This window comes from Succiniclasticum sp. (assembly GCF_056977735.1).
In genome coordinates, this window is record NZ_DBMCWA010000009.1 from 57,672 (window position 1) to 106,459 (window position 48,788).

Genomic DNA, 48,788 nt, shown 5'->3' on the forward strand with positions numbered 1-48,788 from the left:
CCGGAACAGAAGAGGAAGATCATCGGGGCGGAATTCATCCACGTATTTGATGAAGAATCAAAGAAATTAGGTAAGGTCGATTTTCTGGTACAGGGTACCATTTATCCTGACGTGGTGGAAAGCGGTGGTACCGGTACCAGCGCTACCATCAAGAGTCACCACAACGTGGGAGGACTGCCGGAAGACATGGACCTGCAGCTCATCGAGCCTCTCCGGGAATTGTTTAAAGATGAAGTCCGTGCCGTAGGAGCCGAGCTTGGTATTCCCGAAGCGCTGGTATGGCGGCAGCCTTTCCCCGGACCGGGTCTTGCTATCCGCGTGTTAGGTGAAGTGACGGAAGAAAAGCTGAAGATTACCAGAGAGGCGGACGCGATTTTCCGCGAGGAAATTGCCAATGCCAGGCTGGACCGTACCATCTGGCAGTACTTTGCATGTTTGCCCAACATTCACAGTGTAGGTGTCATGGGTGACGGGCGTACCTACAGTTACACCGTGGCCTTGCGGGCGGTGCTGTCTACTGACGGCATGACCAGCGACTGGGCCCACATTCCCTACAGCGTACTGGATACCGTTTCCCGCCGCATCGTCAACGAAGTGCAGGGCGTCAACCGTATCGTATACGACATTACCAGCAAGCCGCCCGCGACCATAGAGTGGGAATAAATGAAAGAATCCCCGGAGTACGCATGATACATGCAACTCCGGGGATTACTTTTTAATCGTACTGTTGTTGCCAGGATGGTTTGTCAGTTTAACAAAAAAACTGTATTGTAATCAGACAAACCGGCACACATGATCTACAGCGATATCGGAGAAACCGAACGTTTCGGCTTTTGTCATTTTGCCGTTGCAAATGTCGCGGACGGCATTTACCATTTCACGGCCCATTTCCTGATAGGTCTTTTCTCCCCGTACGATGGGACTTAAATCAATGTCCATATTATCTTCCATCTTTTGGTAGGTACGACCATTGGCTGTAACCTTTAATACGGGAACGATAGCGTTGCCGGTGGGGGTGCCCCGGCCCGTGGTGAAAATGATAGCCTGGCAACCGGCGGCGGCCATACTGGTTACAGAAGAAATGTCATATCCGGCAGTGTCCATGACGATAGCGCCGTGTTTGGAAGGATGTACGCCCTGTTCCAGTACTTCTACTACAGGACGGGTGCCACCCTTGCGGATGCAGCCCAGACTTTTTTCGTCCAATGTAGACAGACCGCCTGCCTTGTTGCCCGGGGTGGGCTGGCCTGCCCGGCAATCCTGACCTGCTGCAGCGAGGTGATTTTCGTACGCCCGGCAGACCTCGATAATCCGGTTATGAATTTCTTTTGTGGCTCCCCGTTTGGCCAATACATGTTCGCCGCCAATCCATTCAATGGATTCGCTCATCATGGTGGTGGCCCCCATGTCCACCAGAATATCGCTGAGCTCGCCTACGGCGGGGTTGCTGGCGATGCCGGAAGTGGCGTCGGAGCCGCCACATTCAATACCCATTAATAATTCTGAAATGTCGAACAGTTCTTTCTGCTGCATGGCGGCTTCCGCTGCCATGTCCCGGGCAGCGCGCACGGCTTTCTCAATCGTTTTCAGAGTACCGCCTTCGTCCTGGATACCGAAGGAAACCACCGGTTTGGAGGTCATAGCCTGAATTTTTTCCCGCAGCTTGTTGTGGGGAACCGTTTCGCAGCCCAGACCGATAATTACCACACCATATACATTGGGGTTGCAGGCGAAGCCCGTTAAAATTTTCTGGCTCATCCCGGTGTTGGCGGCCACATCGGAACACCCTGTGTTGAATACAATGTTGACCGCCCCGCGTACCTGGGATGCTACAATGCGACTGCTTTCACTGCCGCAGGCACAACCTGGAAGAATCAGCACATGGTTGCGGATGCCGGGACGTCCTTCTGCGCGGCGGTAACCCCAGAATTTGATACCTTTCAGATCAGGTGCGCCTTCAGATTGTTTAGCACACATCTGGAAGTCATCGGCAGCCAGTTCACTGTCGTAATCCCGGGGAACGCTGAACAGATTGCGGTCCGAAACCCAGCCGCCTTCAGGGATATCTTCCGATACCGTGCCCAGGCTTTCTCCGTATTTGATGACATGACCGCCTTTCGGGATGTCTGTCAAGGCAATCTTATGACAGTAGGGAACATTTTCTTTTGCTACAATCGAGCAGATTTCGTTCCCGTTCCGGTAAACGGCCATGCTGCCTGCCGGGATTTCGGTCATACAGGTAACTACGTTGTCAGTAGAATCCATCATCAGAGCATTAATGTCCATACTGTTTCCCTCCTGATTCTTAAATATTTGCTGATTTTTTTCGTTATTCGTTATAAAAACAATATCATAGTTTTATTGTGAAATCAAATTTGAAATGTTATAATTTGTTATAAATGTATATTAACGAATGTTACAGAGTCATTGATTTTTAAATGACCGTGCATATAAGCATGAAAGCAACCGCCGGTTTCACTGTCAGGACATGCTTCCGGAGCTTTCATAGCAGAAAAATGTGGAGGTTTGCATGGAAACACTGAAAAGCATAGTGCTTATGATTGACGCAGACAATACGCAGCTTTCAAAAATTGAAAATGTGATCCAGGAAGTGTCCACATATGGGCGCATTGTGGTAAAGAGAGCTTACGGAAACTGGAAGAAGGAAGCTTTAAAGAATTGGGAAAACGAACTAAAACGGCTGGCCATCAAAGCGGAGCAGCAGTTTGATTATGTGTCCGGAAAAAATGCTACGGACATTGCGCTGGTCATCGACGCCATCAATCTGCTCCACAAAGGGATCTACGATGCCTTTGTAATCGTGGCCAGTGACAGTGACTACACCCCGCTGGCTATCAACCTGCATGAATCAGGTGTCTATGTTATCGGCATAGGCGAAAATAAGACACCGAAGTCATTTCGTAACAGCTGTGATGAATTTATTTTTCTGGAAAACATTGGCGTGGAAAAGGAAACCGCCGTTGTGGAAGAAACTTCTGTTTCCGAGAACGAAACGCAAAACGGAAAAGCGAAAGTGAAAAAACATGAGAACATCAATGAAGTTCACAATCTGCTTCGAATTGCTTTTGATAAATTCCAGATCAATGATGACGATACGGATAACTATGTGAACATCGCTTCGGCCGGACAGTTTATCCGACGGGCGAAGCCGGACTTTGATGTGCGTAACTTTGGCTTTGAAAAATTATCAAAACTGATAGAAGCATTCCCGGAAAAATATGAGCTGAAGAATTACGAGTTCAACGGAAAAAAACAGATTGGTTATAAATGCAAGAAAGGAAAGGGCAGGGGGAAAAAGAAGTAAAATTGTATTTATCAGGTAAATTCACATGAAAAAAATTCGAATTATTGTAATGAAGAAGATTTGCCACAAGGATTTAATGGCAAAGTATGAAAACCCGATGGAACATCCCTGCGACATGGAAGAAGGACAGGTTTTCATTGCCAATGGCTGGCAACGTCCGGAAGGATTGTGCGAGAGCGCCTGGGAAACCATGTCTCCCTTTGTGATGGCATTAGCCCATGGGGCAGAGAATTTCTATGACGGCTGGATGAAGAATCCGAAGTCTGCCATGATTTCCTGCAATGACGGCTTCCGTCCGGTTAGTTTTCTGATTGAAGCATTGGAGGAAGAAGCGGAATAAGGCGGTCAGTCTAAGCAGAAGAAAAGGAAGGACACCCGTGTCTTACTACACTTACATTTTGGAATGTGCGGACGGCACATTATATGTGTAAAGGAAACTGCATAAACCGGGATAACTTATTATGGAAGAAGAGTATCAAGTGCATTTACAGTATGAAATGATAGTTTCGTGTATAATAACTCTTAGAAAGGTAAATAAACCATTTACAGGTTGGGGGAGTATATGAAAAAAATTGCAATAGAAATAGATACAGAATTTATTCCGGCCGCAGCGTTGTTAAAACTGGCCGGTGTAGTGGAAAGCGGCGGTCAGGCTTCTTATGAGATAGAACAGGGCCATGTGGCCATGGACGGGATCGTATTAAAAGAAAAACGTAAAAAGGTAAGACCGGGGAGCACTGTGGTCTTGAATCATGAATATGCAATTTATGTAACATCTTGCAGATAATGGATCAGACAGAACAGATTCCTGATTGTGCCTGTGGGATAGAGACGTTGTCTGTCGGATTGTTGATATAATGGCAGGAGGAACTGCAAATGATCTCATATATTTGGCCTGTTGCGCTGGTGGTGTTTTCCAACACGCTTTATCAGATCTGCGCAAAGGAAGTGCCCGGCGGAGTTAATGCTTTTGCCACGCTGACCGTTACGTATCTGGTAGGGGCATTGGCTTCCGGCGTACTGTTTTTGGTGACCGGGAACGGCGCGAATCTTTTACAGGAGTATGGCAGGCTGAATTGGGCGGTGTTCGTTCTGGGCCTTGTCATCGTGGGACTGGAGGCTGGCTGGATCTATGCCTACAAGGCAGGCTGGCCGGTGAGCACGGCTTTCATCGTACAGAGCGCGATCCTGGCAGGCTTTCTGTTGCTGGTGGGGTATCTGCTGTATCATGAACCCCTGGCCTGGAATAAGATTGCGGGGGTAGTAATTTGCCTGATTGGGCTGTATGTGATGAATTTCAAATAAAAAATTACGCAAACTTTTGTCTCCCTCTTGCTTTTTTGACGTTCTCTTGCGATAATTTATAATATAGGAAAGAGTAAACGTGGACCGTATTGTTCGAAGACGTCATTGCATTCAGGTAAAAATTCAAATGGTTGGAAGGGATTAAGGAAACGCTGATTCGTTCATTGCGCAAACTCTGTTAATCAGCGTATCTTTACGCAGTTCTCAAAAGCATGACAATGAAGTCGGAGAGATTTTCTTTGTCGTGCTTATTTTTATTTGAGGTAGGGGTTGTTTATGAAAACGTTGTTGGCGCACACAAAAGAGATCAATGAACAACTGGCCCGGTACGGAGTGAAATTCGGAATCTACAAAGACGGGACGTTCAATGAGCGGCTGTTCCCCTTTGACCCGGTTCCCCGGCAGATTCCGGAAAAGGATTACGAAGTATTGGAGAAAGGCCTGGTCCAGCGCGTGACGGCGCTGAACAAATTCATCTATGACATCTATCACGACAAAAAGATCGTGCGTGACGGTGTCGTGCCGGAAGAATTTGTGTACCGTTCCCCCGGTTACCTGGCCCAGTGTGAGGGCATCACACCTTCCAAAGAGGTGTACAGCCACATTTCCGGTATCGATCTGGTGGAAGGAAAGGACAACGAGTGGTACATACTGGAAGACAATCTCCGGATTCCTTCCGGTGCATCGTATCCGCTGATTGCCCGGACCATTTGCCGACGCTGCAGTCCGGAGACGTTTCAACGCTATCATGTGCGGGACAACCGGAATTATGGCGCCCTGCTGAAACGGACCATGGATTATGTGAATACCGGTGGCATCAATGTAATTTTTACGCCGGGCCGTTATAATGCGGCATACTTTGAACATTCGTATCTGGCGGAACAGGCCGGAGCGGTGCTTGCGGAAAGCAATGACCTGTTTGTGGAAAACCAGACGCTGTATTACCGTACCAGCCGGGATCCGGTGCGGGTGGGAGCCGTGTACCGCCGGGTCAGTGATGAGTACATGGATCCTCTCTGCTTTGAGCCTTCGTCCCTGATCGGCATCCCCAATATCATGGACGCCTACCGGGCCGGCAATGTGGCGATGATGAACGCCCCCGGCAACGGTGTGGCGGATGACAAAGGCATCTACTATTTCGTGCCGAAGATGATTAAGTATTATCTGGGTGAGGACGCGATCCTGAAGAATGCGCCTACCTATCTGCCTTATTATGAGGAAGACCGCAAATACACCCTGGACAACATCCATCGCCTGGTCATCAAAGACGTGGCAGAAGCGGGCGGTTACGGTGTGGTATTTGGCGAAAACCTGACAGAGGCGCAGCGGGAAGAACTGAAGAACACTATCATCAACGCGCCGCGCCGTTTCATTGCCCAGGAAGTGATCGACTTTAAGGATCTGCCCATTCTGGAAAACGGGGAGACGGTGGAGCGCAAGGCGGACCTGCGTGCTTTCGTCCTCAGCGGCGAGGATGTACAGGTATGGCCCAGCGGGCTGACCCGTTTCTCCCGGAACCCGGACAGCTTTGTGGTGAATTCTTCGCAGGGAGGAGGTTTCAAGGACACATGGATAGTTTGTCAGTAAGCAAGTTGAACCGGCTTTATTGGCTGGGGCGTTATTATGAACGGCTGGCTACCACCCTGGGTTACCTGTGGGACTGGTACGATGTGATGATCGACGGGGAAATTGATTATCCGGTTTTTTGCCGGAAGCTGAGCATCGATTGCTGTTATAAAGATGATAAAGATTTTATGCACAACTATGTATTTGATAAAAACAACCCCGATTCCCTGCGCACGGTGGCGGATGCCATGCTGGGCAACGGCATGGTGCTGCGCGATGTGATTGGAAGCCGCACCCTTGCCTATCTGGAACTGGCGGTGCTGGGGATGAAGAGCGCGGAAACCAGCGACAGCCCTACGCTGCCCCTGCAGCGGGTCATCGATTTCATCATGGCCTTCCGTGGCAGTTACGACGACATGATCGACGATGAAAATGTGCGTAACATTATCAAATGCGCCGCAGGCGTGGAGAGACTGAGTTTATACCTGCGCCTTGGATGGCATCTGGATTCGGTGAAGTCGGAGATCGGCAAGCTGATGAAACGGATGAACCGTACGTCGCTGCAACCGTCCCACGCTTCGTTGCAGACCCTGCTTTCGGCAAAGAATCCGGAAACGCCGGAAGAGCGTAAAGCACTGCTGGATGCAGCGGAGAACCTGTTTATCGTGTGAGGGAGAGTTATGCGTCAGGCGTTGTTACAGAGAGAAGAAGGATTGCGGCGTTTGCCGTAACAGGCCTGGCTGAAGAGGAAGGTGTCCCATGCAACGAGAGTTGTCCTTTTATTTTGATACAGTTTTGAATTTTTCCGGGTCAGTGACGGAGCACAATTACCTGTTGCGCTGCATTCCCGCTGACAGTCCGGAACAGAAGATTCTTTCTTATACGCTGACAGTTTATCCGGACAGTGCGGCGTCCCTGGGACGAGATTCTTTTGGCAATGTGGTGCGCGCGGGGCGGGTGGCGGAAGCCCATGATTCGTTCCGTTATACCCTGCAGGGCATGGCCTACCGTGACGATTCCCTGCGTGTGCCGGAAGAAGCAAAGCCTTTTTACCGTTATGCGTCACCATTGACCCAGGTCTCACCTGAGCTGGAAGCATTTTATGAGAGTGCTGTGAAAAACGCAGACGGCGGTATGTTGCAGGCCCAGGCACAGAACGGTGTGCAGGTGCAGGGAACACCGGGCCGTTTCAGTGCATTGAATGCGCTGGAGAAAGCATATGTTCTCTGTGCAAAGGTGTATGAGCATTTTACTTATGCGCCCGGTGAAACCAACGTGATGACAACGGCAGGGGAAGCATTTGTCGCAGGGAAAGGCGTGTGCCAGGATTATGCCCATGTGCTGATCACGTTGTGCCGTTTGGCAGGCATACCCGCCCGGTACGTCAGCGGGCTCTTTGTAGGGGAAGGAGCCAGCCACGCCTGGACGGAGATCTGGATGGACGGTTTGTGGTACGGCATCGATCCGACACACAATTGCCCGGCTGATGAAACGTATCTGAAGCTTTGTGTCGGCCGCGATTACAGCGACTGTCCATTGGAACAGGGTGTGTTCTCCGGCTGGGCGGAGCAGACCCAGAAAGTATTTACCAAAGTGACAGATTAAGAACGTTTTACCCTGTTCTCAACAGGGCGGCAGACTTTCGTCCTGTAATACAAAAAGATTCCCGGTTAGTAAGGAGATTCCATGATAGAGACCGTGATCAAAGCGCCTCTTCCGGTGGGAGAAGCGCTTGTCATTCAAAAAAACCGCATACAGGGCACAGACCCGAAATGTTGCAGGCTTTCCATCGTAACCGGAACCCACGGCGACGAACTGGAAGGGCAGTATGTGGCCTGGCAGCTGGCCCGGGTGCTGGAAGAAAAAAAAGAGACGTTGCGGGGAACCGTGGATATATATCCGGCGCTGAATCCCCTGGGCATCAGTACGATTTACCGGGGGCTTCCAGGTTTCGACCTGGACATGAACCGCATTTTCCCGGGCAGCCGTAATGAAAGCATGTATGAATATATTGCCAACGGCATCATCCGCGATATAAAGGGAGCGGATTTGTGTATCGATATCCACGCCAGCAACATTTTCCTCCGCGAGATACCCCAGGTGCGTATCAATGAAATAACGGCGAAGGAACTGGTACCGCTGGCGAAACTGCTGAACATGGATTATATCTGGGTACACAGCGCAGCGACAGTGCTGGAGAGTACGCTGGCCTACAGTTTGAATATGCTGAAGACGAAAACACTGGTGGTGGAGATGGGCGTGGGCATGCGTATCACCCAAAGCTACGGCGACCAGCTGATTACGGGGATTTTATCTGTCATGTCCCATCTGGGTATGTTAACGGAACCGGCGCCGGCAGTGAAGCAGCCAATCGTCAGTACAGACGGGAGCGTAGCTTTTATCAATGCGGATGCATCCGGCTTTTTTATGCCCCGGGTAAGTCATGGGGACTTTGTGAAAAAAGGGCAGCCGGTAGGAATGATTGCCGATTCCCTGAACGGGGTCACGAAAGAGGAACTGTTCAGCCCGGTGGACGGCATGGTCTTCACTCTGCGTGAATACCCGGTGGTCAACGAAGGTTCGCTGATCGCCCGGATACTGGGAGGAATCGGATCATGAGACGGGTAAAGTTATTTACGATTGACGCGCTTCCCTACCGTCAGCCCATCCCGGTGTACGGATACCGTTTCGGCTCACGGAAAAAAACACTGGCTGTGATGGGGGCTATCCGGGGCGATGAAGTACAGCAGATGTACACGGCGGCCCGGCTTGTGCGTAAATTTTCGGAACTGGAAGCTGCGGGAGCTTTTGCGCCGGATTGTGGCGTGCTGGTTGTTCCCTGTGCCGGACAGTTTTCCATGAATGTGAATAAGCGCTTCTGGCCTTTGGACAATACAGATATCAACCGGATGTTCCCCGGTTACGGAGCGGGGGAAACGACACAGCGGCTGGCAGAGAGGATTTTTACGGCACTGCAGGGATATAAGTGGGGGATCCATCTGGCCAGTTTTCACCTGCCGGGGGATTTTGTTCCCCATGTGCGTGTCATCCATACAGGCTATCAGGAAGATGCGGAAGGCTTGGATTTCGGGCTGCCGTACCTGGTGGTTCGCGAACCGCATCCGTTCGACACCACGACGCTGAATTACAACTGGCAGGTTTGGGAGACCTGTACCTTTTCCGTTTATTCCAGGACAACGGATTTTATTGACGAGGACAGTGCGGAAATGGCAGCGGACAGTGTGCTTCGCTTTCTGGAAAAGCGGAGGATGTTGCGCAGCAACGTACCGGAGAGCGTCCTGCGATTTCTGGCCGAGAAAGGCATGTTGGGCTGTGAAGTGCCGGAAGGCCTGAAAACGGAATTTGTAAAAGAAGAGGAACTGATCAACATTCACAATAAAAAGGGCGGCATCCTGATACGGTATTGCCATCCGGCAGATTATGTCAGAAAGGGAAACCTGCTGGCAGAGATCATCGATCCGTACACGACAGAGGTGCGGGAGAAAATCTGCGCACCGGCAGACGGCACCCTGTTTTTTGTCCATCATGCCCAGCTGATTGCAGGGCGTTCCATTGTGTTCCGCCTGATTTCACAAAAGTGAGAGGTTTCGATGAGTGGGGCAGGGTTGCTTTTTCCTGACAGTCGTGGTAAGATTACAATCGAAGACAGGGACGTCGTAACGAACCTGTCTTTTTTTGCTGCAAGAGTTTTGTATTTTTTTCTTGCAGTCTGGGAAAGAGTACGATAAAATAAGGAAGCAGTTTTGTTGTAGATTCAAAAGGGGAAAGTTGAGAGGAACTGATTCATGAGCGGATATTTTGGCGTTGTATCAAAAGAAGATTGCGTATTTGACCTGTTTTTCGGCACGGATTACCATTCCCATCTGGGAACCCGCCGGGCCGGACTGGCAGTGTACGGGGAGGACGGTTTCAACCGGTCCATTCATAATATTGAAAACTCTCCCTTCCGTACCAAGTTTGACAGTGATATCCATCACATGCGCGGCAATCTGGGCATTGGCTGCATCTCGGATTTTGAAGCCCAGCCCCTGATTGTACGGTCCCATCACGGCACTTTTGCCATCACCACGGTCAGCAAGATCAATAACATGGATGAGCTGGTGGCCGGCATTATGAAAAAAAGCGGCACTCACTTCCTGGAGATGAGCGGCGGCTCCATTAATGCGACGGAATTGGTGGCCACCCTGATCAACCAGAAAGATAATTTAATCGAAGGGATCCGGTATGCGCAGGAGTGTGTGGACGGTTCTCTTTCATTGATGATCATGACGCCTCAGGGCGTTTATGTGGCCCGGGACAAGGTGGGACGCACGCCTATGATTTTGGGTAAAAAGGAAGACGGCTTCTGTGCTACCTTTGAATCGTCTGCTTATCTGAATCTGGGGTATGAGAATTATAAAGAACTGGGACCCGGCGAGATCGATATCATGACGCCGGAAGGCGTGCAGGTACTGGCGAAGCCCGGATCTAAGATGCGGGTCTGCACCTTCCTGTGGGTTTATTACGGGTATCCTTCTTCATTCTACGAAGGGGTGTCTGTGGAACAGATGCGTTACAACTGCGGCAAATACATGGCCCGGCGTGACTGTATCGAACCTGACGCTGCGGACAACGTAGCCGGTGTTCCGGATTCCGGCATTGCCCACGCGGTAGGGTATGCCAATGAAAGCCGTATCCCGTTTTCCCGTCCGCTGATCAAGTATACGCCGACCTGGCCCCGTTCTTTTATGCCGACCATCCAGAGCAAACGGAACCTGATTGCCAAGATGAAGCTGATCCCGGTGCATGAACTGATTGACAATAAACGGATCATCCTGATTGACGATTCGATCGTACGCGGTACCCAGCTTCGGGAAACTACGGAGTTTTTGTTTAAATCGGGAGCAAGAGAAGTCCATGCCCGTCCGGCCTGCCCGCCCATCACCTTCGGCTGCAAATTCCTGAACTTCTCCCGTTCCAATTCCGAGATGGAACTGATTGCCCGGCAGATTATTGCCAAAGAAGAAGGGGAAAATGTGGCCCGGGAAATTCTGGAGGATTACTGTAATCCGGATTCAGACCGGTACCACGCCATGGTGAAGGGCATCTGCAAGAAGATGGGATTCACCAGTCTGGGCTTCAACCGTCTGGACGATATGATCAAGGCCGTTGGCATTGATCCCGATACCCTTTGCACGTATTGCTGGAACGGGAAGGATTAAGTTAAGTAAGTTGTATAAATTAAAAAAATAACAGCGTGCAGGGATTCACAAAACCGTTTACGTTTGTTATTCCATGGACTCATGCGCCTGCGGCTTCGAAACTCGGGGCTCCGCCCCTCAGACAGTCTCGCCGCTGCGTTGCATTTCGTCTCATGGAATGACACAAACGTTCCCGATGTTTTGCTTAATCCCTGCGCGCTTATTCTTTTTTTTAACTGTACATCTTAATTAATTATAACAATACGATTTAGTACGAATACACTACCCCAAACAATGCTGTCCGTCCGTAAGCGGGGAATTCACCGATATTGCGGGAGCCAAGCGCCTCGTATGATTCGTTGAAGAGGTTATGGACTTTAATGTAACTGCTCCAGTGTTTGTTGAACTTGTAGCCCAGGTTGACATCCACGACAAAGTAGTTGCCGGAGTACCAGCTTTCGTTTCGACCCAGTCCGGCCGTGAAAAGAAGATTGTTGGACCAGCGTTTGTCTTTGTACCGCAGTGCGGCTTTCAGCTGATGCCTCGCCACTTCTTCCGTGTAGGATGGGGCTTTGTCTCCCCAGTCAGTATTGGAATTGGTGTAAGTATACGAGAAGGTGGCATTGTATTTGGGGCTGAACACGTCTGTGATGGAAAGGTTGACACCTATTTGATGCAGGCTTTTTCCGTTGTCAGGACGCCATATAGCCCCGTTTTTGTACCACAAAATCGGATTTTTGGTATAGGACCAGAAGCCGCCCAGGTCTGCAAAGACTTTATCGCTGAATTGGTGGCGGATCCCTCCGCTGCCCTTCCAGCCCTTTTCCGGGTCCAGATTGGGATTTCCCTGGATTCTCTGGTTATTATAGTATAGTTCATCCAGAGTCGGCACAGCATAAAAATGCTGGATGGAACCGTACAGAGTCGTCTTTTTGTCAGGACGGTATTCACCGCCGCTGGTCGAAATGTAATGAGTGCCGAAGCCGCTATTGTGGGTGATTCCCCGGGTACTGGTAAGGGTCAGTTTTTTGATCTTGCGGACTCCTTTAATAAATGCGGTAATGTTGGTCCTGCTTTTCTTATAGTTCTTCCCAAAACTGCGATTGCCTTCACCGCCGACAGGGTCGCCTGACACATCATAGTTCGTATCACTGTCCACGCTTGTATGGCTCCATGACAATCCTGCCGCCAGGCTGCGGTTTTTCTTGAACTGCCAGCTGTCACGCCAGTCAATACCGTTGGTGTTTGTCTTCCAGCGTCCGAAAGAAGGCAGTATTTCCTGATCTTTCACACCGGCGGGACGGTATGTATCGCCCTGATTGTAATAATGGTATAAAGAAATATATCCCGGTGTTGCGGTATTTTCTTTGTAATTATAAGTTAAGGCCAGATGATTGGCCATTTTTTCGTAATCATAATCCGTTGGCTTATTCCGCGAGTACCAAAGTCCCCTGTCGTTACTGAAATGACCGTAGGTCAGGTTAAGGGAACGGTTCTTGGTAAACTGCCGCCCAATTCGGAAATACATTTCCCGGCGGTTTACGGTCGAATTGGGCATGGTCTCTTTAACACCGTCAACACTTTTGTAGTGCATGGCCTCCAGATTGGAACGGCCGCCGGTGCCGATCCAGTTCCAGCCTTTGCCGCTGCCTGCCAGCTGGGTCTCCCAGCGCCAGGCGTCGTAAGGCCCCCTGGCCCCTTCAAATTTAAAAGTATGTTCTTTGCCTTTTTTGGTAATAATATTGATTACGCCGCCGGGGTTGTCATAGTTTATAAAATTGTCGCCCACGGGGCCGTGCAGGATTTCGATACGTTCAATGGCCATCACCGGGGGCGTCATGTCCAGATCGTAGGTAGCACGTCCGTCCGCAAAACCGCTTGCCAGATTCTGTTTCCGCCCGTCGATAAACACGGCAACGCGGTCATCACCGTCGATACGGACGATCTGGTGGTTGGTGTTGACGGAACCGGGCGTTACGGTTACACCGGGGGCGTAGGTCAGGGCTTCCGCTACGGTTTCGTAATGGTTGTCTTCCATTTCTTCGGCAGTAATGACGGTGGTGAATGCCGGTACCGGCAGCAACGTTGTCTGAGTTACGGCACTGTGGGCGTCCGGACCCGGCATGGGCGCTGCCATGTGTGTATCAGCGGCAGGCGTTTCATTCGTTTCTGCTGCGTAAACGGGAAACACGCTGGCAGAGCAGGCCAGTAAAACCGCAGCGATTAATTTTCTGGAATACATAAACAATCCCTCTTTCTCAAAACTGAAACTATGGAACGGTTGATTACTATTTTGACAACCGGTTACACCTATTTGCAGGAATTTCCTGGTATTTGAAATTGCGTTGTTCTATAATTATTATTATACACAAAAAATGAAAGCATTTCACTTTTTTTTGATTTGACCAGCGTCTCCTTAAAAACGTTGAATTGTTAAAAAAGTTTTTCAAAGTTAACAGAAATTTTATCTAAATGTATATATGAATGTTTTTTATGCATTTTTACTGGACATATTTCCTGTTTTACGATAAAGTAATACTATACTTCAATAGTTATTTGTAAAATATTTTTTATATGGGGGATGAGTATTGTGAAAAAGGGAGAACCGAAGACATTGACGTACCTGTCACTGGTCGCCGTAGTACTGGTGCTGGCAGGGTTGGCATATGCGGTGGTACATAACCATATGCCGGTAAAGGAAACCGCATGGGCGCTGACGCCGCCCGTAATCGCCATCGCGCTGGCGTTGATCACCAAAGAGGTATACAGTTCCCTGTTCCTGGGGATTCTGACCGGTGCATTCCTGAATGCCGGATTTGATCTGGTGGGAACACTGAACCAGGTGTTCCAGGAAGGTTTGCTGACTGTTCTCTCCGATAAATGGAACGTGGGCATCCTGATATTCCTGATAATTTTGGGTATGATGGTACAGCTGATGAACCGCGCCGGCGGTTCCGCCGCATTCGGCCAGTGGGCTTCCACTCATATTAAGAGCCGTGCCGGTGCGCAGCTGGCGACCATGCTGCTGGGCTGCCTGATTTTTATTGATGACTATTTCAACTGCCTGACCGTTGGCTCCGTTATGCGGCCTGTTACAGACAAATATAATATCAGCCGCGCCAAGCTGGCATATCTGATCGACTCCACGGCGGCTCCGGTCTGCATCATTGCGCCGATTTCTTCCTGGGCCGCAGCGGTATCCGGCTTTGTAAAAGGGGAAAACGGTATCAGCATTTTTATCCAGTCCATTCCGTATAACTTTTATGCTCTGCTGACCCTGATCATGATGTTGCTGATCATCTTCCTGGGCATTGATTACGGCCCCATGAAGGTACACGAAGATAACGCCCTGGAGGGCGACCTGTTTACTACCGGTATTACGGCAGAAGCTGCTGAGTCGATGAAAAAGGGAGAAAAGATCGGCAGTGTGATCGATCTGGTGCTTCCCATCGTAATGCTGATCATCTGCTGTGTTATCGGTATGATCTACACCGGCGGCTTCTTTGAAGACAAGAGCTTCGTTGACGCTTTCGCCAACAGCGATGCTTCCGTGGGTCTGGTGTTGGGTTCTGCCGTTGCGCTGATTATTACGGTAGCGTTTTATCTGGCGCGTCAGTCCCTTCCTTTCGCGGACTGCATGGACTGTCTGCCGGAAGGGTTCAAGCAGATGGTTCCGGCCATACTGATCCTGTCCTTTGCCTGGGCCTTAAAGGCAATGACCGACAGTCTGGGCGCAGCCAAATATGTGGCAAGCATGGTAGAAAGTTCTGCCGGCAACCTGATGAATTTCCTGCCAGCCATCATCTTCCTGATTGCCGTATTCCTGGCTTTTGCCTCCGGTACGTCCTGGGGTACTTTCGGTATCCTGATTCCCATCGTTGTTTCCTGCTTCCAGGGTGTTGACCATCAGCTGATGATCATTTCCATTTCCGCCTGCATGGCCGGCGCAGTCTGCGGCGATCACTGCTCGCCTATTTCGGATACGACGATCATGTCTTCCGCCGGCGCCCAGTGTATCCATCTGAACCATGTTACCACCCAGATTCCTTATGCCATGACGGTGGCAGTGGTTTCCTTCTTCACCTTCCTGGTAGCCGGCTTTACCAAGAGTGCTATGGTATCTCTTATTTTCGGCATCGTGATTCTGTGCATGGGCCTGATGGCGATGCGCAGAAGAAATCTGGGGCAAAAAGAATAAAAGAAATTAGAGAACCAAAAACTGCGTCGGACGTACTGGCACACCGGTACGTTGCGGCGCAGTTTTTTATTTTAAATTCATACTTTTATATGGAAAGTTAGCGTAAATCATGTTAAAATATTTATAATAACCAGGAAGTTGCAATAACGGATGATAAGGAGGAAACAGCATGATAAAAGACGGAAAGATCTGGGTGGCCAATAACGATAAAGGCGAAAATATTTTCATCCTGCCGAAGATGGCAAACCGCCACGGCCTGATTGCCGGCGCCACCGGTACCGGTAAAACCATTACCCTGAAGGTGCTGGCGGAAAGTTTCAGTGACATGGGCGTGCCTGTTTTCATGGCCGATGTGAAAGGCGATGTCGCCGGTATGATGTGCCCCGGCCTCAACACGGAAGACATGCAGAAACGAATCCAGAAGTTTGGCCTGGCGGAAGCCGGCTTTGAATATAAAGGCTGCCCTGTAACGATTTGGGATATTTTCGGGCAGAAGGGAATCCCCCTGCGCACCACGGTTTCCGAGATCGGCCCCCTGCTGTTGGCCCGCATTTTGGAATTGAATGAGCTGCAGAGCTCTATTTTGAGTATCGTATTTAAGATTGCAGACGACAACCAGCTGTTGCTGATCGACACCAAAGATCTGAAGGCCATGCTGAATTTTGTCAATGAAAACCGCACGAAATTCGAAGCGGAATACGGCAAGATGAGCCCGGCTTCCATTACGGCCATCATCCGTGCAGTTGTGGCATTGGAGACCCAGGGGGGCGATGTGTTCTTCGGCGAACCGGCCCTGTCCATTGCGGACTGGCTGACCCAGGACTGCGGTAAAGGCATGATCAATATCCTGGACAGCGAGAGCCTGATCAATAACGGCAAACTGTATTCTACGTTCCTGTTGTGGATGATGTCCGAACTGTTTGAGACCTTACCGGAAGTAGGCGACCTGCCGAAACCCAAGATGGTATTCTTCTTTGACGAAGCGCACCTGCTGTTCAACGGTGCCTCCAAAGCACTGCTGGATAAGATTGAGCAGGTGGTGAAACTGATCCGTTCCAAGGGCGTGGGCATTTACTTCTGCACCCAGAGCCCCAAGGATATTCCTGACGGCGTACTGGCACAGCTGGGCAATAAAGTGCAGCATGCGCTGCGTGCCTATACCCCGGCTGATCAGCGGGCGGTAAAAGCAGCGGCAGCATCCTACCGGCCCAATCCGGAATTTGATACGGCATCCACCATTATGGAACTGGGCACCGGGAAAGCGGTGGTTTCTTTCCTCGAAGAAAGCGGTATTCCCGGCATGGTGCAGAAGGTTTCCATCCTTCCGCCTCAGTGCAGCATGGGATCGGCTTCCGACGCCCAGCGGGACCAGGCAATCAAAGCCAGCCTGCTGTACAGCAAGTATTCCAGTTTCTTTGACCGCGACTCTGCCTATGAGTTCCTGATGCGGCAGCAGCAGGTACAGGCGAAAGAGGCGGAAGAAGCAAAAGCCGCAGCAGAACAGGCCAAGATTGCAGAAAAAGAAGCCAAGGAAGCAGCGCTGGCTAAGGAAAAGGCAGAAAAAGAAGCGGCCCGGGAAGCAGAAAAGGCCGAAGCCGAAAAGAACCGTATGATCAAATCCGTAGGCGGCAGCGTACTGGGAACGGTGGGCCGCCAGGTGGGAAAAACGCTGGGCGGTTCCGTTGCAGGCAGCGTGGGCAAGACTGTGGGCGGTAATCTGGGCGCCAGTTTGCTGCGCGGGATATTCGGCACGTTCTTCAAGGGTTAACATTGCAAACAAAAAATCCCATCCAAACGGATGGGATTTTTTAATGCCGCAGTTTTCAGTGTTGCAGTCTGTCAATATACGTTTTAATCTCGTTTACATTGTAAAGCAGTTTGGTCTCGTTGCCGGTTTCGTCAATTAATGTGGGCACGGCGCAGATGTTGAATTTCTTTGCCATTTCCGCCCCTTCGGATTCTTCGGCGAAGAGCGGCGTGTATTCCACATGGGCTTCCTGCAGCATCTTTTTCACCATGTTGCAGTTGGGGCAGGTGTGGGTGGAGATCAGGTAGCGTTTTCCGTTGGAGGCAAGGGCTGCCGGGGAAGGAGCGCTGCTGTTCATGATGCTGGCAGACAGGTTTTTGGCGGCGTCCATCATCTGCTTGTCAGGGAGCTCCGCGGTCTTCGGGAATGCGGAAGCTTTTTTCGCTGCATCTGTTGCAACAGCTACCCTTGCGGAAAATTCCGCATCGCTTTCCATCTTTCCGTCCCGGTCAATGCGGACCTGCTCCGTGTTGTAGGTCTTGCGGTTCTGGAACTCACTGACCTTGCCGTCGTTCCAGTTCCGGACCGGCCGGTAGTAACCGGTGATGCGGGAGTACACTTCCGCATTGCGGCCGCATTTCGGGCAGGTGAAGTGCTCGCCCCGGATGTAACCGTGTTCCGCGCAGACAGAGTAGGTGGGGGACAGGGTGTAGTAAGGCAGCTTGAAGTTTTGTGCAATCTTGCGTACCAGGGTAGCGGCGGACTGCCAGTCGGGCAGACGCTCGCCCAGGAAACCGTGGAACACGGTGCCGCTGGTGTACAGGGTCTGCAGTTCATCTTCCAGTTCCAGTGCATCAAAGATGTCATCCGTGTAACCAACCGGCAGATGGCTGCTGTTGGTGTAGTAGGGCGCATTGCCGTCTTTGGCTGCGGTCAGGATGCCGGGGAACTCTTCCGTATCATGTTTCGCGAAACGGTAGGAGGTGGATTCCGCCGGGGTAGCTTCCAAATTGTACAGGTCGCCGTACTGTTCCTGATAATCGGACAGACGGGTACGCATGTGGTTCAGTACTTCGATGGCAAAGGCGCGTCCCTTTTCCGTGGTCATGTCTTCGTTGGGAAGCCACGCCGCATTCAGAATCGCTTCGTTCATGCCCACCATGCCGATGGTGGAGAAGTGGTTCTTGAAGGTGCCCAGGTAACGGCGGGTGTAGGGGTACAGGCCTTCGTCCATGAGGCGGCTGATCACTTTTCGTTTTACCGACAGGGAGCGGGCCGCGATGTCCATGTATTTATCCAGCGTAGCGTAGAACGCTTCCTTTGTCTGGCTCAGGTACGCGATGCGGGGCAGGTTCAGGGTGACCACGCCGATGGAGCCGGTGCTTTCGCCGGAGCCGAAGAAGCCGCCGGATTTTTTGCGCAGTTCCCGCAGGTCCAGACGCAGACGGCAGCACATGCTGCGCACGTCGGAAGGTTTCATGTCGGAATTGATGTAATTGGAGAAGTAAGGCGTGCCGTATTTGGCTGTCATTTCAAACAGGAGACGATTGTTCTCCGTGGCGCTCCAGTCAAACTCTCTGGTAATGGAATAGGTAGGAATCGGGTACTGGAAGCCCCGGCCGTTGGCGTCGCCCTCAATCATGGTTTCGATGAACGCTTTGTTCACCATTTCCATTTCCTTCTTGCAGTCGTTGTAGGTGAAGTCCATGTTTTTTCCGCCCACGATGGCCGGCATGTCCTTCATGTCGTCGGGCACGGTCCAGTCCAGGGTGATGTTGGTGAAGGGAGCCTGGGTGCCCCAGCGGGACGGGGTGTTCACACCGTAGATGAAGGACTGGATGCACTGTTTTACTTCTTTATAGTCCAGATTGTCGACTTTTACAAAAGGAGCCAGGTACGTATCAAAAGAAGAGAAGGCCTGTGCGCCGGCCCATTCGTTCTGCATGATGCCCAGGAAGTTGACCATCTGGTTGCAGAGGGTGCTTAAATGTTTGGCCGGTGCGGAAGAGATGCGGTCAGGAACGCCGCCCAGCCCTTCCTGGATCAGCTGCTTCAGGCTCCAGCCTGCGCAGTACCCGGTGAGCATGCTCAGGTCGTGGATGTGCATGAAGCATTTGCGATGCGCTTCCGCGATATCTTCATCATAAATTTCGCTGAGCCAGTAGTTGGCGGTGATGGCGCCGGAATTGGAAAGAATCAGCGCGCCCACGCTGAGGGTGACGGTGGAGTTTTCCTTCACGCGCCAGTCTTTGTCTTTTCCAATATAACCGTCTACCAGTTTTTTATAGTCAAGCAGGGTGTTCTTGGTGTGACGTGCCTGCTGGTGCTGTTTGCGGTATAAGATGTAGGCTTTCGCGGTCTTCACGTAATCGCATTTCATCAGCATGGATTCCACGCGGTCCTGGATGTCTTCCACGGTGGGAATTTCCTGAGAGTTTTCCCGCAGGTTGGTGATGACCATCAGGGTGATGGCGCCGGCGATGGTGGAAACGTTGCGTGCTTCTACTTCACCGGTGGCGATGAATGCTTTGGCGATGGCGTTTTCGATTTTTTTCTCGTCAAAAGGAACGGTGATGCCGTTGCGTTTTACTACATTCTTAAAATACGTCATGGTGGGTGTTGCCTCTCTCTTTCTTTTAAATTTGTTCTTTACCGCTCCGAATAAACCAGGTATTACTTTACTTTTGATTCCGGAAGTTCCGTTACAGTGCCTTCCGCTAAGGATCGCTGCACGTCGATGAGCCGCTGGTTGTCGCTGCCCCGCCAGATGGCGCGGCCGGTTTTCAGCCTTTCCACAAAGGGGCCGTCTACCAAAACGTCTAACCGGGTCAAAGCTTCTTTTGCTTTTTCGCCGGCAGCGCCCTTTTGGATCTGCTCAAAGGTCCAACCGGTGTAGAGCCAGATGTTCAGTCCGGCCTTTTTAACCGCGTCCGCGATTTCGATCACAGCTTCCGGCTGCAGAAGCGGATCGCCGCCGGAGAAGGTGAGGCCGTCCAGGTATTTGGTCTGTAAAATCTCCTGTACCACGTCTGCCGCATCCCGTTCTGTACCACCCATGGGGTCATGGGTCTCCGGATTCTGGCAGCCCGGGCAGTGGTGGGGGCAGCCCTGGAAAAACAGGACATACCGCACGCCGGGACCGTTCACGGAAGAATGCTTTTTGAAACCTGAAATACGGACTGTGCTCATGGAAACAACCTTCTCTTTACAGCGTTTTTCTGCATTTGTGCCAACGGGAGGCCGGAACGGTTTCGTCATTCCCGTGCCGTTGCTTCATTCCCGGACATCCCTCGGGGTTTTATCCCGCTTGGCAATATCCATTATAACACAATTAGTGTGCCTGTCAATACAAAAACACAAGATATTGTGTTTTTTCGTAAAAAAGGCTGAACAAGCTACAAGTCGTAATACTTCTTGTTCGGCTACATGTTTTTATAATAGTAAGCAAGAGGAACACAATGAAAAGCGTATAAGACAGAATAGAAAATAGCGGCATCCACAGGCTTGGATACCGCTTACCTGTTTTTTATGGCAGATTTTCAATGTTTTACAAAGTTGTCAAACTTTCCCTATCGCTTTATCCAATTTCGCGATGTACTGCCGCAGCTTTTTCAGGGTTTCCTCCCGGGAGGATGCGTTTTTTATGAACCCTTCCAGGTATTCGCAGAAAGCCGTAGTAATGGTAGGCTCTTTGGTATAGAACAGGGCCTGGGGGGACCTGGTGCTGAATAACAGCACGCCTGCCTGCTGGCTGGCCACGATGGAAAAGGAAGGAGCCACCGGCCTGCCGGTTACGGGATGGACTGCATCCGGCTCCGGCAGCGCCAGGCGATAAGTTTGTGTATCTTCCATCCGGCGCAGGGCGCTTTTCAGATGCAGACTGTATTCTTCCGGCGTGTAGAACAGGCAGGGAAGGCTGGACAGGTGGGTGAGGGGCACCTGTACTTTGCCGGCCATAACATCGTCCAGACCCGGCAGGTACAGGATGTCTATTACGTCATGGGCAGGGGTTTTGCCCTGCTTAAACAGCCAGCGATGGTGGTCGGCCAGGAAATCCCCAAAATTCTCGAAGCCGGGACGGCGGGAGAAACTCTCCGCCACTTCTTTCGGCAGGACCGAAAGGGACGGCGTGACATGGAACTGCAGCAGATCGCTTTCCGCCTTGCGGAAGGTTCCCAGGGCCGGAATGATCTGCTGGAAGTTGGCCGCCGTAAAAATCTGCATGAGAGGCCGGCACAGGGACAGGAAATCGTAGAATTCCTGTTCCAGGGCTTTCAGAGCGATGGGGTCATGGATCAGCATGTTTAGCCGGTTTTCACCGGATTCGCCGGTGGTGCAGGCCACGACGGCCGCTTTTTCCCTGGCGATGAACAGGGTGCGCCGGAACACGTTGTCCCGCAGTTTGGGATAATAATAGGATTCGATGGAACCGGTGGCATACAGGGGCGCCCATTTGGACACCGCCTCCAGCATCTCTTCAAAGGAACGGGTCAGGGTGTGGATGATCACGATACGGCCCCCCTGCTGTAACAGGGTCACCAGTAGCTGGCCCCACTGCCTGGCAAACTCCGGCTTTTCGTAAATCCACTCCATGTTTTCTTCCGAGTGGAGCAGCAGCGTCACCGGTTCGTGCCGGGCGGCCAGGCCTGTGAGGAAACGGATCACGGACTGGCGCTTGCCCTCGTTGCCCAGATAGAAGCCGGTGGTATCGCCAGCTGCGGAAGGCACCGCCTCTGCCGGGGCAGGAACAGCATCGCGTTCTGTGAAGTATCGGTTCAGGGATTCATAATCCAGTTCCTTCACATCTTCACTGAGCCATTGGGCAATCAGCAGGGTAGCTTCTTCCAGGGACTCCGGCCATTTGCTGTTAGGGCAGAGACGCCTTGCCAGGGTGTTGCGCTGGGCGGCCGTCTTCACCGCCCGGGCAAAGTAATCGGCGGCCGGAACAATGAAATCGCGGCGGCTGGGCAGACCCCGGTCGCCGGAACGGATGCGGCTGATATGGGACGCATCGAAAGAAAGGGCCCGGCCCAGCATATTGTTTTTGGTTCCCGTCACCTTCATGAGAAAATTCAGCTTATCGGCAATAATGTATTTCATAGGCTTTATCCTTTCGCGGATGCGCAACGCGAAATGGTGCGTTGCAGAATTGGATAATTAAAGTCATCATAATCCAATTTAAGTATACCATAAAACTGACGGGCGAAACGGTTACATGACTCCTTGCGTTTATTCTGAAAAACTTTAATAGAATAAAGGATTTAATAACTTAAAAAGTGACGGAAAGCCAGATGTGAGCAGGTGTTTATAGGGGGGGGTAAACCCATAAAAAATGACAAAAAAAGTAAAAGATCGCAAAAAAATGTCAATGACAAATTTTGTCATTCTATATAAATTGCTTAATGAACAAGGTATAATATTAATGGAATGCTATATTTTGCCAATTTTATAAATTGCAGATACAGAAGGGAGCGCCACCATGAACAAAATCTCCAAAGTGATCTGGAGCAAAGTACGGAACTGCTACGTGGCGGTGAGCGAAATCGCAAAACGGAACGGTAAGAGCTGTACCAGTGTAAACTGCGGCGCAAAGGCGAGCCGCAGCCGTGGGTTACGCATGGCTGCGGTGACGCTGGGCGTGACGGCAGCGCTGGTAAGCTTTGGCAACGGATCACGAAGATGCGCATGTTCGATGACACGTTGATGAATGCGGTGTTCGACAGACATATTGCAGAAACGGAGGTCTTGATTCAAATAATTCTGGGCAGGTATGACATCAGGGTTATTTCAACCAAGACGCAGGAAGAGTTCATCAATGTGTACGGCAGAATGGTCACGTTGGACATCATTGCCCGTGATACAGATAACAAACTGTATAACATTGAAGTGCAGCGCGACAAGTACAAGGCGTCGCCGCAACGGGCGCGGTATTTGAAGGAGAGCGAAGGAGGGAATGCGGAGATGTGTGAATTGGTAGAAGAATACGCCGAGAAGAAAGCCATGCGCGAAAAAATGAAAAATGCAAAAAAATTGATTGCCTTGAATAAACTGACGTTGCAGGAAATTGCAGAGAGTCTTGACCTGTCTTTAGCGACAGTGGAAGAGCTTGCAAAAGGAAGAACTGCATAAACAAAAATGAAATAGCTCCAAATTTATAAATTATATTTTAGTAATATTTATAAACCCAGTTAAAAATAAAGGAGGAAAAACGATGATACGGTACAGACATAAAACCCGGAAACGGCTGGCAAAGGTAGTCCTTGCGGCTTTGTTGTCCTCGGTGGGAAGCACAGCGTTCTTTATGCCGTCAGTGACAAACGCGGCTGAATTGACGGTTACGGGAATTAGTTTCTATCAAGGGAATTATACGTTTACCACAGAAGGGACAGGAACCTTAATACGTAACAATAACGGTATGTATGTTCCATCGGATTCTTCCGTAACGATTCTGAATCTGAATTTTGCTCAGACTCCTGGCGAAGAAGGCGGCGCTGCCTATCAATTTTATACGGGCGGTTATTCTGATGATGCTGTTGTTCAGGGAAAGACCGTTAACATCAGCGGCTTAACTAAGGGTATCATGGTATATGGTGGCGTGTCTAACGGATCAGGTGACGTAACCGGCAACACAGTAAATATGAGTGGAGGAGAGTTGCAATATATTTGGGGAGGGAGTTCTTCCTCAGGCAACGCAACAGGCAATACGGTAACTGTCAGCGGTGGCAAAGTGGGTACTGTTGTATATGGCGGCGCTTCCAGGAAGAGTGCCAACGACAATACGGTAACTGTCAGCGGCGGCTCTGTAAATGATGTGATAGGCGGCAATTCTGAATCAGACGATGCAACCGGCAATACGGTAACTGTCAGCGGCGGCTCTGTAAATGATGTGATAGGCGGGATTTCTAGAACAGGCAGTGCAACCGGCAATACGGTAACTATCAGCGGATCGCCTGATTTATCAAACAGTGAAGTTTACGGCGGTTATGCGGAAACCAGCGCGCAAAATAACACCATTAACGTTTTGTCCCCGGTAACAACAGAAGCTCTGGTTGGAGGATCACTAATCCATAACGCCGGTACGGTTGCCGGCAACACGCTGAACGTGGCGGCGAAAAATGTAACGACACTGCACATAAGCGGTTTCCAGAACATGAACTTCTACCTGCCGGCAGGTATTGCCAAAGACGATACCATGCTGACGGTGAACAGCGGCAATGCGACAGACGTAACGGGCGTGACCTTCGGTGTGGCGGCGTTAAGCGGCGTGAACCTGCAAAAAGGCGATACGGTCAACCTGCTTGTCAACAGCGACGGCCTGACCACGGACGATGAACTGCAGACCGTGGAGAGTTCGAAACTGGCCGAGGCTTCCTTCCTTACAGCGAACAATCTGAAAACCGATAAAAAATATGAACTGAGCATCAGCAAGAAAGATGATACTACCATCATCACTACGGTTGAGAATGTTGAAGAAGTAACGCCTGATCCGGAACCCAAATCCGGTTCCTCCGACCGGCTGAAGTCACCGATAGAAACCCGGATGGCAGTGGTGACCATGATTAACGCGGGTTCCGACCTGCTGGCCGGCCAGGGCATGCTCAACGCGCAGGCGGCGGCAGGAGACAAAGAAGCGGCCGGCGGTTTCAACAGCTTCGCGGCCGTAGGCCTTTCCAAGCTGCGGGCCATGAGCGGGTCTCATGTAGACATCAAAGGCATCGGGCTGAACCTGGGCTTTGCCAGGGAAATGGAAAACAGCAAGGGTAAGTTATTATTCGGACCGATTGTGGAATACGGCCACGGCAGTTACGACAGCTATCAGGACAACGGCCTGAAGGCGGACGGCAAGGCCAGCTACTGGGGGCTGGGTATTATAGCGAAACAGACAAACAACAACGGTTTCTACTATGAAGGCAGCCTGCGTGTCGGTCGTACGAAATCCGATTACAGTTCGCAGCTTTCTGAGGTAGCCCATGCTGATTATGACAGCAGCGCGACCTACTGGGCGGCGCATCTGGGCGCAGGCAAGCTGGTGGACATCGGCCACGACAACACGATGGACGTTTACGGGAAATATTTCTACAGCCATACGGGCAGCGACAGCGCCATGATTCACATTAACGGCCAGGATGACGCGGTCATGAATTTTGATTCGGTGAACAGTCAACGTCTGCGTGTAGGCGCCAGGCTGATCCATGCGCTGAACGAAAAGAACAAGATTTACGGCGGGCTGGCATACCAGTATGAGTTCAGTGGGGATGCCCGCGCGACGTACCGTGGCGATGGTACGCCGAGCCCGGGCGTGAAGGGAAGCAGCGGCCTGATTGAACTGGGCTGGCAGGTAAAACCCGGCAAGGGTCCCATGGCGATCGACTTCGGCGTAGCGGGCTGGGTTGGCAAGCAGCGCGGCGTTACGGCAAATCTCCAGGCCAACTGGACATTCTGATACGATGTAAAAATCAGGCAGTATTACTACCGCGCCCACGCAGGCGTAGGCAAAATCTTCCGGTACAAAGGCGGAAAGAGCTTGGACGTGTACGGCAAGTACTTCTATACCAAACGGGACGGCGTGGAGTTTGACGCAATGCAGCATTATGATCTGGCCAGTGTGAAGGGCAGTAGCGTTCGCGGTGAACTGGGCCTGCGGATGGAAGCCAGTAAGACCAACCCGTGGCAGACAGACATCAGCATCTACGGCTACGGAGGAAAACACCGTGGTTTTGGCGGCAACGTAAGCGTGGCGTACATGTTCTGATAAAAATAATAAACAAAACGGCGTCGTCATACAGGGGCGCCGTTTTTAATTTCAGGTGTAGCTGAAAAGTGGAAATTAAACAGCAAAGGGGAAGGCATAAGCAAATCCTTGACGGTTTTCCGCTTAACGTAGCGTAAAATGTATAACCTCTTCCTACTGGACAATTTTACAAAACTTATAAAAATCGTCCAGTAATATTGGACGATTCTTTGATTTTGTGTTAAAATGTCCAGTAGAAAACAGTACAATGCCATCAGCAGCCAATGGAGGGATTTCATTATGATCAAGCGTGAAAAATATATTGCGCCTGTCCGCGAGTTTTATGACAGCGACCTGATCAAGATTATTACAGGAATCAGACGCTGCGGCAAATCCGTCATACTTGGGGAAATATATGAAGAAATAAAAGCCAGGTCTGATAATATTATTTACCTTGATTTCGAAGATACAGCAGTCCTGTCAGCGCTGCCGGATGAGAAAACGTTGCTAAGTTATGTTGGGGCAAACCGCAAAGATTCTCTTTGTTATGTTTTTCTTGACGAAGTACAGAGGCTGGATGGCTGGGCCGGAGCCTGCCGGACATTACGGCTGCGGAATTGTTCTGTATTTGTCAGCGGCTCCAATTCAAAGCTGCTGTCGCGGGAATTTACCAAAGAACTGTCGGGCCGTTATGTTTCGTTCCGGGTACGGCCTTTTGTTTACAAAGAACTGGCGCAGTACGCGAAAGAACTTGGCAGGGAGATTTCGCTGACAGACTATCTCATCTGGGGGGGCTTTCCTAAACGGATCGAGTACAAGAGCGAACAGGCTCAGCGCGCCTACCTTAATGAACTCAATGAAACGATCATTTTAAACGACATTGTCAACCGGTACAAAATCCGCAAAACGGAAGTGTTCAAACGGCTGGCAAATTTTGTTTTCCTTTCCAATGGCAGGCTGCTTTCTGCCAGGTCTGTGGAAAAATATATGCGCGGCACGGGTCTTCCTTGCTCCCTTACAACGATTACAAAATTTATTGGCTATCTGGAAGAAGCATATGCCATTGCTACTGTCCGAAAATATTCAAAAAAATCCAGGCGCGAGCTGGAATACTACCTGAAAGTTTATGATGAAGATGTGGCGTTGAATTCCATCCGCGTTCTGAATAACAGATTCGACTTGACCCATAATTTTGAAAATGTTGTTTACAATGAACTGGTTTACATGGGTTACAATTTACAGGTTTATCATGACGGCGCCCATGAGATTGATTTTGTGGCCCATAAAGGGAACAAACAATATTTTATCCAGGCGGCGTATTCTGTTTCTGAAGAAAAAGCCTATGAACGTGAGTTCAGCGCTTTTGCGAAGATGGATAATTCCAGCCAGAAAATTTTGATTACTAATGATGAGATTGACTACAGCACCAGTACCGTGCGGCACATCCGTTTCCGCGATTTTGTGTTGCTGGATGAACTGTAAAATAGAAAGAAAATATGTACCCAGCAGCGATATCCAGCAAAGCCTTGTTTTGGCGGGTCGGCGTAATGGCAGCTTTCCCGAACAATACGATAAAATGCAGGTATGAAATGTTACTTAAAGACAAGATAATAACACTGTCTATATATATTAACAGAAAGCAGGCTGGAAAACCGCGCCACGACTCGAGTTGCGAAAAAAATCCGGTCACTGAAGTGACCGGACGGGGAATTCTGGGTTATCAATTTTACGCTTTTTACACTTCATCCGGGTCCAGAATCCCCAGCTTGCGTTTCCAGTACCGGGAATAGATGGCGCCCAGGGGATTATGGGCCAGCAGGCGGTCTTTGGCAACCAGCGCTGTTACCGGGCCGTCGCAGTTGGCGGTGAAAATAGCGTCGTGTCCTACGCAGAGACCACAGATGATGAACAGTTCCACGCCTTTTTCCTTCAGGAAGCGGGCCTGGAATTTGGGGTTGCACATGGCTTCGTGATCCAGCTCTGGTTTCACCTGCTTGAGGCCGTATTCTTTTTTGGCAAAGCTGCAGTTTTTGCAGCAGACGCTGTAAAATTCAAAACCCTGCTGGGTGTAATAGCGGGCGATGTACCGGGCTTCGGCGTTCAGACCGATGCAGAAGGCCATCCCTAATTTCTTATAGCCCATGGCCTTGGCAAACTCGGCAATTTCCTGCAGGCGGGTGATGTTGCTGTAAAACGTGCCTTCCACGTAGGCCGCGGCTTTCATGATTTTCAGTTCTTCGTCTGTGTAGGCCTGTTTTACTTCTTCATTTGATACTCCCGTGCAGTTAACGCCCTTGGTGTAGCAGGCGTGGGTGGGACAGTTTGCGCAATCAGCTTTCATGATGTTCCTCCTCGTATCTGGTTTTGGTAAAAGCAGCCGTTTCTTTGCAAAATATCTGCGGATAACGGATGCTTTATATGTTTTTACGTTTCTTCTGTTTATTGAAAAAGAAAAAACGGATGGTTAATCGGCCTCGCTGATTTTGTGGCGGATATGGGTGAGAGCTTCGTTCAGGATATCGATGACGTGCTGGTCATCCAGTGAATAATAAATACTCTTTCCTTCCCGGCGCGCTTTGACCTGGTTGGCCATACGCAGCAGTTTCAGCTGATGGCTCACAGCGGACTGGGTCATTCCCAATGCGGCGGCCAGATCGGTAACGCAAAGTTCCTCATGGGCCAGCGCATGGATAATCTTCATGCGGGTTTCGTCGCCCAATACTTTAAAAAATTCTGAAACAGCGCTGAGCTGTTTTTCTTCCAGCATCTGTGCCTGGACCTTTTTTACAATGGATGGGTCGTAATTTAAGGCCGGAGCAGAGATGATTTCCGTTTTCCGGTGAGAGACGGTACGTGAATCCTTTTTTGCTGCCATTGCTTTAAACCTGCCTGTTCAGAAAATTTGCGGAAAGAGCTGTATCATTCTGCAAGCAGGAAATGCATGAAGATTTTGTACAGTACAACTTTCCATATATGTTCCATTTGTTCAACTATGCAAATATTATAACATAGATTGTCTGAGAATGCCTGCCTTTTTGCAGTTGGGAATTTTCACTCTGAACGGTAATCCTGTTTTGGCGCAAAAAATCTGCCTTGAAAAAGACACAGAAGCAATGTAATATAGATTGTAGTAAAAGTACTATAGATTGTACTAAAAGCAGATAATGAGAATGAAAGAAGAAGAGATTGCTCATGCATCTTTTGACAGACGTTACGGATACGGTTAAAATCGGTTCTGTGCAAGTTTTTTTAGACTTTTATGGAGGAAACAACGATGAAACTGATTAAGAAAATAGTTTTACCCATCCTGTTATCCCTGTCCATATTTTTTTCTTCATCTGTTGCAGCCCCTGCCGCAGCGTATGCGTCCATTCTGCCGCAGGTGCGTGCGGTGCAGCTGGCGGAAGCCGCGCCTAATAACACGACCATTCCGGAAGTGGAAAAACCTGCATCCCCCGAACGTCCCGGCAATTCTAAATCCGGCAACGATTCTTCGTTCTTTGAAGATGTGCTTGAAAAGATTGCGGTGATGTTCCTGGTGTATATGTTTTTGGAAGCCATCAATGCTTTGTTGCATGACTTTTTCAATGACGGTGATACGAAGATCAAGATTACGCCTAAGGAAAAGACGAACCCGTCTGACCAGAAGCAGGAGAAAAATATGAAACGGCTGCCGGCAGAGCAGGTGTGAGATTGCAAAATTGAACGGAAAAGAATATCGGTACAATTGAATACGAACACAAAAAAGACGAAGCAGCATGCGTTACGCGACTGTTTCGTCTTTATATTTGCAGTAGTTGCTGTTCTGTTACGGATTTCTCTTTTGGAATTTTGCAAACAGGTCAACCGGTTTTTCTGAACACAGATTGTAATCGGGGCAGGCTTCCACCGCTTTGGCCCGGGCCAGCTGTAAATCATGGTACACGTCCCACTTGGCCTGCACCTGGGCATGTCCGTACTGGCGCAGAATATACGAGGGGTGGAAGGTGGCGATGCAGTCGTACCCCTGTGGCGTTTTGAACCATTTGCCCCGCTGCCGGGTGATGCGCATGGCCGGGTCGCCTAAATAGTGCATGGCGACACTGCCTAACGCCACGATTACTTTTGGCTGCAGAATGGCGAGCTCCCGTTCCAGCCAGATTTTGGCGCAGAAGTCCGCTTCCGCCAGATCGGGGGTGCGGTTACCTTTGGGACGGCATTTTACGATGTTGGTGGTCAGTACCCTGTCCCGTGTCATCTGGACAGACCAAAGCGCTTTATCCAACAGCTGCCCGGAAGGTCCGATCAGCGGACAGCCGTAATCATCCTCCACGCCGCCGGGGCCTTCGCCGATAAACACGATGGGGCTGTCCGGGCAGCCGTACCATCCTACGGGAGCCTGGCAGTCGCCCCGCAGATGGCAGGAACTGCATTTATCCAATTGTGCGGCCAGTTCGGCCAGCTGATTTTCTTTTATGCTCATGGTCAACCTCGTGGTATAATAGATTACAGAATCTTTTCTGTATGGAGGCGCTGATTAAACGGGTTTGTGCGCTGTCCTCAGCGTGCAGACGAATGAATCAATGTTTCCGTAAATAATTTTACAGGAAGTTGCCTTGTCATGTCAAAGGTTTATGTGGACACAAGGAGTTATACGTATGAAACGGATTCTTACGCTGTTACTGGCGTTGCTGTTTTGTGTGCCGGTTGTTTCGGTAAACGGGAAAACAATACCGGTAAAAGAAAAAAATCTTGAACAGTCTGCTGCAGCTTCGTTACGCACCGTGACTGCGCCGGTGATCATTGACAGGCCGGTCCGTCTTACGGAATACCGGAAACAGCTGATACGTGAGTATGCATTTCAGCATTACGGTGAGGAATTTACGGAAATCGTTCCCCAGGCGGTCATCGTGCACTGGACGGAATCGCCGGAGGCGGACGGGGTGTTTGATTATTTTTATAAGGAAACCAGAAACGACGGCACGCTGAATGTATGCTCCCAGTTCCTGGTGGACCGGGACGGCACCATTTTCCGCCTGACCCCGGAGACCATGCTGGACCGGCATGCCATCGGGTACAACTGGTGTGCCATCGGTATTGAAAATGTGGGCGGCACTGCCAACCGGGAAGATTTAACAGAGGCACAGCTGCAGGCCAATGTGCTGCTGATCCGTTACCTGCAGGAGAAGTATCCGACGGTTCGTTACGTGTGGGGGCATTACCAGCAGACGTTGGCGAAGAAAAGCGGCCTGTTCAGGGAAAATGTCAGCGACTATTTTCACGGTAAGGTGGACCCGGGACCCAAGTTTATGAAAGCGTTGCATAAAAAACTGAAAGATACAGGACTGCTGTTTTTTGAGCCGTAAGTTTTATGGTATTGTAAGTATTACGGAATATAGAGAGGACACCGGTGTAACGGGTGATACGTTACAAAGCGCGCAGGCTTTTGCCGGTGTTTCTTTTTTTATATAAATATAATGTAAGAATCGCTACAATGTGATTGACACTGTTTCGGCATATTGGTAAAATTACTATGAAACTTTACTGGAAGGTAAGGTCTGTTTCGTATACGCAAAATAAAAAAGTATTGCAATATGCTGTGACGTTTGGGCAGCATGTGAATAACAATTTGGGATACTGGAAAAGGGGAAGTCAAAATGAAAGTTGCCATTATTATGGGAAGCAATTCAGACTGGCCGATTTTGGAGCCTGCTGAGAAAACACTGAAAGAGTTTGGTGTGGAGGTTGAAGTAGTGGTAGCTTCCGCCCACCGCACGCCGGATCAGGTGCACGAGTTTGCGGCCGGCGCCAGAGACCGGGGTGTGGAAGCAATCATCGCGGCAGCGGGGCTGGCGGCCCATCTGGGCGGTGTCATCGCAGCCTATACTACGTTGCCGGTCATCGGGATCCCCATCAGCGGCGGACCGCTGAAAGGAATGGACGCGCTGCTCAGCTTTGTGCAGATGCCTTCCGGCGTGCCGGTGGCCACTATGGCTATTGACGGGGCGAAGAACGCGGCGATCTTTGCGGTGGAAATTCTGGCAGGTGCCCATCCGGAACTGGTGGAAAAACTGGCGGCGTACCGTGTTAAAATGCAGGAAGAAGTGGCGGCGAAAGCGGCGAAGCTGGCGGCCATGCGCGGAGAATAAGAGTACAGGAGGCTTTCATGAGCGAAGAGAAAAAGCAACTGACGTATGCGGATGCCGGGGTGGATATCGATGCCGGCAACCGAGCGGTAGAACTGATGAAGGACAGTGTGCGGGCCAGTTACCGGCCGGAGGTCATCGGCGACCTGGGCGGGTTTGGCGGTCTGTTTGCGCTGGACACAAAAAAATACAAGGAACCCATCCTGGTGTCCGGTACGGACGGGGTAGGCACGAAATTAAAATTTGCTTTCCTTACGAATAATCACAGCACCATCGGCCAGGACGCGGTGGCCATGTGCGTCAACGATATCCTGGTACAGGGAGCGGAACCGCTGTTCTTCCTGGACTACATTGCAGTAGATAAGGTGGATTCCCAGAAGGTGGCGGACATCGTAAAAGGTGTGGCCGATGCCTGCCGGGAAAGCGGCTGTGCGCTGATCGGCGGCGAGACGGCGGAGATGCACGGCTTTTACGCAAAAGACGAATATGATATTGCCGGGTTCTGTGTGGGCGTGGCGGAACGCAGCAAGATGATCACCGGGGAAAAAGTGAAAGCGGGCGATGTGTTGCTGGGCCTTCCGTCCTCCGGCGTGCATTCTAACGGGTTCTCGCTGGTACGCAAGATCTGCTTTGATGTGATGAACTTTACGGTGGACACCGTGATTCCGGAATTCGGCTGCACCCTGGGCGAGAAACTGCTGACTCCCACCCGCCTGTATCCGAAGACCTGTCTGCCGCTGATCGAAAAGTTTGATATCCACGGCATGGTTCATATTACCGGCGGCGGTTTCTATGATAATATTCCCCGTATCCTTCCGGACGACTGTGACGCGGAAGTGAATGCGGACGCCTGGGACGTGCCTGTAGTATTTAAGAAACTGCAGGAATGGGGCAACGTGCCGGATAAGGAAATGTACCGCACCTTCAACATGGGCGTAGGCATGGTGCTGGTGGTGGATCCGGCGGAAGCCGACGCGGTACGGGCCCACCTGAAAGAAAGCGGAGAAGTCTTCTACGAGCTGGGTAAGATTGTTCCGGGCCATAAGACTACCGTTATGAAAGGCGGCGTTTTCGGTGCGTAAAAAAATCGGCGTCATTGTAAGCGGACGGGGCAGCAACCTGCAGTCCATCATCGACCATATTGCAGAAGGCAAATTGAATGTGGAAGTGGTCGTAGTAGTCAGTGACCATAAGGATGCCTTTGCGCTGGAGCGGGCGGCCAAAGCGGGGATTCCCACTGCTGTAGTGGAACGGAAAGGCTGCAAAGATAAAGAAGAGTTTGAAGACAAAATCGACGCGGCGCTGCGTGAAAAAGGAGCGGAACTGGTGGTGCTGGCCGGGTTCATGCGTATCCTGACGGGGCATTTCATCAGCCGCTGGGAACATAAGATCATCAACATCCATCCGGCGCTGCTGCCCAGCTTCAAGGGGCTGGACGCGCAGGGTCAGGCGGTGGATTACGGTGTTAAGGTAGCAGGGTGTACCGTTCACTTTGTGGACGAGGGCACAGATACCGGTCCCATCATTTTGCAAAAGGTTGTGCCGGTGCTGGACGACGATACAGAAGAAACGCTGGCAGAACGCATTCTGGTGGAAGAACACAAAGCGCTGCCGGAAGCCATCCGGCTGTGGGCGGACGGAAAGCTCACAATTAAAGGGCGCAAGGTTTACGTGGCAAAATAAAAAACGGTTTTGACAGTTCGCGTCGTTGCAGCGGCGAGGGCGTGAGATATGTTTTGAAAGCAGTAAAAGGCAGTAACATGTGAAAAGGAAAGCGAAAGACAAGAAGAAAGGTAGAAGGCAGAGAGGAGAACGTATGAAAATCAAGAGAGCGTTACTGAGTGTTTCCGACAAAAAGGACATTACCAAACTGGCTGCGTTCCTGCATGAGAACGGAGTGGAGATCATCTCTACCGGCGGCACCATGAAAGCCATTAAAGACGCAGGCATTCCCGTAACCTATGTCAGCGATGTAACCGGCTTTCCGGAAATCATGGACGGCCGTGTCAAGACGCTGAATCCGAAAATCCACGGCGCGATTTTAGGCGTGCGCAGCAATCCGGAACACATGGCCCAGATGAAAGAACACGGCATCATTCCGATTGATCTGGTGGTGGTCAACCTGTATCCTTTCAAGCAGACCATTGAAAAACCGGGTGTAACGGAAGAAGAGGCCATTGAGAATATCGATATCGGCGGTCCGGCCATGGTGCGGGCTTCTGCCAAGAATTTCCGGGATGTGGTGATCATCACCAATCCGGAACGGTATGATGCGTTGATGGACATGCTGAAAAAAGACGGCGACATTGACCTGAAAACAAGAAAATCGCTGGCTATGGAAGCATTCAAACATACTTCCGAATACGATGCCATGATTACCGGCTATCTGCAGAAACAGCTGGAAAAATAAACGTATTGCAAAGTGCATGGCATCTGTTGATGTTTGTATGTGCTTTTGTAAATTAAAACTGTGAGGCGTAAACATGAATATTTTACTGATTGGCGGCGGCGGCCGGGAACATGCACTGGCATGGAAACTGGCACAGAGTCCGATGGTGGAAAGCATCCGGGTAGCGCCGGGCAATCCCGGTATCGGGTTACTTCCCAAATGTGAATGTGTTGCGTTGGATTTAAATGATTTAGATAAAGCAGCTGATTATGCGGAAGAGTACAGCATCGATCTGACGGTGGTAGGGCCGGAGGCCACGCTGGTGGCTGGAATTGCCGATGTGTTCCGCTCCCGCGGGCTGCCGATTTTCGGGCCGAATCAGAACGCGGCGGAACTGGAAGGGTCCAAAGCCTTTTCCAAAAACCTGATGCAGAAATACCATATCCCTACGGCTGCCTTTAAGGTTTGCACAGATATTGATTCCGCGAAAGCGTTTGTAGAAGAACAGGGCGCGCCGATCGTGGTGAAGGCGGACGGGCTGGCTGCCGGCAAGGGCGTAGTGGTAGCGATGACGAAAGAAGAAGCCATGGCTGCCATTGATGAGATGATGGCGGACCATAAATTCGGGGAAGCCGGCGCCCGGGTGGTACTGGAAGAGTTCATGGATGGCGAGGAAGCGTCCCTGCTGGCATTCACCGATGGAAAAATCGTAGTGCCTATGGTCGCGTCCCAGGACCACAAACGGGTCAATGATGGGGATAAAGGCCCCAACACCGGCGGCATGGGTGCTTATGCCCCGGCGCCCGTGATGACGGAAGCCCTGCGCATCAAAGCAGAAGAAACCATTCTGAAACCTGTAATTGCCGCGTTAAACAAGGAAGGCCGTCCTTATTCCGGCTGCCTGTACGCCGGTCTCATGATCAAAGGCGACAGCGTCAAGGTGGTAGAATTTAACTGCCGTTTCGGCGATCCGGAAACCCAGGTGGTATTGCCGTTACTGGACAGCGATCTGGCCCAGATCATGCTGGCCTGTGCTACAGGGACGCTGGACGCTTCCATGGTGAAATGGAAAAATCAGGCTGCCGTATGCGTGGTCATGGCTTCGGGCGGTTATCCCCAGTCTTATGAAAACGGCAAAGTCATTACCGGTCTGAAAGAAGCCGGCAACATGGAAGACGTGGTGGTATTCCATGCCGGGACAAAAGAAAAAGACGGACAGGTCGTCACCGCCGGCGGGCGTGTGTTAGGCGTCACCGCACTGGCCAAAGATATTAAGAGTGCCAAGAACAAAGCCTATGAAGCGGCAGATAAGATCCACTTTGATAAAGTCCATTACCGGAAAGACATTGCCTGGCGCGCATTGAAACGCTGATGCAGCGGGTTACGCAGAATTTTGCCAAGAGGGAGCCGGCGGAGAGGTTTCTTTTGTCTGTGACAGAGTAAATTAAAAAAAATTTCCGTCAGGGGTTGCTTAACGTCCGTCTATGTTTTATAATGTTCGTTAATATATTTTCGTTACAGTAATTTTCAAGTTGAGAAAGGGAGGGTGTTACGATTGGCTTTTTATTACGATGAACCCGCGCATACGTTTAGTGAGTATCTGTTAGTACCGGGGTATTCTTCTTCCAAGTGTATTCCCGATAATGTGACGCTGGTAACGCCGCTGGTAAAATTCAAAAAAGGCGAGGAACCCGCAATCAGCTTAAATATTCCCATGGTGTCCGCTATCATGCAGTCTGTTTCCAATGACAAACTGGCTGTGGCCCTGTCCCGGGAAGGCGGCTGTTCCTTTATTTACGGCTCCCAGACCATCGAAGACGAAGCGCAGATGGTGCGGAATGTGAAGAGCCACCGCGCCGGCTTTGTGGTCAGCGATTCCAATATCACGCCGGATAGCACCCTGGCAGACGTGCTGGCGTTAAAGGAAAAAACCGGTCATTCCACCGTTGCCGTTACCAGTGACGGAACGGTAAACGGCAAGATGGAAGGCATCATCACCAGCCGTGACTACCGTGTCAGCCGTATGGACCTGGGCACGAAGGTACGGGACTTTATGACTCCCATCAGCAAACTGATCGTAGGCAAAAAGGATACCACCCTGCAGCAGGCCAACGATATCATCTGGGACAATAAGCTGAACACGCTGCCCATCATTGACGATGAAGGACGCCTGTTATACATGGTATTCCGCAAGGACTATATATCCCATAAAGAATATCCGCTGGAACTGCTGGACGATAAAAAACGCCACGTAGTAGGTGCCGGCATCAACTCCCGCGATTACGCGGAACGGGTTCCGGCTCTGGTGGAAGCGGGCGCGGACGTGCTCTGTATTGACTCTTCCGAAGGTTTCTCCGAATGGCAGAAGATCACCCTGAAATGGATCCGCGACCATTATGGCGATAAAGTAAAAGTAGGCGCAGGCAACGTGGTAGACGCGGAAGGCTTCCGCTTCCTGGCGGACTGCGGCGCAGACTTTGTCAAGGTCGGCATCGGCGGCGGTTCCATCTGCATCACCCGCGAAACGAAGGGTATCGGCCGCGGGCAGGCTACCGCCCTGATCGATGTGTGCAAAGCACGTGACGACTATTTCAAAGAGACCGGTGTGTATGTTCCCGTCTGCAGTGACGGCGGCATCGTCTACGATTACCATATGACCCTGGCCCTGGCCATGGGCGCAGACTTCCTGATGCTGGGCCGCTATTTCGCCCGCTTCGATGAAAGCCCCACCAACAAGGTCAACGTAAACGGCAGCTACATGAAAGAATACTGGGGCGAAGGTTCCAACCGGGCCCGTAACTGGCAGCGGTATGACATGGGCGGCTCCCAGAAGCTGTCCTTTGAAGAGGGCGTGGATTCCTACGTTCCTTATGCTGGCAGCCTGAAGGACAACGTGAGCCTGACCCTGGCCAAGATCCGCAGCACCATGTGCAACTGCGGTGCACTGAATCTGCAGGAGCTGCGCGAAAAAGCAAAACTGACCCTGGTGTCCGCAACCTCTATTGTAGAAGGCGGTGCCCACGACGTACTGCTGAAGGACAACACAGCGGCGACCTACGCCAAATAATTACAGATACGCATGGTATGAGCGTAGCTTTTATAAAAAACACGACAGGGAGCCCGTGCAGGCGGCGCTCCCTGAATTTGCATAATGTGGGGATGTGAGTATATGAAAAAGACAGTAACCGGTTTTTTGCTTGGCAGTCTGTTGCTTACGGCCAGCTCGGTCATGGCAGTGGAACCGGTCAGTGCGGAAGGAGTAACGGAGGGCATGAATAAATCTGCAGCAGACGCATCGATGCAAGCTTCGTCTGTTGTAAAAAGCAAAGGGACAATGGTTTTTGTACCCCTGGATACCCGCCCTGTCTGCAAAGAGTATTCCGTTGCTTCCATGAAAGCCGCCGGATGGGATATCGTGGTTCCGCCTGACGAACTGCTTTCTTCTGCAGACCGGGACGGTCAGCCGGACAAGCTGCTGGAGTGGCTGGAAGAAAAATCGAAAGATGCAGTGGCTGTCGTAGCCAGTGCGGATGCACTGGTTTACGGAGGTCTGGTGGATTCCCGGACGCATCATACGGACCTGACGGTGTTGCAGTCCCGTGTGGAGCGACTGGTGTCCCTGAAGAAAAAAATGCATTCCCCCGATGTATATGTGTTTGTGACGATCATGCGCTCGCCAAAGGCCAGCTCGGCGCCTGTAGAACCCGTGTATTATAAGGAATGGGGACCGAAGCTGTTCCGTCAGGGCGCCCTGATGGATAAAGAAGAGCTGTTCGGTTTGTCGCGTAAAGAAAGTAAAGAACTGCAGGAACTGAAGCATACGATTCCCAGGAATGTGATTGCCGATTTTTACGGCCGCAGGAAGACCAATATCCAGACCACGGAGTTATTGCTGCATGGTGTTGAAAGCGGAAGCTTCAATTATCTTCTGATAGGCAGGGACGATACCAGTCCTCTTTCCCAGGCGCATCGGGAAGCCCGTTTTATGGGTTCCCTGGTGAATGAGCTGCCGAAATCGAAGATCCGGTTCTTTTCCGGTGCGGATCAGCTTGGCCTGGTATTGCTGACCCAGGCTGCCAACAGGCTGACGTTCTCAACGCCTCTGGTGTATACGGAGTTTGCCCCCGGTAAGGGCGGTGAGACAGTTCCGGCCTATGAGGATGATACGGTTGCGATTTCTGCCCGCCAGCATATTTATGCGTCCGGCGGTTTCCCGGCCCGCAAGGCGGACAACGCGGACTTCATACTGGCGGTGAACACGCCTTATAACGGGAAGACACTGGAAGCTTCTGATGCGAAAAATACAGGGAATCCGGATAAATCTGTCAAAATCTTTCTGGATAAAGTAGAATCCTATCTGGACGCAGGCAAGAACGTAATCGTTGCCGATTCCAAATATGGAAACGGGGCGGATAATGCGCTTGTGAAAGAAATGTTCCGCCGGGGGATTGCTTATAAAATTGCATCTTACGGCGGCTGGAACACATCCGGCAATTGTCTGGGTTTTGCCCTGGCGCAGGGTATGGAATCTCCGTATTATGATGGAAACACGGCGCGGGATATGCTGAATGTCCGCTACCTGGATGACTGGGCCTATCAGGCTAATGCCCGCATGGATGTATATAAGAATGTGATCTGGCCCCAGTACATGCCGAATTCCGGTTTTACGCCGGAGCAGAAGAAAACTGCTGAAACAGCAATCTCGGAGAGCATTACCCGCGTTGCTGAACCTGTGATGGGCAGTGTTGTGAAGAAATATGATTTCAAACTCCCCTGGAACCGGATGTTTGAAGTACAACCGGTTAAGAAGACGAAGTAAAACACAAAAAAATTCCCGGAAGATTTTCAGATAACCTTCCGGGATTTCTTTTGTTTAAGGCGATTCCATCTTTGTGATACTGTACCGTTTTGGATTTTGCCAGACAGGAAGATACAGTACTTATCTGCCGGCTTCTTTCTGCACAGCGGCTTTTAAAGGAGTTCCAAACGTTTCCCTGAACCATGCTTCGTGGGTTTTTAACTGCTGTAACTCAATGGAAGCAGTTTCCGTGGCATGTATTTCCAGTATAGCGGAACCATGGTCAAGACAGGGAACTATCGCGGTTACGGTATTGCTTTCGGAATAGTCCAGGCTTTCCGCCAAAGCGAGAAGAAGTGCCAGCTTGCCGGCGGTTCCCCAGTCCTTTTCTGTCAGAAGGGGACGGTACGCATGATTTTTAAAATAGCGTTTGGAAAGACCGTTATGCCAGCCGGCGATGACGGCGCACAACATCTGTTCCGCATGGGTCAGGCCGAAAATTTTGGCATTTAAGATCATGTAGGCGGAATGACGGGCGTGGCTGTAATAATTGATCGTGATACCTATGTCATGTAGCAGCGCCGCCGTTTTTAACAGTTTCCGGCATTGTTTCCCCAGACCGTGCAACGCATGCCAGCCGTCGAACATGGATAAAGCCAGCGCGGCCACATGCCGGTTGTGTTCGATATTTACGGAGAAAAGACGCAGTGCGTTTTGCGTGCTTTCTTCTAAAATATCCCCGGCGATCAGGGGGACATTGTTGGTCTTGGCGTAGTAATCATAAAACAGGCCTTCCCGCAGCCCGCAGCCCGATGTAATGATCCGTTTGCTGTGCGTCTGTATCAGCAGGCAGTTGATAATGGAGGCACCGGCCAGGATAATATCCGCACGTTCTTCTGACAGACCGGGGATTTGTTTGCGCTCTTCCAATGTGGTATTCTGCAGTTCTTTAAACAGTGCGCGGAAGCTCTGGGCACTGAAGATGTAATTATGGATCCGGCTGGAGGGATAGTTCCGCCGTTTCTGGATCATCTTGGCCACGGTACGGGCCGTGCCGCCGACACCGATCAGCGGCAGGCTGGCATCCTTCAGCCAGGGATATTTTTCCATGCGGGTGGAGATAAAGAAATTGACGTCGCTGTACACCGTGGAGGGCATCGTGTCGCGGATATGGAAAATTTCCGTGGTGTTTACCGCGCCGAGCGGGATGGAAACCGATTCCACCAGCTTGCGGTCCCGGAACAGGATCAGTTCGGTGGAGCCGCCGCCCAGGTCAAAAATGATACCGTCTTTCATAGGCAGGGTATTGATGACCCCGAGATAACTGAGCGCGGCCTCGGCGTTGCCCGAAATGATATGTAACCGGATCCCGGTCTTTTCAAAAACTTCTCCGGTCAGCTGGCTGCCGTTCTTTGCATTGCGGATGGCGGCCGTGGCTACGGCAATGATTTTATCGGTCTTATACTGTTTGCACATATAAGCAAAAGACTGCATGACCTGGAGCGTGCTTTCAAAGGCCTCTTTGGAAAGAAGGCCGCCCTCTGTCTTTTGTGCAAGGCGCAGGGTTTCTTTCTGATTAAAGACCATATTGTAAGCGCCGCTTTTATAGATGTGGCTGATGACAAGGCGGGCCGAGTTGGAGCCGATATCGATGATTGCGATTCTTTGCATAGTGTCTCTCCAGTGAAATATATCCGGCGTTTTTCCCGTAACGGATACGCTGTTTCCTTTACAGGATGGAAGCGCTTTCTGTTTACTATTATAACGCATTCCGTCGAAATGACAAAATTTCTAAAAATAAAATCATAATGCGTTTCTTTACACAAGGATTTTTTTAACTAATGTCGAAAATTTAATTAACAGCTATTTGCAATCATAAAAAAACGCTGATTCATTCGTATTCACGCTATATTAAAAACAATGGAGAAAAATTTATGAAGCGCAAAACTTATACCACACTGGCGGCCATCCATCTGGGATCAGAAATGCTGCGCCTGCGGATTGTGGAATACCGCAGCCTGAACCGCGTCAAGGTGATCGAGCAGTGCGATTATCCCATCCGGCTGGGAGAAGAAGCATTCAAAAAGAAAAGTATTCCTTTTTCCATGGTAGAAGAAATCTGCCAGGTGCTGCAGGGCTTTAAAGAGCTGATGCAGGATTACGGAACGGATGTGTATACGGCGCAGGCTACCACGGCAGTGCGGGAAGCCAGCAACAAAGTGTTCATGCTTGACCAGATCAGGCTGCGTACCGGACTGGATGTTACGGTGACGGAAATGCCCATGGAAATCTATACCAAGTATGTGGCGATCCGTAAAACCGTACGGGACCAGCACATTTCCAGTGAAAAAGGCATGATGCTGCTGGATATTTCGTCCGGCGGGCTGGGGATATCCCTGGTGCAGGATGAACAGATCAAATTCCAGGAAAATTTCCATATCGGCATCATCCGGATCAAAGAAAGCTTTAATAACTACCAGCGCAGCAGCCTGCATTTCAACAAAGCGTTGATGCAGTTCCTGTCCAGCACCATGGGGCCGGTGCGCAAAGCGTTGGAAGGGCAGGCGGTAAAATACCTGGTGCTTTCCGGAACGGAAACGGAACTGCTCTTGAAGGTGATGGGCATCCGCAACAAGAATAACGTGCAGCGTGTTACTACGGAAGAGTTCCGTAAGTTCTTTGAAAAGGTCCGCAAGCTGAACCTGCCCCAGCTGCTGAAGACATACCATCTGACGGAAACAGAAGCGGAGCTGGTGCTGCCTATGGTTCTGCTGTATGAAAAACTGCTGGACCTGGCCCCGTCGGCCAAAGAAATCATCATCACCAGTGACACGTTCCTGGACGGGATGATTTTGTTGCGGCTCATCCGTGAAAAAGACGAAAATTATACCCGCATGCTGGAAGAAGAGAAGATGAGCCTGATCCATCATGTCGGGGAGACGTATGAATATGATTACAATCATGTGACCCAGGTGGAACGGCTGGCGCTGGTGATCTTTGACAGGATCGGAAAAAAATACGGACTGGACGATCATTGCCGCCTGTTGCTGCGGGCTGCGGCGATCCTGCATGATATCGGAAAGTATGTTTCCATGCGCAGCCATTCCCTGTATTCCTACCAGCTGATCATGGGCACCGATCTATTAGGCTTTACGGAAGAAGATAAGCAGGTCATCGCCATGGCGTCCTATTATCACGCCCACAATGTACTGGAGAGGGACGATAAACGGGTACCGGAACTGAAAAACGAACTGGTGCCTGTCGTGGCAAAACTGTCGGCCATCATCCGGCTGGCAGATGCGCTGGACCGGAGTTATATGCAGAAGATCCAGCGGTGCAAAGTGAATCTGCATAACAGGGACCTGACGATTCAGGTCGTGAGTAAGGCGGATCTGGATTTGGAAGAATGGACGTTTGCTTCCAAAGTGCTGATGATGGAAGAAGTATACGGATTTAAAGTGCGGTTAGAACGGGTGGAATCATTATGAGTGAGACGAAAGTAAAGACCGGGACAAGAACAAAACGCAACGTGGCGGCAGCGGAAAAGAAAGTGCCGGCCGCGGTAAAAAGAGCTGCAGCAGTGGTAAAGAAGCGCATTAAGAGCGCTGCGGTACCGGAACCTGTGGCGGATAAGACGGCTGGGATCTCCAGAGAAAAGAAAGTGACGAAAGCAGACCTGAAGCGGCCGGAGTATTTCTTTAACAGGGAACTGAGCTGGCTGAAGTTCAATCTCAGGGTGCTGCGGGAAGCAGAAGTGGAAACAACGCCGATCCTGGAGCGGCTGAAATTTATTGCCATCACATCCTCCAACCTGGATGAATTCTTCATGGTGCGTGTGGCCGGGCTGTGGGACCAGTATGAAAACGGTGTGACCAGTAAGGATCCGTCCGGCCTGACGGTACGGGAACAGCTGCGGATGATCTCCCAGGCGGCCCATGAACAGATGAAGCTGGAAAGCAAAATTCTCGCCGACGTACTGGAAGATCTGAAAAAAGCAGGCGGTCCGGAAATTAAGAGCATCGAAGACTGCAGCGACGAAGGCAGAGAATGGCTGGAAAATTATTATCAGGAAGTCGTGTATCCGGTACTGACGCCGATGGCAGTAGACGCGTCTCGGCCGTTTCCGTTCCTGGGAAACAAGACGCTGAACCTTGCTGTGCAACTGATTACGGTAGACGGGGAAGAAAGCATGAGCGTGGTACAGGTTCCGTCCCTGCTGCCGCGTCTGATTGAAATCCCCGTGGAAGAAAAGCGTACGTTTATTTATCTTGAGGAACTGATCACCATTCACTGCAAATATTTGTTCCGGGGCTGCCAGATTCTGGACGTGGCGCCGTTCCGTCTGACCCGTGACAGCGATTTGGACGTGGATGAAGAGGATATCGACGACTTGCTGCGGGAAATCGAAAAATCCCTGCGGCAGCGCAAACGAGGCGCAGCCCGCCGCATGGAGATCGCCAAAACCGCCAATAACAGTATTAAAAAGTTTCTGGAAGACAACCTCGATCTTACAGATGAGGAAATTTATGAAATTTCCGGCCCGCTGGATGCCACCTGTTTCTTCAAGTTTGTGTCTTTGGATAAGATGTGGCCCTGGCTCCACGAGCCTTTTGTGCCCCAGCGCCCGAAGGATCTGCCGGAATACGACAATCTGTTTGAACGGATCAAAGAGAAGGACATCCTTCTGTTCCATCCCTATGAAAGCTTTGACCCGGTGGTAAAGTTTGTCAGCGATGCGGCAAACGACCCCAAAGTGCTGGCCATTAAACAGACGCTGTACCGCGTCAGCGGCAATTCGCCCATCGTGGCAGCGCTGGCCCGGGCGGCGGAAAACGGAAAACAGGTCACGGTGCTGGTGGAACTGAAGGCCCGTTTTGATGAAGAGAACAATATCCTTTGGGCCCGTCGTCTGGAAAAAGCCGGTGCCCATGTAATCTACGGTCTGGTAGGGCTGAAGACGCATGCCAAAATCATTCTGGTAGTGCGGCAGGAACCGGACGGAATCAAACGATACGTACATCTGGGTACCGGTAACTACAATGACAGTACGGCGAAGCTGTACACCGACATGGGCCTGATGACGGCCAACGACCAGTTTGGCAGCGATGCGTCCGCGTTTTTTAACCTGCTGTCCGGTTATTCCAAGGCGCCCGTCTGGAACAAGCTGGTGATGGCGCCCATCGGACTGCGGGAAAAAATTTATGAGCTGATCGACAACGAGATCCGTATTGTAAAAGAAGGCGGGGAAGGGCACATTATCGCCAAAATGAACTCCCTGTTGGACCAGCCTGTCATCCAGAAGTTGTATGAAGCATCCATGGCAGGCGTGGAAATTGAACTGATTGTGCGGGGCATCTGCACCCTGCGTCCGGGACTGGAAGGTATCAGCGACAACATTACCGTACGCAGCATCGTGGGCCGGCAGTTGGAACACAGCCGTATTTTCTGGTTCGCCAACAACGGGGACGAGCAGCTCTTCATGAGCAGTGCCGACTGGATGCCACGTAACCTGAACGACCGGGTGGAACTGTTCTTCCCGGTGGAGAATGAAGAGCATATTTCGCGAATCAAAGGAATCCTGCAGTTGTATCTGGAAGACAACGCAGGCGCCCACATGATGCAGAGCAATGGGAATTACCGCAGGGTGGTGGCCGGTAAGGGAAAGGAAATCAGTTCACAGAACCTGCTGTACGAACAGGCACAGCTGGCGGCGGCGGAAAACATGGAGAAGATACCCATGGAACAGCGGCTGCGACCCGCGCCCAGACAGGAAAGCGAGGAGTAAGGAGTGTTGTATCTGCAAGGAGTTTCCCGGTAACGTCTGCTCCAAATATTTATAAAGGGAATCTGCAATATATATATTGTTAAATAGCCCATCTTTGTGTTATAATAATACGGAATTTTGAGGAGGGGCGTTATGATGGAAAAATTTGCCGTGACAATCAATCATCACGGGAATTACGGATATATAGAATATGATCCGGCAACAAGGAAAGCAGATGTGCACCTGGGGCTGGAGAAGCCGAAGGCCGCGGTGGAAAAATATCTGGCAGAACCTCATACTTTTAAGGTGTGCTGTGGGCCGACCATCAGGGATTTTAAAGAAGTGACCCTGCACCCGCTGGAAAGCCTGGAAAATTTTCAGCTTTGCCTGACCCGGATGTGGGTCTCCATTGATGTGCGGGTGGAATGGAGCATGCCGCCGGGTATGGCGGAAAATCTGTAAAAGGCAATCAAAATGCCGGCGTATAACCGGCATTTTCTCTCTTTACGCGTACCGTATGTACCGTGTATGGTTAAATGTTTATAATTGTTCATATGGTTCCGTAGCTCAGCTGGATAGAGCGACCGCCTCCTAAGCGGTAGGCCGGCAGTTCGAATCTGCCCGGGATCACCAAAAATAAACCCCTGACTTTGGTAAGCTGAAGTCAGGGGTTGTTTTATACCTTCGTGTATTGCTATGCTCTGATTTTTGCGATCAGGGCTTCCTGCAACGTTTGGGAAAAATTAATCTTCTTTTCCTGTGCTGCGATGTTTAACCAGGCAGGAATCGTAAGTGTTTTCCGTACAGGTTTTTCAAAATGCGTTTTTGCATACTCCGCAACGTCAACGGACACCATGCTGACAAAAGCATCCACCGTATCAATACGTGTAAAAAAGGTATGCACGACTAAAGCAATCATTGAAGGTTTTAAGAAAAAACAACATCCGGCGGAAAAAAAGCCTGTATAAAAACAGCAAAAGAGTGTTTATGTAATTTAAATGAAAAAGAAAGAGAAAAACGCAATTAATAAACGATAAAACAAATAAAAAATATAAATTAAAAAATAAATAATTGACAAAATAAAAAACAATTGCTATAATCTCCATAGTGAGATTCATAAAGGCACGAACAGCAATCTTCCATAATACATTTAGAATATCACGGCAATGTGTCTGCGGACCGGCCTGAAATCTTGGACGGTGCCTTGTGGAATGTCACTGCAATGTAAAGGCGCGAACAGCAACGACCTATTTGTCTATCTTACATGGAATGACCGGCGTTCCCCGGAACGCTAAAAAAATGCGCCTTGTAGAAAGTGCGGGCGGATTTCCTCCCGCACTTTTCTATCTCCGGAACAGTTAATGAAATGTATTTCATCAGTTTTTTCTTGATGTATAACAATGAATATCCTTGTTCTTCAGGGACCAGGAATCAGACACGATCAGGAGGTAAATCATGGACTTAATTCATGCCATCGAAGATGCTGCCAATAAAACCCATACCGAAAACGGAGCCGTGACCCTGGAAACGACGGGGGACTGCTGTCTGGATCTCTTCGCCACCGTCGGCGCCCTGCGCCATGTGTCCGAAGAAGAAATCTGCCTGCGCTTCCAGCGCGCCTGGGCGGAAAACCGGGACATTGCCATGAAGATCCTCTTCTTCGCCCGCGACGTGCGGGGCGGGCTGGGGGAACGCCGTTCCTTCCGGGTTATCACCCGCTGGCTGGCGGACTACGCCCATACCTCCGTTGTCAAAAACATCAGCAACATCCCGGAATACGGCCGCTACGACGACCTGCTGAGCCTGCTGTCCACGTCCTGCGAAGCCGATGTGCTGCGCTTCATCGCGGTACAGTGGAAGAAGGACATGGAAGCGCTGCAGACCGGGGAACCTGTGTCCCTGCTGGGCAAATGGCTGCCTTCTGTCAACGCGTCCAGCGCAAAAACCGTCGTGCTGGCGAAAAAAGTTGCAAAGCAACTGAAACTCCGCCCTGCGGAATACCGCAAGGCGTTGACCGCGCTGCGCGAACGCATCCACATTCTGGAAAACGATCTGCGGCTCAAAGACTACAGCTTCGACTACGCAAAACTTCCCTCAAAGGCCATGTACAAATACCGCGCGGCTTTCCAGCGGAACGATGAAGCGCGGTATCAGGAGTTCCTGGGCAAAGTGGAAAAAGGCGAGGCGCAGATGCATACGGACAGCCTGACTCCGTACGACATCGTTGCGTCTGTGCTTGACAATTCCTCCCGCTGGAAACCGGACGTCAAGGCAGCGAATAAAAAAGAACGCAAAGCGCTGGACGTAACGTGGAAGGCACTGCCGGATTACACCTGCGGGGAAAACGCGCTGGTAGTGGTTGACGGTTCCGGTTCCATGTACGGTTACGGCAACCCCGTGCCCGCAGCCGTGGCCCTGTCCCTGGGCATCTACTACGCGGAACGCAACCGGGGCCAGTTCCGCAACCACTTCATCACGTTCTCCGAACATCCGCGGCTGGTTCAGATCAAAGGGAAGGACATCGTAGACAAAGTCATGTACTGCGAAAGCTACAACGAATGCGCCAATACGGACATCGAAGCAGTCTTCCGCCTGATCCTTACCGCTGCAAAAAAACATCAGGTGCCGCAGGAGGAAATGCCCTCCCGCATCTACATCGTCTCCGATATGGAGTTCGATTGCTGTGCGGAAAACGCAAGCCTGACGAACTTCCAGAACATGGAGCAGATGTACCGGAAGGCCGGATACAAGCTGCCGGAAGTGGTGTTCTGGAACGTGGACAGCCGTAACACGCAGCAGCCGGTGAAGAAAAACCAGCAGGGCGTGGCCCTGGTCAGCGGCTGCACCCCGCGTCTCTTCGAGATGCTGGCAGGGGGCAACCTGTCTCCCTACGCCTGCATGATGGATATCCTGAAGCGTGACCGGTACAAGGATATCGTAGCGTAGGGCGGAGAAAAGATTGTCGCTTCCCGGGCGACCAGTTTAAACGAATTCCCTTTATAATTAAGATAGAGAGAATGATGTGTTTAAACTGTAAAACAACCTGACCAAACGGAGGTGAAGGAATTGACTATCAATGAAAAATGCCAGAAACTGCCCGTGATAAAAACACAGCACAGTCCGTGGGGAGGCGGGTTACAGAAGGACGGAATATCACAGTTTCCTTATCCGATCTATTCAAACGAAGTCACGGAATGGATTAAAGCCATGTATGATCTGGATCTGACGGATAAAAATTATTTTGAAAACATGGAAAAAATCAAGGGAAAACCGGTTGCGGAACTGACACGGGATGAAATCCTGACCCGGATGACATTTCTGATCAGGGCAGAACGGTTTTGTGACGGAACGATAGAAGAAGCATTGAACGACGGCACGCTGGAAGCGTTAAGCGTAAGGCTGCATGAGATTACCAAACCGTAAAGCTGATGCAAAAGGGAGAATGCAACCATGGCAAAGCCTGTCGTAAAGACGGGCTTTAATTTATCCTTCATCAAATAATATAAGGTGAGATAATGATTGCCTCTGTTATCCCTAACGAGAGTGTGAAACTATTTCTGTAAATTAGGTCTTCTACGATAATTTCGAGTGGTTCAACCCCGCTATTCCATGCGGGTATAAGCTAACTAACATATAACG

Annotated in this window: 42 protein-coding genes and 1 tRNA gene (1 of these 43 only partly in view); 33 read left to right on the top strand and 10 right to left on the bottom strand. The window is 50.6% G+C overall.

The window, feature by feature from the left end:
* Window positions 1-663: the end of a glutamine-hydrolyzing GMP synthase gene (gene guaA, locus ACZOWY_RS06555; RefSeq protein ID WP_484394016.1), read on the top strand. Its footprint begins 879 nt before the window's first position; only the last 663 of its 1,542 coding nucleotides appear in the window; the start codon falls outside the window, past its left edge; it ends in the stop codon at window positions 661-663.
* A gap of 111 nt (window positions 664-774) precedes the next feature.
* On the opposite strand, the gene ACZOWY_RS06560 is transcribed toward guaA, so the two are convergent.
* Window positions 775-1,935 carry a UxaA family hydrolase gene (locus ACZOWY_RS06560; protein ID WP_484394228.1) on the bottom strand — a complete coding sequence of 387 codons (1,161 nt, stop codon included), beginning with the start codon at window positions 1,933-1,935 and terminating at the stop codon, window positions 775-777.
* 595 nt (window positions 1,936-2,530) lie between these two features.
* Here ACZOWY_RS06560 and ACZOWY_RS06565 point away from each other — a divergent pair.
* From ACZOWY_RS06565 to ACZOWY_RS06610, 10 genes are all read left to right on the top strand, one after another.
* Window positions 2,531-3,325 (top strand): NYN domain-containing protein, encoded by a 795-nt coding sequence (locus ACZOWY_RS06565; RefSeq protein ID WP_484394021.1) that lies wholly within the window; start codon window positions 2,531-2,533, stop codon window positions 3,323-3,325.
* Between the two features lie 25 nt (window positions 3,326-3,350).
* Complete coding sequence (locus ACZOWY_RS06570; RefSeq protein ID WP_484394027.1) at window positions 3,351-3,665, top strand: TIGR04076 family protein; 315 nt, start codon at window positions 3,351-3,353, stop codon at window positions 3,663-3,665.
* 222 nt (window positions 3,666-3,887) lie between these two features.
* The gene (locus ACZOWY_RS06575) at window positions 3,888-4,112 is read left to right on the top strand and encodes an RNA-binding S4 domain-containing protein (protein ID WP_484394031.1); all 225 of its coding nucleotides are present in this window, start codon (window positions 3,888-3,890) and stop codon (window positions 4,110-4,112) included.
* 89 nt (window positions 4,113-4,201) lie between these two features.
* Window positions 4,202-4,630, top strand: a complete 429-nt coding sequence (locus ACZOWY_RS06580) for an EamA family transporter (RefSeq protein ID WP_484394036.1) — start codon at window positions 4,202-4,204, stop codon at window positions 4,628-4,630.
* Window positions 4,631-4,906: 276 nt separating this feature from the next.
* The gene (locus tag ACZOWY_RS06585; protein ID WP_484394041.1) at window positions 4,907-6,217 is read left to right on the top strand and encodes a circularly permuted type 2 ATP-grasp protein; all 1,311 of its coding nucleotides are present in this window, start codon (window positions 4,907-4,909) and stop codon (window positions 6,215-6,217) included.
* Window positions 6,199-6,867 (top strand): alpha-E domain-containing protein, encoded by a 669-nt coding sequence (locus ACZOWY_RS06590; protein WP_484394046.1) that lies wholly within the window; start codon window positions 6,199-6,201, stop codon window positions 6,865-6,867. The genes ACZOWY_RS06585 and ACZOWY_RS06590 overlap by 19 nt, the downstream gene beginning before the upstream one ends.
* Before the next feature lie 88 nt (window positions 6,868-6,955).
* Window positions 6,956-7,801 (top strand): transglutaminase family protein, encoded by an 846-nt coding sequence (locus tag ACZOWY_RS06595; protein ID WP_484394050.1) that lies wholly within the window; start codon window positions 6,956-6,958, stop codon window positions 7,799-7,801.
* An 81-nt stretch (window positions 7,802-7,882) separates the two neighbouring features.
* Window positions 7,883-8,815, top strand: a complete 933-nt coding sequence (locus ACZOWY_RS06600; RefSeq protein WP_484394054.1) for a M14 family metallopeptidase — start codon at window positions 7,883-7,885, stop codon at window positions 8,813-8,815.
* Window positions 8,812-9,798: a M14 family metallopeptidase gene (locus ACZOWY_RS06605; protein ID WP_484394058.1), complete on the top strand. Its 987-nt coding sequence runs from the start codon at window positions 8,812-8,814 to the stop codon at window positions 9,796-9,798. Before ACZOWY_RS06600 ends, ACZOWY_RS06605 begins: the two co-directional genes overlap by 4 nt.
* 204 nt (window positions 9,799-10,002) lie before the next feature.
* A complete protein-coding gene (locus ACZOWY_RS06610; protein WP_484394062.1) occupies window positions 10,003-11,418 on the top strand; it encodes an amidophosphoribosyltransferase in 1,416 nt (471 codons plus the stop codon).
* A 247-nt stretch (window positions 11,419-11,665) separates the two neighbouring features.
* On the opposite strand, the gene ACZOWY_RS06615 is transcribed toward ACZOWY_RS06610, so the two are convergent.
* Entirely contained in the window at window positions 11,666-13,639 is a 1,974-nt protein-coding gene (locus ACZOWY_RS06615; protein ID WP_484394068.1) for a TonB-dependent receptor plug domain-containing protein, read from the bottom strand.
* A 339-nt stretch (window positions 13,640-13,978) separates the two neighbouring features.
* On the opposite strand from ACZOWY_RS06615, the gene ACZOWY_RS06620 reads away from it, so the two are divergent.
* Window positions 13,979-15,595 carry a Na+/H+ antiporter NhaC family protein gene (locus ACZOWY_RS06620; protein ID WP_484394073.1) on the top strand — a complete coding sequence of 539 codons (1,617 nt, stop codon included), beginning with the start codon at window positions 13,979-13,981 and terminating at the stop codon, window positions 15,593-15,595.
* A gap of 169 nt (window positions 15,596-15,764) precedes the next feature.
* Complete coding sequence (locus tag ACZOWY_RS06625) at window positions 15,765-17,363, top strand: helicase HerA-like domain-containing protein (protein WP_484394076.1); 1,599 nt, start codon at window positions 15,765-15,767, stop codon at window positions 17,361-17,363.
* A 55-nt stretch (window positions 17,364-17,418) separates the two neighbouring features.
* On the opposite strand, the gene ACZOWY_RS06630 is transcribed toward ACZOWY_RS06625, so the two are convergent.
* The 3 genes from ACZOWY_RS06630 to ACZOWY_RS06640 all read right to left on the bottom strand — a co-directional run bounded on the left by ACZOWY_RS06630 (window position 17,419) and on the right by ACZOWY_RS06640 (window position 22,442).
* A complete protein-coding gene (locus tag ACZOWY_RS06630; RefSeq protein WP_484394082.1) occupies window positions 17,419-19,953 on the bottom strand; it encodes a ribonucleoside triphosphate reductase in 2,535 nt (844 codons plus the stop codon).
* Window positions 19,954-20,015: 62 nt separating this feature from the next.
* Window positions 20,016-20,531 carry an anaerobic ribonucleoside-triphosphate reductase activating protein gene (nrdG, locus tag ACZOWY_RS06635; RefSeq protein ID WP_484394085.1) on the bottom strand — a complete coding sequence of 172 codons (516 nt, stop codon included), beginning with the start codon at window positions 20,529-20,531 and terminating at the stop codon, window positions 20,016-20,018.
* 369 nt (window positions 20,532-20,900) lie between these two features.
* A complete protein-coding gene (locus ACZOWY_RS06640) occupies window positions 20,901-22,442 on the bottom strand; it encodes a hypothetical protein (protein WP_484394089.1) in 1,542 nt (513 codons plus the stop codon).
* Window positions 22,443-22,821: 379 nt separating this feature from the next.
* Here ACZOWY_RS06640 and ACZOWY_RS06645 point away from each other — a divergent pair, with 379 nt between their 5' ends.
* From ACZOWY_RS06645 to ACZOWY_RS06665, 5 genes are all read left to right on the top strand, one after another.
* Window positions 22,822-23,046: an ESPR domain-containing protein gene (locus tag ACZOWY_RS06645; protein WP_484394092.1), complete on the top strand. Its 225-nt coding sequence runs from the start codon at window positions 22,822-22,824 to the stop codon at window positions 23,044-23,046.
* Window positions 23,022-23,471: a nuclease/transposase family protein gene (locus tag ACZOWY_RS06650; RefSeq protein WP_484394096.1), complete on the top strand. Its 450-nt coding sequence runs from the start codon at window positions 23,022-23,024 to the stop codon at window positions 23,469-23,471. The genes ACZOWY_RS06645 and ACZOWY_RS06650 overlap by 25 nt, the downstream gene beginning before the upstream one ends.
* Window positions 23,472-23,553: 82 nt before the next feature.
* Complete coding sequence (locus ACZOWY_RS06655; protein WP_484394101.1) at window positions 23,554-25,785, top strand: hypothetical protein; 2,232 nt, start codon at window positions 23,554-23,556, stop codon at window positions 25,783-25,785.
* Window positions 25,786-25,866: 81 nt separating this feature from the next.
* Window positions 25,867-26,094 (top strand): hypothetical protein, encoded by a 228-nt coding sequence (locus ACZOWY_RS06660; RefSeq protein ID WP_484394107.1) that lies wholly within the window; start codon window positions 25,867-25,869, stop codon window positions 26,092-26,094.
* 279 nt (window positions 26,095-26,373) lie between these two features.
* A complete protein-coding gene (locus ACZOWY_RS06665) occupies window positions 26,374-27,555 on the top strand; it encodes an ATP-binding protein (RefSeq protein ID WP_484394111.1) in 1,182 nt (393 codons plus the stop codon).
* A gap of 253 nt (window positions 27,556-27,808) precedes the next feature.
* On the opposite strand, the gene ACZOWY_RS06670 is transcribed toward ACZOWY_RS06665, so the two are convergent.
* Window positions 27,809-28,414 carry a DUF1847 domain-containing protein gene (locus ACZOWY_RS06670; RefSeq protein ID WP_484394116.1) on the bottom strand — a complete coding sequence of 202 codons (606 nt, stop codon included), beginning with the start codon at window positions 28,412-28,414 and terminating at the stop codon, window positions 27,809-27,811.
* A gap of 123 nt (window positions 28,415-28,537) precedes the next feature.
* Window positions 28,538-28,948: an ArsR/SmtB family transcription factor gene (locus ACZOWY_RS06675; RefSeq protein WP_484394122.1), complete on the bottom strand. Its 411-nt coding sequence runs from the start codon at window positions 28,946-28,948 to the stop codon at window positions 28,538-28,540.
* Between the two features lie 399 nt (window positions 28,949-29,347).
* Between ACZOWY_RS06675 and ACZOWY_RS06680 the strand changes: the two genes are divergently transcribed.
* Window positions 29,348-29,764 carry a hypothetical protein gene (locus ACZOWY_RS06680; RefSeq protein ID WP_484394127.1) on the top strand — a complete coding sequence of 139 codons (417 nt, stop codon included), beginning with the start codon at window positions 29,348-29,350 and terminating at the stop codon, window positions 29,762-29,764.
* A 117-nt stretch (window positions 29,765-29,881) separates the two neighbouring features.
* Here ACZOWY_RS06680 and ACZOWY_RS06685 read toward each other — a convergent pair whose 3' ends face one another.
* Window positions 29,882-30,535, bottom strand: coding sequence for a uracil-DNA glycosylase (locus ACZOWY_RS06685; protein WP_484394132.1), 654 nt, complete (start codon window positions 30,533-30,535; stop codon window positions 29,882-29,884).
* A gap of 175 nt (window positions 30,536-30,710) precedes the next feature.
* Here ACZOWY_RS06685 and ACZOWY_RS06690 point away from each other — a divergent pair, with 175 nt between their 5' ends.
* The 8 genes from ACZOWY_RS06690 to ACZOWY_RS06725 all read left to right on the top strand — a co-directional run bounded on the left by ACZOWY_RS06690 (window position 30,711) and on the right by ACZOWY_RS06725 (window position 39,406).
* Complete coding sequence (locus ACZOWY_RS06690) at window positions 30,711-31,418, top strand: N-acetylmuramoyl-L-alanine amidase (protein WP_484394138.1); 708 nt, start codon at window positions 30,711-30,713, stop codon at window positions 31,416-31,418.
* Window positions 31,419-31,709: 291 nt separating this feature from the next.
* Window positions 31,710-32,201: a 5-(carboxyamino)imidazole ribonucleotide mutase gene (gene purE, locus ACZOWY_RS06695; protein WP_484394143.1), complete on the top strand. Its 492-nt coding sequence runs from the start codon at window positions 31,710-31,712 to the stop codon at window positions 32,199-32,201.
* Between the two features lie 17 nt (window positions 32,202-32,218).
* Window positions 32,219-33,280, top strand: coding sequence for a phosphoribosylformylglycinamidine cyclo-ligase (purM, locus tag ACZOWY_RS06700; RefSeq protein ID WP_484394147.1), 1,062 nt, complete (start codon window positions 32,219-32,221; stop codon window positions 33,278-33,280).
* Complete coding sequence (gene purN / locus ACZOWY_RS06705) at window positions 33,273-33,881, top strand: phosphoribosylglycinamide formyltransferase (RefSeq protein ID WP_484394151.1); 609 nt, start codon at window positions 33,273-33,275, stop codon at window positions 33,879-33,881. Before purM ends, purN begins: the two co-directional genes overlap by 8 nt.
* Before the next feature lie 133 nt (window positions 33,882-34,014).
* A complete protein-coding gene (locus tag ACZOWY_RS06710) occupies window positions 34,015-34,608 on the top strand; it encodes an IMP cyclohydrolase (protein ID WP_484394156.1) in 594 nt (197 codons plus the stop codon).
* A gap of 73 nt (window positions 34,609-34,681) precedes the next feature.
* Window positions 34,682-35,959: a phosphoribosylamine--glycine ligase gene (purD, locus tag ACZOWY_RS06715; RefSeq protein ID WP_484394161.1), complete on the top strand. Its 1,278-nt coding sequence runs from the start codon at window positions 34,682-34,684 to the stop codon at window positions 35,957-35,959.
* 183 nt (window positions 35,960-36,142) lie between these two features.
* Complete coding sequence (locus tag ACZOWY_RS06720) at window positions 36,143-37,654, top strand: IMP dehydrogenase (RefSeq protein ID WP_484394166.1); 1,512 nt, start codon at window positions 36,143-36,145, stop codon at window positions 37,652-37,654.
* Between the two features lie 102 nt (window positions 37,655-37,756).
* Window positions 37,757-39,406: a DUF4127 family protein gene (locus tag ACZOWY_RS06725; protein WP_484394170.1), complete on the top strand. Its 1,650-nt coding sequence runs from the start codon at window positions 37,757-37,759 to the stop codon at window positions 39,404-39,406.
* A gap of 120 nt (window positions 39,407-39,526) precedes the next feature.
* Here ACZOWY_RS06725 and ACZOWY_RS06730 read toward each other — a convergent pair whose 3' ends face one another.
* Window positions 39,527-41,056 carry a Ppx/GppA phosphatase family protein gene (locus tag ACZOWY_RS06730; protein WP_484394175.1) on the bottom strand — a complete coding sequence of 510 codons (1,530 nt, stop codon included), beginning with the start codon at window positions 41,054-41,056 and terminating at the stop codon, window positions 39,527-39,529.
* Window positions 41,057-41,319: 263 nt separating this feature from the next.
* Between ACZOWY_RS06730 and ACZOWY_RS06735 the strand changes: the two genes are divergently transcribed.
* The 4 genes from ACZOWY_RS06735 to ACZOWY_RS06750 all read left to right on the top strand — a co-directional run bounded on the left by ACZOWY_RS06735 (window position 41,320) and on the right by ACZOWY_RS06750 (window position 45,782).
* On the top strand, window positions 41,320-42,873 hold the full coding sequence (locus ACZOWY_RS06735; RefSeq protein ID WP_484394180.1) for a Ppx/GppA phosphatase family protein: 1,554 nt from the start codon (window positions 41,320-41,322) through the stop codon (window positions 42,871-42,873).
* Window positions 42,870-45,170 (top strand): RNA degradosome polyphosphate kinase, encoded by a 2,301-nt coding sequence (locus tag ACZOWY_RS06740; protein WP_484394185.1) that lies wholly within the window; start codon window positions 42,870-42,872, stop codon window positions 45,168-45,170. Before ACZOWY_RS06735 ends, ACZOWY_RS06740 begins: the two co-directional genes overlap by 4 nt.
* A 132-nt stretch (window positions 45,171-45,302) precedes the next feature.
* Window positions 45,303-45,611 (top strand): hypothetical protein, encoded by a 309-nt coding sequence (locus tag ACZOWY_RS06745; RefSeq protein ID WP_484394190.1) that lies wholly within the window; start codon window positions 45,303-45,305, stop codon window positions 45,609-45,611.
* 94 nt (window positions 45,612-45,705) lie between these two features.
* A tRNA-Arg gene (locus ACZOWY_RS06750) sits at window positions 45,706-45,782 on the top strand.
* A gap of 61 nt (window positions 45,783-45,843) precedes the next feature.
* Here ACZOWY_RS06750 and ACZOWY_RS06755 read toward each other — a convergent pair.
* Entirely contained in the window at window positions 45,844-46,068 is a 225-nt protein-coding gene (locus tag ACZOWY_RS06755) for a hypothetical protein (RefSeq protein ID WP_484394194.1), read from the bottom strand.
* Between the two features lie 536 nt (window positions 46,069-46,604).
* On the opposite strand from ACZOWY_RS06755, the gene ACZOWY_RS06760 reads away from it, so the two are divergent.
* Window positions 46,605-48,095 carry a DUF2828 family protein gene (locus tag ACZOWY_RS06760; RefSeq protein WP_484394199.1) on the top strand — a complete coding sequence of 497 codons (1,491 nt, stop codon included), beginning with the start codon at window positions 46,605-46,607 and terminating at the stop codon, window positions 48,093-48,095.
* Between the two features lie 120 nt (window positions 48,096-48,215).
* Entirely contained in the window at window positions 48,216-48,572 is a 357-nt protein-coding gene (locus ACZOWY_RS06765) for a DUF6508 domain-containing protein (RefSeq protein WP_484394203.1), read from the top strand.
* The last annotated feature ends 216 nt before the right edge of the window (window positions 48,573-48,788 follow it).

Bases quoted from the DNA above. Each gene is read 5' to 3' on its own strand.
- ACZOWY_RS06565 (WP_484394021.1), top strand. From the start codon at position 2,531: ATGGAAACACTGAAAAGCATAGTGCTTATGATTGACGCAGACAATACG.
- ACZOWY_RS06570 (WP_484394027.1), top strand. From the start codon at position 3,351: ATGAAAAAAATTCGAATTATTGTAATGAAGAAGATTTGCCACAAGGAT.
- ACZOWY_RS06575 (WP_484394031.1), top strand. From the start codon at position 3,888: ATGAAAAAAATTGCAATAGAAATAGATACAGAATTTATTCCGGCCGCA.
- ACZOWY_RS06580 (WP_484394036.1), top strand. From the start codon at position 4,202: ATGATCTCATATATTTGGCCTGTTGCGCTGGTGGTGTTTTCCAACACG.
- ACZOWY_RS06585 (WP_484394041.1), top strand. From the start codon at position 4,907: ATGAAAACGTTGTTGGCGCACACAAAAGAGATCAATGAACAACTGGCC.
- ACZOWY_RS06590 (WP_484394046.1), top strand. From the start codon at position 6,199: ATGGATAGTTTGTCAGTAAGCAAGTTGAACCGGCTTTATTGGCTGGGG.
- ACZOWY_RS06595 (WP_484394050.1), top strand. From the start codon at position 6,956: ATGCAACGAGAGTTGTCCTTTTATTTTGATACAGTTTTGAATTTTTCC.
- ACZOWY_RS06600 (WP_484394054.1), top strand. From the start codon at position 7,883: ATGATAGAGACCGTGATCAAAGCGCCTCTTCCGGTGGGAGAAGCGCTT.
- ACZOWY_RS06605 (WP_484394058.1), top strand. From the start codon at position 8,812: ATGAGACGGGTAAAGTTATTTACGATTGACGCGCTTCCCTACCGTCAG.
- ACZOWY_RS06610 (WP_484394062.1), top strand. From the start codon at position 10,003: ATGAGCGGATATTTTGGCGTTGTATCAAAAGAAGATTGCGTATTTGAC.
- ACZOWY_RS06615 (WP_484394068.1), bottom strand. From the start codon at position 13,639: ATGTATTCCAGAAAATTAATCGCTGCGGTTTTACTGGCCTGCTCTGCC.
- ACZOWY_RS06620 (WP_484394073.1), top strand. From the start codon at position 13,979: ATGAGTATTGTGAAAAAGGGAGAACCGAAGACATTGACGTACCTGTCA.
- ACZOWY_RS06625 (WP_484394076.1), top strand. From the start codon at position 15,765: ATGATAAAAGACGGAAAGATCTGGGTGGCCAATAACGATAAAGGCGAA.
- ACZOWY_RS06630 (WP_484394082.1), bottom strand. From the start codon at position 19,953: ATGACGTATTTTAAGAATGTAGTAAAACGCAACGGCATCACCGTTCCT.
- nrdG (WP_484394085.1), bottom strand. From the start codon at position 20,531: ATGAGCACAGTCCGTATTTCAGGTTTCAAAAAGCATTCTTCCGTGAAC.
- ACZOWY_RS06640 (WP_484394089.1), bottom strand. From the start codon at position 22,442: ATGAAATACATTATTGCCGATAAGCTGAATTTTCTCATGAAGGTGACG.
- ACZOWY_RS06645 (WP_484394092.1), top strand. From the start codon at position 22,822: ATGAACAAAATCTCCAAAGTGATCTGGAGCAAAGTACGGAACTGCTAC.
- ACZOWY_RS06650 (WP_484394096.1), top strand. From the start codon at position 23,022: ATGCGCATGTTCGATGACACGTTGATGAATGCGGTGTTCGACAGACAT.
- ACZOWY_RS06655 (WP_484394101.1), top strand. From the start codon at position 23,554: ATGATACGGTACAGACATAAAACCCGGAAACGGCTGGCAAAGGTAGTC.
- ACZOWY_RS06665 (WP_484394111.1), top strand. From the start codon at position 26,374: ATGATCAAGCGTGAAAAATATATTGCGCCTGTCCGCGAGTTTTATGAC.
- ACZOWY_RS06670 (WP_484394116.1), bottom strand. From the start codon at position 28,414: ATGAAAGCTGATTGCGCAAACTGTCCCACCCACGCCTGCTACACCAAG.
- ACZOWY_RS06675 (WP_484394122.1), bottom strand. From the start codon at position 28,948: ATGGCAGCAAAAAAGGATTCACGTACCGTCTCTCACCGGAAAACGGAA.
- ACZOWY_RS06680 (WP_484394127.1), top strand. From the start codon at position 29,348: ATGAAACTGATTAAGAAAATAGTTTTACCCATCCTGTTATCCCTGTCC.
- ACZOWY_RS06685 (WP_484394132.1), bottom strand. From the start codon at position 30,535: ATGAGCATAAAAGAAAATCAGCTGGCCGAACTGGCCGCACAATTGGAT.
- ACZOWY_RS06690 (WP_484394138.1), top strand. From the start codon at position 30,711: ATGAAACGGATTCTTACGCTGTTACTGGCGTTGCTGTTTTGTGTGCCG.
- purE (WP_484394143.1), top strand. From the start codon at position 31,710: ATGAAAGTTGCCATTATTATGGGAAGCAATTCAGACTGGCCGATTTTG.
- purM (WP_484394147.1), top strand. From the start codon at position 32,219: ATGAGCGAAGAGAAAAAGCAACTGACGTATGCGGATGCCGGGGTGGAT.
- ACZOWY_RS06710 (WP_484394156.1), top strand. From the start codon at position 34,015: ATGAAAATCAAGAGAGCGTTACTGAGTGTTTCCGACAAAAAGGACATT.
- purD (WP_484394161.1), top strand. From the start codon at position 34,682: ATGAATATTTTACTGATTGGCGGCGGCGGCCGGGAACATGCACTGGCA.
- ACZOWY_RS06725 (WP_484394170.1), top strand. From the start codon at position 37,757: ATGAAAAAGACAGTAACCGGTTTTTTGCTTGGCAGTCTGTTGCTTACG.
- ACZOWY_RS06730 (WP_484394175.1), bottom strand. From the start codon at position 41,056: ATGCAAAGAATCGCAATCATCGATATCGGCTCCAACTCGGCCCGCCTT.
- ACZOWY_RS06735 (WP_484394180.1), top strand. From the start codon at position 41,320: ATGAAGCGCAAAACTTATACCACACTGGCGGCCATCCATCTGGGATCA.
- ACZOWY_RS06740 (WP_484394185.1), top strand. From the start codon at position 42,870: ATGAGTGAGACGAAAGTAAAGACCGGGACAAGAACAAAACGCAACGTG.
- ACZOWY_RS06745 (WP_484394190.1), top strand. From the start codon at position 45,303: ATGATGGAAAAATTTGCCGTGACAATCAATCATCACGGGAATTACGGA.
- ACZOWY_RS06755 (WP_484394194.1), bottom strand. From the start codon at position 46,068: ATGATTGCTTTAGTCGTGCATACCTTTTTTACACGTATTGATACGGTG.
- ACZOWY_RS06760 (WP_484394199.1), top strand. From the start codon at position 46,605: ATGGACTTAATTCATGCCATCGAAGATGCTGCCAATAAAACCCATACC.